Origin of the sequence: Roseibium sp. (assembly GCF_025698965.1) — a bacterium.
Classification (GTDB): domain Bacteria; phylum Pseudomonadota; class Alphaproteobacteria; order Rhizobiales; family Stappiaceae; genus Roseibium.
The window spans coordinates 1-57,671 of the sequence record NZ_JAILWL010000001.1 but is presented as its reverse complement, the minus strand read 5'-3'; the positions used below and the strand labels follow the sequence as shown (position 1 = coordinate 57,671).

Below are 57,671 nucleotides of genomic sequence, written 5' to 3'. Positions count from 1 at the left end.
CGGGAGCTCGCCCTGCTGGCCGGGTTGGTACAGGCGAACGGGCGCACCGTTTCAAAAGCAAGTCTTCTGGATCAGCTTTATGGCGCGGGAAGCGAGACAGATGAGAAAGTTATTGAGGTCTATGTCTCCCGCTTGCGCAAAAGGCTGAGCCCCTACGGTGTCAACATCCAGGTCCACCGAGGCCTCGGATACTCCCTGAACAGGTCCGAAACATGAAGAGAACCTATTCTCTTCGCATTCGCCTGACGCTGATCATCCTTGTCCCACTCCTGTTCGTTGCAGGCGCTACGGGGCTTTGGCAGCTCAACAACGCAAGGATAACGGCCGGAGAGGTTTTTGATCGCAGCCTGCAATCAGCAGCCCTCGCAGTCACCAACGATGTGGCCCTTTCAAGCGGAGACGCTCTTGCTCCCGGCACGCGGAAGATCCTGTCAGACACTTCCGGAGGGCGGGTCTTTTATCATGTCTATGCCCCCGATGGCGTCATCGTTGCCGGATACGCCACCCCGCCCGCAGGCATTCCACGCACGACAGACAGCGACCTTAGCCCGGTTTATTTCAACGGTGAGTATCTGGGACGCGAAGTTCGTGGATTCCGGATGAGAACGCGCATGCAAGTTGATGGTTTCAGTGGTATTTTCACAACCACGGTCTGGCAAAACGTGACGGATCGCTCCAAGTTCGTGCGGGATCTCATGCTCCGTTCCCTGATCACGATTTCCTCCATCATCACCTCGCTCACTCTTATCGTCTGGTTCGGCATCCGGATTGGACTTCATCCTTTGAACGATCTCCAGCAAGCCATCGATTTGCGCTCCGGTGAGGATCTGAAACCGATCCGCAGGCCCGTACCTGTTGAAGTCGAAGGGATCGTACGCACCTTGAACCGACTTCTGGGACAGGTTTCCCAGGCGATGGCAAACCAGACGGAATTCATTTCCAACGCCGCCCACCAACTTCGAAATCCCATTGCCGGCGTTCTGTCCCTTGCCGAAGCCGTACGGTCGGCGAAAGACGAGGCATCTGCCCGGGAACGCGCGGACGATCTAGTGAAGGCAGCGAAGGAAACCAGCCAACTCGCCCAGAAACTGCTGACCTATGAACGCGCGAAATCGATCAGTCCCGCGTCGACCAAGGAGAGATTTTCCTTAAGCGATCTGCTTGATGAACTGACAGCGGAATTTTCCGGGAAAGACCTCAATGGTGTTCAGATCGACTTCGAAAAAGGCGCGCCATCCGTCTCTGTGACAGGTGACCGGACGATGGTGCGCGAGGCCGTTGCCAATCTGATCGACAACGCCTTGAAGCACGGTGGAAAGCAGCTTAGCAGCATCAAGGTTTCCCTAGAGGCGACGGATGATCGTGTCACATTCGTCGTCAGGGACAATGGCGTCGGTCTCACCGACAAGGACATTCAGACGGCTCTGCAACGGTTCGGACAAGTTTCAGGATCTGGCGGTGGCAGCGGTCTGGGCCTGCCGATCGTTGCAAGGGTTGTGGAACGTCATGACGGCAGTCTCGTCCTGCAAGGGAAAGCCCCGGGCCTGGAAGTTCGGATTACCCTTCCCCGCAATTGAGAAATGGCTTTTGCCAGTTACACCGCTTACCCGGCAGGTCTGCGTTGCTCATCCCGAACAAGGGCTGCAAGGCGATAAAACCCGTGCGCCATCTTTGTGTAGGGCGTCAGCAGAAAGAAACCCAGAACCGAGCCGAGATGAATGGCAAGCAGTGCCGGTAGAAGCACTGTTCCGCCGAGAACATAAAGCAGCAACCCGCTGAGCGAGACCACGAACAGCAGCACAATGAAACCCATTTCCCCTCCCCACACCGACGGAGCACCAAGGTTTTTGTCAGCCTGCAGCTTCAACATCGCAAGCTTGACGGTGCCGATAACCATCAAAATTCCTCCGGAAATGCCAAGGAGTTTCGGCAGCGACCAGAACGGATAGGGCGCAGGCATATCCAGAAAATAGTGCATCAGGGTACCGACGGATGTCGAAGCGAAGCAGAGCAAAAAGCCGTACATTACCGCCTGGTGCGCCAGCCGACGTGCCTGACTGAACCGGTCTTCGTCTTCAAAGTTGCAGCCGTCGCCATGTCCTCCTGCCAGGTTCTTCATCTTGGCAGCAGACTCGAATGCAACGGATATCTGCGCCAGTGTTACCTTGGTCCCACCCGTTGTATGCCAATATCTCGTCAGACTGATTGCGATACTGACCAGCGGAAACAGGAACGCCGGCAGAAAAATGGCAATCATGACCGAGTGGGACAGGACCGCATAAAAACCGTCCCCGCCGGCAGGCTTGAACATATGAATTGCGAGGAACATTACGGCAAACCCAAGAACGGTCGCCAGAGCGATCATGACACCGCTCTTTTGAAATGCGCGTGCAACAGATGTGGGCCATGCGTGGGTTTCCCAGCTGTCGTGCCTGACTTCGGCCAGAACCTTGGGAAGGTTCAGGCCGAACTCGTGCGGCGCCGTATACTGGCAGGCATAGTAACAGCCCCGGCAGTTGTGACAGAGATTAGCAAGTTGGGTCAGGTCGCCATCGGAAAAGAACCGCTCGGCATGCAACGCCGGAAACACGGAGCAGTAACCTTCGCAATATCGGCAGGCGTTACAGATTTCAGCCTGCCGGCGGGCTTCCTGCAAAAGGTCAGTTTGCATAATTGGCAGCCTCCTGTCCCGCGATGCGTCCGAACACGGTTCCGATCGTCATGCCGAAGCCCGCGAGGTATCCTTGCCCGAGAATTGATCCAGCCATGGTTTCACCTGCGGCCCACAGATTTCTGATCGGTCCGGTTGCGGTGCTGCATTGGGCATTTTCATCAACCTTGAGGCCCAGATAGGTGAAGGTGACACCAGTCCGCAGGCTGTAGCCGTAGAACGGTGCTTCCGTGATCGGGCGCGCCCAGTTCGTCTTTGGCGGCATCAGGTTGGTCGTGGCGACAGCATCCAGCTCCATCGGGTGAAATGCCGACGTGTCGCCGCACGCGGCATTGAACTCGTCGACGGTCTTGCGGAGTTCCGCCTCAGGCAATCCCATTTTCCGGGCGAGCTCTTCAAGCGTGTCCGCCTTGATCGGCGGGAAAACAGACGGCATGAACAGGTTCAGGGATTTTGCGTCAATGATGACATAGCCGACCTGATCAGGTTGACCCGCAACCAACCGTCCCCAGATCGCATAGCGCTTGGGCCAGACATCCTCGCCCTCGTCATAGAACCGCTTGGCATTCTTGTTGACGACAATTGAAAATGGCACGCAATCGAGACGAGTTACGATGCCACCGTCGAACTTGGGAGCCCGACCATCAATGGCGACCGCATGACACTGGGTCGGATCACCGACGGATTGAACTCCCTGCGCCAGAAGATCGGCAAGAACCACACCTCGATTATAAGGTGTGCCACGAATGAGGAAGTTACGTGCGGCAGGCCCCCACGCGCGGGTCAACCAGTCGGTGTCGGCCTGGAAACCGCCGGATGCAACAACGACAGCCTTCGGCGACATCTGCCGATTTATGTCTTCGTGGGAATAGTCGATGCGGGTGATTTGGTCGCCTGCCAACTCCAGGTGCGTGACATGAGCTTCATAAAGCACTTTCACTCCCAGTTTTTCCGCGGTTCGGTAATAGGCGTTCACCAGGGATTTGCCACCGCCCATGAAAAAGGCGTTGGTGCGCGCAAGCGACAGTGTGCCTGACAGAGATGGCTGGAAACGAACACCTCGCCTTTCCATCCAAGGGAGACATTCTTCCGAAGTTCTTATGGCGAGCCGGGCAAGCTTTTCATCAGTCTTGCCATCGGTGACCTTCAATAAATCCTCGAAATATTCTGTTTCGCTGTAATCTTCTACCAACGGCCCGAGAGGTGTCGAATGCATGCACCGGAAATTGCGGGTGTGGCGAGAATTGCCGCCTCGATAGGCCTTGGGGGCTGTCTCCAGAATGGCAACTTTGGCGCCCCTCTCTGCGGCGGTGATCGCAGCACATAGCGCCGCGTTGCCGCCACCGATTACGGCCAAATCGAATTGCGTGGTCATGGTCCGGGTCCTCTTCAGGCCTTTCTACCAATCGAGCAATTGATTTGACTAATGATGACTTTGTTGAAATTGATGCGATATGCGCATTAATTTTGACTTCAACGATCTGGAAGCCTTTTTGGCAGTGATGGAGACCAACTCCTTCCATCACGCGGCTGAGCGGTTGAGCCTCTCGCAATCCGCGGTTACACGGCGTGTGCAGAAGCTGGAAGAGGCATTGGGTTCACCGCTGTTTGAACGTACCACCCGCGCAGTCAGGCCGACACTTGCCGCCAAGAGACTGCAGGTACGTGCCGAGGCCATGCTGGAAGGTGCAAGAGAGACGGCCCTTGCCATGCGGGATGAAAGCGTTGCGTTTGCCTATCAGCGTAACTCCGTGATCACGCTGGCGATGATCCCGACGGTGGTCGCCTCTCTGCTGCCGTCGGCGCTGAGAGAATTTCGAAACCAGGGGTTCAACGCCCGAATTCGTTTGCTGGATTTTGCGGCAAACGAAGTGGCCGAAGCCGTCTCGCAGGGCGACGCAGATTTTGGTGTGTGTTCGATTGGCTCCCTTGATCCAAACACTCGGTTCGAAACGCTCTTCAATGATCCTATCGGCCTGGCCATACCCTCGACTCATATTCTGGCCAGTCAAGACAGGGTCGATTGGGCAAACCTGGAAGGTCACCCCTTGATCCTCCCGGCGCGTGGCACGGGCAACCGTCTTCTGATTGACGAGACGATGGCGAAAAGCCGCCTGACGGCCCAATGGTCGTATGAAGTCGGGCGCTCAACAACCGCGATGGAACTGGTCAGCGAAGGGGTCGGCATCGCCCTGCTTCCACGGTCGGTCATCAAATCCACACAGGGAACGTCCCTGACCTTCAAGGACCTCCTCAACCCCGAAGTGGCACGTCCAATCGGTTTGCTGAGCCGCTCCGGGATTGTGGAAACAGATGCGATCAGGGCGCTCAAGGATGGGATAAGACAAGCATCAGCCAATTGAACTGCCACAGGACTGCGGTTTTTGAACTCAACGCTTGCCGAAGTTACTATTAACGTTGTTCGTCAGACTCTTACGGCTGTCTCCCTGAGGTGCAACGTTAACCAATTCCCATTGCCGGAACCGGATTTTTCAAAACGGTAAGAGCTGTCTTAAAACGCAAAGGTTCAGTTCGAATTCTGATTCCGAACAACAAAATAAACATCTGAAATAGATAGACTTTTTCACACTTCTCCTCAATGCGGGCGCGCTGGCCCGAAGCCTGCAAAGCCTTCACCGGAAGCGCGTGTTCGCCTCAATTGAAGGAGAAATGTAAATGGCAAGCTTACCTGCAACACGCCCCGTGATCGGGACGAATGAGGATGACGTGCTGAATGGATCGGTCCATTCAGATGTCATGTCCGGTCGCTTTGGCGACGACACGTTGAAGGGCTATTACGGTAACGACGAAATCTGGGGCGGTACCGGTGATGATACGCTTTACGGCCATAACGGTAACGACATACTTTACGGTTCCGGTGGCCCCAATCTCGTCCAGCTGACATCCATGGCAATAACGGGTGATCACCCGGTGTCGGTCGTTTTCGAAGGCGAGACCGCCGGCTACAAGAACACGTTCGGCTATTACAAGGTTGCTGACGACGGCACAATCACCGATGTTAATTTCATCTGGCCGAATGCTTCCTTGCAAGGGAGTGGCGGTGACCTCGTGCAAGGCGAGTCCCGTGAGTTTCTGGATGTGCAGGCAGGCGACAAGATCGCCTTCTTCATCGTCTCAAACGGCTATAGCCGAAACAATGGCTATGCAGGTCTCGACATGGAAACCGGAACGCTCCAGTTTCTGAACAGTGATGGCACTGTCGCTACGTTGAACAGCGACAGCCCCCGCCTCTATCACATCGCGGCCGACGGCACCCAGACCCTGATCCAGTACGATCCCTATCACACCGCCGCCTATGGCGACACGGTTGGGCTCAACCCGGATAACCTTCTACACACGACAGGTGTGTTGAAAACGGATGCGGGCACCATCACGCTCGGGTTTGAAGACCTATTCAACGGCGGTGACCGAGACTTCGATGACAGCGTCTTCACCGTCGATATCGGCATTCAGAACGCTTTGCTTCTAAACGCTCACTATCAGCAGCAAATTGGCATGGGCGATACCGGTTCGGGACAGGGCAATCGTCCAGAGATCGTGCGATCCGACAATGATGTTCTTCATGGCGGTTCCGGTGCCGATGAACTGCATGGTCGCTCTGGCGATGATTGGCTCTATGGCAACAACGGTTATGACGACCTGCATGGCGGCAGCGGTAACGACATGCTTTTCGGCGGTTCAGGAATAGACTCGCTTTACGGCAATTCAGGCGACGACACACTTTACGGAGGCCATCACAACGACGAGCTGAACGGCAACAATGGCAATGACGTCCTTTACGGAGAAACCGGCAATGACACGCTGAATGGCGGTACCGGAGACGACATGCTGGATGGCGGCAACGGCACCGACAGCCTCATTGGCGGTTCCGGGAACGACATTCTTATTGGTGGCTATGGAGACGACACCCTAAAAGGTGGTGCCGGAAACGATGAACTCCGCGGCGGTCACAACAATGACAAGCTCTACGGCGGTCATGACGATGACACGTTCTATGGAGATGCCGGCAACGACTACATGCATGGCGGCAAAGGCAACGACACCGTCGATTACTCCGACTTTGATGTCGACCTTTCGGTGTCCTTGCACAACAAACGCGGCCATGGATTGGAAATCGGTACGGATACCCTGCACTTCATCGACAATATCAAGTCAGGTGGCGGCGATGACATTCTGAAAGGAACCTCCGGGGTAAACGTGATTGAAGCCGGTGCCGGCGATGATCAGATTCGCAGTCTGAGAGGTGCCGACACAGTGACAGGCGGCGAAGGTGCCGACACGTTCGTCTTCCGGACCTGGGATCTGACGGGAGTGGATGAAATCACCGATTTTGAAATCGGCGTCGACCTTCTGGATTTCAGCCATCTTGCCCGATTTGACGATGATCCTTCCTTCCTGGCTAAGCTGGAAGCAACGGTTCTGGATGGAGATACGACACTTGCCGTCGACCTGAACGGCAACGGAACCTACCAGGATGTGTGCACTTTGAATGACGTGGGGACCCAGTCGGTCACCTCCTTGTTCGACAGCAACTGCTTCATATTCTGACGTTTCAAAGCCTCTGGAGAGAGAAACGCCGGGTCGCAAGAATGCGCCCCGGCATTCCTACATGGAACCAGCTTCGGGCTTTGCAATTTCGAAAACCGCAGCTGACTTCGTCCGGTTTTCAATTTCAATTTTGCAAACTCCCGTATAATGAACAAGTTCTTAACTTTATAAAAGCACAATAATTTCAATGGATTATATGATTTCTTCAATTTAGAATCTTCCAAGTTCCAGCCCCACGGTTTTTGGCCTCCCCTTTGCGTCTGTGTCCCTGTCATCGGCAATGAAGGAAATGCCAAAGTGGAAATCATTCACGAAAGACCCAGCCAAAGGCTGCACTACAGGGTAACGGCGCCGATGCGCGTTACGTTGGACGGGCAAACCTTTGATGCTGTCGATTGGGGGCTCGGCGGCTGCCGGATCTCAGGGTATTCGTGCAACATTCCCGAAAACGGGTCCGATCATTCACTAACGTGCACCCTGCCTTTCCAGGGTTTCAATATCTCGTTGAAGGCCGATGCGAGGGTTGTTCGCCTCGACGAGGAAAACGGGCAGGTTGCCTTTGCGTTTACGCAACTTGGCGAACGTGAAAGGTCCCTGATGCAGCATTTCGTCGAGGACCTTGTCCGCGGCAAGATGACTGATGTTGCCGACACGATCGTGCGGATCGATACACCGGTGACACCTGTGCCGACCAAACCCGACCCTAACCCCGTGAAGGACATGCCCGTCCGTCGCTGGCCAATCAGACAGATCATGATGAGCCTGTTTTATCTGACGCTCGGCCTGGCGGTATTCGGATATGTCGGCGTCTATGCATTTGCTTCCCTGTTCCGTCTCGAAGTTCAATCGGCTGTTGTCAGCGCCAACAGGGTTCAGGTAACCGCGCCAATTTCCGGGCGAGTTCTTCATGCCCCCAGCGTCGGCGAACAACACATCTTGGCGGGAGAGCAGCTTGTTGTGATGGAAAACGTCAATCACGAGAACGACCTGCGCCGCGCGAGAACCGTTCTGGCGTCGACAAACGCAAAACTTGCGGAAATGGAGACTTTGCTCAGCGAAGAAAGGCGTCGGGCCAACGGTTATTCTCTTATTGCTCGCAACAATGTGCGTCAGGCGGAATCCCAGCTGGACGGGCTGGTTCTCGCCAAGGAAAACGCGGAATTGAAGCTGGTGCGGGTCAAAACCCTCGCAAACAAGGGTCTTGTCCTTGCTCAGGATGTTGAAGCAGCTGAACTTGAGTTAAAGCAAGTTGTTTCCGATCTGGCGCGAAAAGAAATCCATATCCAGGAACTCAAGCAACTGATCGATGGCGGTGACAGCATCCGCCTTTTCACCGGAAACGCTTTTGCCGGCCGCCTGGCGGAAATGGAAGCCAGGGTAGCGCGACTGAAATCCGAGCAAACGTTCCAGAAATCGGTTGTTGCAGAACTTTCCAAGAAGGAAACGCAGCAGACGGTCACAGCACCGTTTTCCGGTCGCATCATCGATGTCGGCTTCGTTCCGGGCAATGCCGTCAAACAGGGCGAACCGATGGTGACCGTCGAAGAAACAGGCACCGAGTTCATTACCGCCTTTCTGACCCAGGAGGAGGTTTTGCAGGTCCGGATCGGAAGCCCCGCCAACCTCTATTTCCCGGCAGATGACCGCTGGGTGACCGCCGAAGTCTCTGAAGTGGACCGTACCGCCGGTTTTGTCGATGAAGTGAGCGAAACGCATCGCTTCCGCGCACCGGACTCCCGATCCGCCAAGGTGATCCTCACGCCGGTTTCGGGACAACTGCCGACCAGCGGAACGCCTGTAAATATCTACTTCGAGCGCTATCGCGGCAACGTGGTCTGGCGCACGGTGGAACAGTTTCTGGAGGCAAAGTGATGCAAGACCGCAACCCTGCCTGCACCTATGACGTCGACGAAATCACGCACCGGCCGAAGGGTTTGGCGAAATGGACACCCTTTGCGTTGTTCCAGATAAGTCTTTATTTCGGCTGTTGTTTTGTCGGCCTGACAACCGTCGAAAATGTCTTTTTCAGCCCAACGACAAAAGAGATCACACTTGTCATCGGAATTCTCGGCATCTGGCGCTACGGCTGGTGGATGACCCACGCTGTCCGTGCCTGGATTTACGGACGCTTCGTCTACCCATCCATGCGTGACGCGGGCCGGAAGATCTGGGAGGACGGCTGGCGGCCTCGCCGTCTTCATTTCATGATGACCACTTACAAGGAACACCGGGACATCACCGAAAAAGTCATCCGTTCCATATGCCGTGAAATTCGCGACGCAGGTGTTCCCGGAACCATCTGGCTCGGTTCCGGTGACGCCTATGATGAAGAACTGATCACAAATCTTCTTGTCCGTGAATGGAGCGATCTCGACATCAAGCTGCATGTCGTTCGACAGAACCAACCCGGCAAGCGGCTGGCAATTGGCCTGGTGCTCAGAGCCATGAGCCGCGGTGATGTCGAGGATGACGATCTCATCATATTCATGGATGGCGACTTCATCCTTGCCAAGAATGCCGTTGGTGCCTGTCTTCCCCTTTTCAAGCTCTATCCGGATCTTCAAGCCTGCACGACCGACGAGGAAGTGCTGTGCATCGGTCCGCGCTGGATTGCAAACTGGTTGACCATGCGCTTTGCCCAGCGCCGGCTGGCCATGCAGTCCCATTCCCTGTCAGGCCGTGTCCTGACCCTGACCGGGCGCATGTCGGTGTTCCGCGCCAATCACCTTGTGAAGCTGAAGTTCATCCGTCTGTTGGAAGCCGACCATCTGGAGCATTGGCTGTGGGGTAAATTCCGGTTTCTGTCCGGCGACGACAAGAGCACTTGGTACTACATGCTCCAGTCTGGCTGTCGCATGCTCTATGTGCCCGATGCCATGGGCTACACGGTCGAAGTGATCGAAGGCTCCGGCATGGACCGGATGGTTCAAAACTTCCGGCGCTGGTCAGGCAACATGCTGCGCAATGGAACCCGTGCCCTGGCGCTAGGCCCGGGTCGAATGCCATTCTTCATCTGGTGGTGCCTTCTGGACCAACGCGTGTCCATGTGGACCATGCTGGTCAGCCCGGTTCTGGCAATCTGTACCTCTGTGCTTTACGACCCGTTTTACATCCTCGGTTACGTGGTTTTTATCTGCATCACGCGCATGCTGCTGTCGCTGTTCCTCTTCCAATATTCGAGGAAAGTCGATCTCAGTTATCCGTTCATTTTGTATTTCAACCAGCTCATCAACGCGTCGGTGAAAGTCTATTGCATCTTCCGGCTGTCGAAGCAGCGCTGGTCCAATCGCGGCGACCAGCGGGCGGGCGATGGCGACGGTCTGATTGCAACATTGCAAAACTGGATGGCGAGCTACCTCACCCTCCTTTACGTCACCATGCTGTTTCTGGGCGTCTGCCTGATGGCCGGGCTGATTGAACCACCTAGCGGCCGCATGATTTCACACGTTCTGAGCCTGTCTGCAGCGGCATAGTGTCTGCCGCAGACTTCCCATTTTGCAAAGTTTTCTCCCCAAAATCGAAACCAGCTTTCCTTCCCGAATTGAAAACAATTCTCCAACCTGTTGTTTTATATCATCTTTTAAAAGACCTGCCGTCTGGCCCCGATCTTGTTTCTTAGGTCCTCGAAACGAATTCAAGGGGGCACCCAATGAAACTGAAACCAAAACTCTACGCTGCGGCTATGGCTTTTACCGGAATGCTGGCCCTTTCTCCGGTTGCCTTCAACCTCGTCGTTGACGCTTATGACCACAATCAGTTGCTCGATCTTGATCTCGACAAACTGGAGATCAGCGTCAAGGCGCATTACCCGCTTTACAAGATGATCGAGTATCCGCGGCTGAAAGCGCCAACGGTCATCCTTGGGGACAGCCGCGCGCGCGCCCTGCAAGACAAGTATTGGCAGGAACTTGGACGGGACGACGTTTATAATTTCGCTTATGGCGGCGCGACCGTTTATGAAATCTACGAGACATTCAAGTATCTGCGCGACACCGCGGACCTGGAAACCCTGATCGTCAGCCTGCCGCTACGCAGCATGGATGCGCGCTTCAAGGGTGGAATGAACCGGGTACCGGAAGCCATTGCACTCGCAAACGACCCTTTCTCCTATTACTCGAACTGGTTTGTCGCCAAGACCGGCTGGAGGCTGCTTCAGGCGCGGTATTCGGGTGTGTTCAAGATGTTTGAAAACCCGGCATTGTGGCCCGTTCATTCGGCGCAGGCAGCAGAATTTTCTGCGCTCAACACACTGACGGTCGACGCACTTCTGGACCCGGCCCTGTGCGACCAGTGCGCCCTTTCAGCACCGCACGGAACACTTGTGCTTCCAACCGTCTTTCATGGCCGCGGCTACGGACTCGGCCACTGGGCTGGCTATTGGCCGGAAATCACTCTCGAACGTGACCTGCCGCAATTGTTTGCCAAGCAGGTCGGTACCAATGGTGCTGCTGACTGGCGTCGCTTCAAACAATCTGACGACTTGTGGAAGATGGTTGAGGAAATCGCCACCTGGTGCGATGAAAACGAGGTCGACCTCGTGTTCTTCATCCCACCGACAATTTCCGAAATGCAGCGTCGGATATCCGATTTCGGGTTGACTTCGGCAAACCACAAGTTCCGGGAAAGATTGTCCACGCTTGCACCCGTCGTCGATCTCGACTTCGACGCTCCGTTTGCACGCGACCTCGACAACTTCACCGACGCCTATCACTTCAGCTCCACTCCGGCGCGACGAATTGTCGGCGAGTTGCTGCTGCTGCTCGACCCCGATCCTGACCATGTGACAGCAGCCACGGCAAGACGCACCGATCTCGTTTGCCCTGTCACGCCTCAGGACACGGCGCATTCGCGAAGGGAGGGAACGCTTGAACTTCTTGAAGGCAAGTCCTGCCGGATCTGGAGGCAGGCCAATGGCTGACCCCAATCGCGCTCTTCAGGATGCTCTTTTGTGCCTGACCGGATTTGTTGTCGGTGCCTGTGTCGCCGCTGAAATCACCAATGTCCCCCATGGGAACCATCAGGCGCCTCGGAAAATCGACTGGCTGTTTGATAACGACCCGAAGATGTCGCGGCACGTAACCGCGGACCAACCAAGACAATCCTTGACCAGGGGGATGGCACAATGACCAAGGCCGCATCAAAATCGCGCTTTTGGAAGTACCTTCTGCTCGGAACCGTTTTCGGGATCGCCGGCGCCATCGCAATGCTCCCCGGACAGGATACCAGGTCCATCAAGTCCAGCAGAATCGATCCAACGGTTGAAGAGATGATCAAGCAAGCCCGCGGACTGCAGAAACTCGGCCGCTGGGAGGCTGCAGCGGACGTCTTCACACAATTGGCGAATGACGGACATCCGGCAGCGCTCTTTCACCTCGGCCGGGCCTACAAGAACGGTTGGGGTGTTGAACAGGATCTCGCCCAGGCACGCCTGATCTTCATGGAAGCCGTCCGGTATTCTTTCGAGTTTCGCGGGGAAACCGCTTATGAGCTCGGCCGCCTGTTCCAACGGTCCTCCGGAGACCAATGTGCAGAAATTGCACTTCAATGGTTCACCAAAGCCTTGGAATGGGATTATCCAAAGGCACATGTGCAGCTTGCCAAACACTTTGAACGCGGCATCGGCACCGACCGGGACCTGATGATCGCGTTCCATCATTATGAACGTGCTGCGATTGCCGGCTATCCGTCCTCGACCATAAACTATGCGCGCATCCTTTTGACCGGCCGATATGGCAGTACACCGGATGTCGAAAAGGCCCGATTCTGGGCGTCACGCGCGATCGAGGGCCTGGAAAGGAAAGCCCGCGACGGATCTGCAAGCTCTGCAAAAACCCTTGGCCGGATCTTCCGCGACGGCGAGTTTGTTGCCGTTGACCAGACCCTTGCAAAGGAGTGGTTCCTGCGTTCGGCCGATCTTGGAGACGCCGGTGCGATGCACGATCTCGGGCAGATGCTGATCGCCAATTCCACTGACGAGAAGGCTGCCCAGGAAGCGCTCGACTGGTTTCGCACGGCCGCCAAGGCGGAACATGGCGGCGCACTGACCGCCCTCGCCCGGCTTCATCTTCAGAACAAATATGATCTGGAGCCGAAGGACGCAGTGGCGCTGCTGGAGCGCGGCGTCAATGTCGGACATCCCGGCGCCATGGAGGAACTCGCAAAGCTGTATGTTGACGGCGTGTTTGTCGAACGCGACTGGACCAAGGCTCTCGAACTTGCGCAAAAAGGCGCCGACCGCGGTCACCAGGGAAGCGCGCGTTTCCTGAAAGAGCTGCAGCAAAGCAACGCAGCCAATCTCACCATCATCGAGCGGTCCATTCCGCAAGCCACTGGCAAACAGGAGGGCTAAGCCATGGTCTTCAGTTCACTTGAATTCATCTATCTGTTCCTGCCACCGGTTCTGATCGGATACCTCGTGCTCAGGCATTGGGGGTGGGAAAACGGCATCATCTGGTGGCTGACAATCGCGTCGCTGGTGTTCTACGCCTGGTGGACCCCGGTTTATCTGCCACTGCTTCTGGGCTCTGTCGTGGTGAACTACGGTTTTCACCGTGTTCTCAGACAGATCCGCGACCGTTTCATCCTGATTGCGGGCATCGCCTTCAACCTCGCGCTGATTGCGGTCTTCAAATATGCCGACTTCTTCATTGGCAATGCGAACCTTATCTCCGGGTCGGAAATCCCGCTGCTGCATCTCGTGCTGCCGCTCGCGATCTCCTTCTTCACCTTCCAGCAGATCTCGTTCCTGATCGACACCTACAAGGGTGACATCTCGGAATGCGATTTCCCGCGCTACATGCTGTTCGTTGTCTTTTTCCCGCAGCTGATCGCCGGTCCGATCGTGATGCAGAAGGAAACCATCCCGCAGTTCCGGCTGCCTGTTTTCAAGAACAAGCTGGTCTTGAACCTGGCCGTCGGCAGCACGCTGTTTGCCATTGGTCTTTTCAAGAAGATCGTGCTGGCCGACGGCATAGCCCCCTACGCCAACAGCGTGTTCAATTTGGCGGAAACGACCAGCGGCGTTCCCTTTGAAGCCGCGTGGATCGGAGCCCTTGCCTACACATTCCAGCTCTATTTCGATTTTTCCGGCTATTGCGATATGGCGCTTGGTCTGGCGCGCCTCTTCGGCATCCGCCTGCCGGTGAACTTCAACTCCCCCTACAAGGCAACCAGCATTTCCGATTTCTGGCGCCGCTGGCACATCACCCTGTCGCATTTTCTGCGGGATTATCTCTATATCCCGCTTGGCGGCAACCGGACCGGTCCGATACGACGCTATGCAAATCTGATGATCACCATGCTGCTTGGCGGCCTGTGGCACGGCGCCAGCTGGACCTTCGTCTTCTGGGGCGGACTGCACGGTGCTTATCTGGCCATCAACCACGGCTGGTCGGCCCTGGCTGAAAAAGGATACATTCCCGCGATCCTGCCGCGACCGGTCGGAAACATCCTGAGCCGAGGAGTGACGCTTCTGGCTGTGGTTGTCGCATGGGTGTTTTTCCGGGCTGAGTCATTTTCCGGCGCCAGCAACATCCTTGCGGGCATGACCGGACTTTCGACGGTTTACGAACCCGGCCTGTGGGACAGCATGATTTTCGGGACTGCTCCTGTCTGGGCTGCCATGATCTGTCTTGCGGCAATCGTGTTTCTGCTGCCGAATTCCATCGAATTCACCGAGAGGTACAACCCGGTACTCGGCCTTAAGAAACTGGTCGCGCAGCGTCCTTCGGAGGGTTTCCTGCCGGTTCGCTGGAAGCCGACAGCCGGATGGGCGGCTGCCGTCTCCGTTCTCTTTGGCGTCGCGCTGGTGCAAACCTACCGCCTGGCTGAAATGACCGAGTTCATCTACTTCAATTTCTAGCGAAGATCGGGATATGTGCGCCTGCACGCCCTTGCAGGCGCACACCGGACTGAAGTCGATCCCGGCAAATACTCTGGCGTTCGGGACCTGTTTTCAACAAATTGAAAATTGATAACCAATGAGCAAGCACAAAAAAGCTAACTTCCGTAAAGGTACACCTCCCGAACCGGAGAGCCGAGAGGAGAGAACCATGCGGAAATGGATCAAGGACTTAAGCTACGACGCGACGTTCTGGCTGGTTCTTGTTTTTATTTCTGCTTCCGCCATCGCTGCCTATGTCATCGCGGTTGATTTCGGACAGAAAGCCCGAACTGCAGATCTCGCAGCGGCTGCGCGCGCTCAGTCCGAACTCCTGTCGGCAACGCGGTCCTTCTATTCCCGAGAGGTAGTCGACAAGCTCTGGTCGTCACAGGATGTTGCCGTGAGCCACGATTACCACGGCAAGGACCTGACAATTCCGGCTCCGGTCTCCATGACGCTGGCGCTTGAAGATGAACTCAAGAATATCGGCGCGAGCAGCGGCATTCGCATGCTTTCAAGTTATCCATGGCCCTGGCGTCAGGATCGGGAACTCGATGCGTTTGAGCGCAAGGCGCTGGAAGTCGTTGCTTCATCACCCGACGAACCATTTCAGGTTCTGGAGCAACGGGAAGACGGCGCGGTGTTCCGCAGTGCAACGGCCGTTCGAATGGAAGAAAGCTGCGTTGCCTGTCACAACACGCATGCTGAATCGCCCAAAACGGATTGGGAAGTCGGGGACATCAGGGGTATCCAGGAAATCGTCATACCCGCCAGTGCCCTATATGGAACCGGGCTCACCTCGATCGACAACCTGATCTTCCTGCTCGCGGTCGCCTTTGTGGCCGCCGTTGCCCTTACATTTGTTCTTTCCCATCAACGCCAGCGTGCCACCAGAAAACTCGCGGACCTCGCTGACGCCGAACGGGACAAGAACGAAGCGCTTCGTACCGCAATTCATCGCGCAGAAACCGGCGAAGCGCAGGTCAACGCTATTTTGGACACCATGCTCGACGGGGTTCTGACAATCTCCCGGAGCGGCGAGATTCTCAGCGCGAACCAAACTGCACTCAAGATGTTTGCCGCAACGGAGGCAAGCGCGCTTATCGGAAAACTGATCTGCGACATCCTTCCGCTTACAACGCAAACAGAGCTGCCGTTCGACTGCTGCGCCGGATCCAATACCGATAGCGGCCCGGAAGGAGGACGGCTTGAAACCATGGGCCGGCGTCTTGATGGGCATGAGTATCCCGTCGAAATGTCACTTTCCGAGAGCACGGTCGATGGCACAAACACCTTTACCGCCATCTTGAGAGACCTCAGCGAGCAAAAATCTGCCGCCGCGAAACTGAAGCAGGCGGAGACCCGGCTTGTCGATGCCATTGAATCCCTGCCGGACGGTTTCGTGCTTTACGACGCGGATGATCGCCTAGTGCTTTGCAACAGCAAATACAAAGAGTTCTACAGCCAGAGTGCGGATTTGATCCAACCCGGAGCGAAATTCGAAGACATCATCCGGGGAGGTGCCAAGCGCGGTCAGTATCAGGTCCCCGATAACGTTCTGGAAGACTGGGTGTCCTTGCGTATGGAGCGCCATCGCAATCCCGGCGCCCCGATGGAACAGCACCTGGATAGCGGACGCTGGCTTCGCGTGATCGAAACACGAACAAGCGAAGGCGGACTTGTCGGTTTTCGGGTCGATATCACCGAACTGAAAAAGCGGGAAGAAGAGCTGAAACGCAGCGAGGACCTGCTTCGCAACGTGGTCGATGCCTCCTTTGACGGTGTCATCGTCATGAATGGCGAAGGTGTTGTCCTGGATTTCAGCCCGGCTGCCGAAGAGGTCTTTGGCTGGGAGGCACAAGAGCTGGTCGGTCAGAAGATGTCGAACTTCATCATTCCGGAAAAGTACCGGCAGGCACATGATGATGGTCTTGCCAGGTTTCTGATTACCGGAGAGGGGCCGGTTCTCGGCAAACGCATTGAAATTGAGGGCCAGCACAAGGATGGTCACGAGATCATCGTCGAGCTTGCAATCCGGCATACACGCGGTGCGGAGGGGCCCCTGTTCCTTGGCTATGTTCGCGACATCACTGAGCGCAAGGCGGCAGACGCAGCGTTGCGTGATGCCAAGGAAAAAGCGGAAGCCGCTAATGAGGCCAAGGCCAAGTTCCTGGCAATGATGAGCCACGAAATCCGGACCCCCATGAACGGGGTACTCGGTATCTTGAGCCTGCTGCGTGATACCGATCTCGATCCCGGCCAGGCCGATTATGTCAAGACAGCGCGGGAATCGGGACGTTCCCTCCTGGAATTGATCAACGACATTCTGGACTTTTCCAAACTGGAAGCTGGTCGGATGGAACTCGACAATGCTCCTTTCCGGTTGAATACGGTCGTGAAAAGCGTTGCCGACCTGTTCATGCCGATCGCCCAGGAAAAGGGTCTGGGGCTCTTCCTGAATGGACAGGAGGCTACTCCGCAAATCGTTGTCGGAGACTCCGGACGATTGCGACAGGTGATCCTGAACCTTGTTTCCAACGCGATCAAATTCACCGAGATCGGATCAGTCGAGATCACCGTTGACATTGTGAAGGACGATCCGGTCCGACCCGTTTTCCGGTTTTCGGTAAAAGATACCGGCATCGGCATTCCCAAAGACAAGCATGAAGCCCTGTTCGGAGAATTTGTCACGGTGGATGGCAGCTACACCAAAAAGCAGGGGGGAACCGGGTTGGGCCTCGCGATCTGTCAGCAGATTGCCCAGCTCATGGATGGAGACATCTCTCTGGAGAGCCTGCCCGGGGCCGGAAGCACTTTTCACTTCACTGTACCGATCACGCTTGCAGAAGATCAGACAGCCGCCACCGGTGACAACAGCGAAGCCGTTGATGCCGAACTGCCGGACGGTCTTGTCATACTGCTTGCCGAAGACAACGCAACCAATCAGATCGTTGTCAGCCATGCGCTGGAGCGAGCCGGGTGCGATATCGATATCGCAAACAATGGCAAGGAAGCCGTGCAGGCGGCACAGAAGCGCGACTATGATTGCATCCTGATGGATATTTCGATGCCGGAAATGGACGGTCTTGAAGCCACTAGGATGATCAAGGAAGGTCGGCGGAATACCGATACGCCCATCGTTGCGCTCACCGCCTATTCTCTGCGCGGAGACAGGGAGCGCTTTATCGCCTCGGGGATGTCCGACTTCCTGGCAAAACCGGTGGAGAAGCAGGATCTGCTCTCCTGCATTTCAAGAAATGTCCGCAGCCGCGAAATCAAAACACCGGCATCCAATGCGCCGGTAGATGCACACACGCTGGCGGAAGCTCGAGACATCCTGAGCACCATGCCGAAGGAGCTTCAGGAAAAACTGCTTCACCAGTTTGTCGAAGACACACTGAAGCGCCGCGAAGCTGTGCATGAGGCAGTCGAAAACGATGATCTTGAAAAACTGGAACGGGCGACCCACGCGCTGAAGAGCGTCGCGGGAACGTTCGGAGCGACAGACCTGACGAATGTCGCCGCCACAATCAACACGCTTGCGCGAGACGGTAAATCGGCCGCGGCCATGGCCAAGGTCGATGAACTCGATGAGACATGTGAACGTACGTTAGGGGAAGTGAAAGCATTAGGTGACGAGATTGGTGTAAGAATATCTCTCAACGCCTGATTGATACCCCCGGCGGCAGGAGGAATGTGAGTTGAAAGTCCTGATTGTTGAAGACGCCCTGCCGCTGGCCACCGTCTATGGTCACCATCTGTCACGGGCCGGCATTGACACGCTTCATGTGGAGACTGGCAAGGCGGCGCTCGAGCGGCTGCGCAAGGGCGGCGTCAGCGTCGTACTCCTGGATCTGCAATTGCCGGATATGAACGGGCTGGAGGTGCTCAGCACCATTCGGGAAGAGCAACTCCCGGTGACCGTGGTCGTGGTCACCAGCTCCGGCTCGATCAAGACCGCCGTCGATGCCATGCAGGCCGGTGCCTACGACTTCCTCGTCAAACCCGTTGCCGAGGAACGGCTGGTGACCACCACAAGAAATGCCCTTGAGCGTGAAACCCTGACCGAAGTTGTCGAGGAGGTCAGGCAGCCGTCAAATCCCAAGGCACATCACGGGTTTGTCGGGTCTTCCCTGCCGATGACCGCGGTTTACAAGATGATTGAAAGCGTGGCCCGCTCCAATGCTTCTGTTTTCATTACCGGTGAAAGCGGAACGGGCAAGGAAGTCTGCGCGGAGGCCATCCACAAATCCAGCCCGCGGGCCAAGCGGCCCTTTATCCCGCTCAATTGCGCGGCCATCCCGAAAGACCTGATTGAATCGGAGATCTTCGGTCACGTCAAAGGTGCCTTTACCGGTGCAACGTCAGACCGCGACGGAGCGGCCGCCCGCGCTGACGGCGGTACACTGTTTCTGGACGAAATCTGTGAACTGGAGCTGAACCTTCAGGCCAAACTGCTGCGGTTCTTGCAGAGCGGCACGATCCAGAAAGTCGGCAGCGACAGCCTGAAGAAAATCGATGTGCGCATTGTCTGCGCGACCAACCGGGATCCGCTGGAAGAGGTTGAAGCCAACCGTTTCCGAGAGGATCTTTACTACCGGCTTCATGTCCTGCCGATCGGACTACCTCCGCTCAGGGCGCGCGGGGCGGATATTCTCGAACTCGCCCGGCATTTCCTGACGCAATTCGCGTCAGAGGAAGGGAAACAGTTCGACGGATTTTCCGTGGAAGCGGAAGAAGCGCTGATGGCCCACGCCTGGGCTGGAAACGTCCGGGAGATGCAAAATACAATCCGCAATCTTGTTGTCCTGAACGAAGGTCCAATCGTTGATGTGGACATGTTGTCGACGCTTCAGGGGCGCGTTCCCTCCGCATCGCGAAACTCCGGGTCCGTTCCGCTGCAGGTCCCCTCACCGCAGCAAGGCATCACCCCTGTCGCGGCGGCGGCAAGCGGTTCCTGGCCCAGCCTGACCCTCGCACTCGGTCAGTCGTTCGACACGCTGGAACGGCAAATGATCGAGGCAACCATAGACGCGTGCGGCGGCAGCCTGCCGAAGACCGCCCGCGTCCTTCAGGTCAGCCCGTCGACGCTCTACCGCAAGAAGGAAATCTGGGCAGCGCAGGATGGTGAGAGTGATGAGGATGAGGAAGCGGAACTTTCGGAGGCGGAGCTGTAGAGGGCTCCTTATGAGTCACGTTCTTTTTCAGCAGGCGGGTCTAAAACCAAGTGCAATTCTGCTGCCCGCTCACGTAGTCGCTGAGCTGTGTTTTCGAGTGCCTGCGCTTCGTTGATCATCGCGCTATATGCAGACCACGATCTGCCGACCAAATGGTCATGGTTCACGCTATCGTCAGACATGTCCGCTCCTTATGAGTCATTCAAGACAACTCGCATCTTTTTCACATTGGAGATTGTGAGCTGCTATCTGATCAACGAGTTCTTTATCATTCTCCCAAATGAATTGAGCGGTCGCCTTGCTAGGAGTAATCCGTTTGTAGCCCGCACCATACAAGACGCTGTTCGGGGTGTTATCATTGTACCAATCCACAATGGGAGAAGTTCTGAGTTGATCCATTTCTGATACCGTAAGCGATTCGCCAGAATAACGATTTATGAGACGCATCGCCCATTCGCGCCCAGCATCTCCAATTTCTGGATTTTTATTTGGATCCACTCTAAGGATTTGGACACCTATCTTGACCATCTCAATGTCGTGCCCGCGATCTTTCGTTAGATAATCGAAACCACCAACTACCAAACCTCCACCAACCAGTATTGGAACTGTGTTGGCAATTATACTCTTCCAATATTCCGATAAAGCCATAACAAAAAACCTACTTTTTCTTCCTGCCACCAGCTCGACCAGATCCGCCAAAGCGCTCATTGGCTTCGGCTAGGTTCCAGTCACCACCGGGCATAGCTGCAACGGCCTCCCTAGTTTCTACCTGACTTTCCGAACTACTAATTTATGCGAAACACAGGTCGCCACTCAATTTTGCCAATCGCAGTGCGCTCTATCTTCTCTCCTGACCTTGGAAAGACCTCCCTAAGTACGCCCATGCCGAAGCCTGCCCTTATGATCTGAATGAATTCTTGCTTACTCACCCCCAACTCGGCAGCCTCTTCGGCCTCCCACAACTCCGCCACGGTCATTGGCGCCCAGTTTACTCTTTCAAATGAGTTCATAAGAGTAAGTACTTTTTCCTCTCGAACAGGAGTAAGAAACAATTTATTGAAACCACTATTTTTTGCGAAAAAGGTCTTGTTGTAATTCTCTATTAGTTCATCAGTTTTTTGATTTGCGGTACTTGCCTGATAAATTGCAACTCCAGCAACGATAAATGCTGCAACCCCGGATATTAGGCCGCCTACGCCTTCTACTTTTGCCCAAACGCTCACAACTACAACTCTCCTTAGTTCCATGATTTGCAAGCAACTCACAGGCTCCTATGAGTCACGACCGAAAAGAGGCTGTTTCTTCCTCTTTCGAAGTTCGCGTTTCATGACCTTGGCAATACGGTCCGCATCATCTTTCAGGTTCTGGATTGCAGCATCAATCTCACCATCGCTCGTGCAGTTTACGCTCAAACGATCTTTCATCGGTGCAATCGCAATTCCGTGGATGCCGCTATCCTCGAAATCGAGAACCTGGAACGTTTTTCCCATCACCTCGGCTCCTTATTGTACAAACGTCGGGGACCGCTTCATTTCGTCAATGGAACCAAAGCTAAGGTCCTCGTCGAAGTCCTTCTTAAGAACTGTCGTTTGAGGGTGACCAAAACGAACAATCTTTGTCTTGAACTGGAACCGTCCGTCGTCGGCTTTCCGGAAGTCGATCTTTTGGTACCAAGTTCCATTTTCCGCAGATGTCCGAACACTCAAAGTAGCGCCACCCTCCGCTGCGGCGTTTACAATAAGATCAAAAGGCAATCCGCCATAAGCACGAAGACTTACTTCTTCAAAGCTATATTTATTGGTCTCAGCCCCACTTACTATAGTGATTGAGACTTTCACGTTTCTGAGGTGGTAAGCCCCAGAAACCCAAATCTCGGGGGAGAACTTACCCATCCCGAGTTTAGGGTGTTGCACCAAATTCACCACAGGAAATGAATCGCCTCCAGTGATCATCTTAATAGTCTCACTTTGCAGAGAACTAATTTCGTCCTGCAATACGGTTATCTTGTCGGTTTTCTGGTCTAGTTTTGCTTGATAAGCGCTTTCCGCATCAGCACTTTCTTTATCTCTAATCGCGGCGGCAAATCCTCCTAGAAGCAATGCAACTACGCCGAAAAACATTGCACCGAGCGCCAGCAGGCCTGACGTGCTAGAAGTAAATGCGCCTAACAACTCTGCCACCTATTCATTCTTCATCCAATTCGGCTAACTTGGCCAATGCCTCTTTGCGCTCACCTTCAAAGTGTCGCCGTAGAGTTGCAACTGCATAACCATACTTCTTATGGAGTGCTCGCCAAGACATTTTCGGGTCCGCGATGTCTTTCCGCAGCGCCTTGAGCTGCTTCGGGTCTTCCCGCTCCAACCGCTTAATGAGTGTTTCCGGCCCCGGATGCCAACCGCGCTTACGAGCTGCGTCCATCCCTGCCCTAGTTCGTTCCGCTACCAGATCGCGTTCCAACTGCGCCAATGACGCCAACAGATGAAACATGAAGTTTCCCATGGCCGTACGGGTATCAATCTGATCATTCAGGCTGACGAAGTTCACTTCTTTCTTCTTCAACATTGCCATGAACGTGATCAGTTCACCGACATCACGGCCCAACCGATCCAGCTTCCAGACAACAAGCGTATCACCCGGCGCTAGGCTCTTTTTTAGCCATTCAAGCTGTTTGCGCTTCACCCCGTACGCAGACCGTTTTTCCTTGAAGATATAGGAGCATCCGTAATCGTTGAGGGCGCGGATCTGCATATCAAGGTTCTGGTCTTCTGTGCTGACGCGGGCATAGCCGTACACGCGCGTTTCCCATTCTCTTTCGTCGTTGTGCTCGATCACAGCAGGTCCGTTTTTCTCGAATTTCCGAAGAGTTTTTTCTTCATAAATTGAGTCACGAACCTTGTCTACTTTCTTAACGTATGGTAAACAACAATGCAAGCACGAACTGAGTCACATAAATCCCGTGCGAAACTGAGGCGTTGACGGCCCTGGCATAGAGAAACAGTCGGGGAAAGAGTTTCAGAAGTAGGCCATCTGAAGGGCGGACTTCAGGCCCTAGGCGCGAGGGGAAATCGCGTCAGAGGCCACCCCGCCGCAGCCGGTGAAATCCCGGCACCGAATTCAAGAAGGGAAAGGCCCCATCGTTTCCCTTCGTCCGTCTCACCCACGCGATATTGCTTCAAGCAGCGTTTCCGCAATGCCGATTGTGGCGACATGGGTCGTGATCGGCAGCTCTCCCTGAAGCATGGCACGGCGCAGATCTTGCCGGGGCTTCAACACCAGTTGCGTCTCTTCAAGGTCACCTGAACCTGCCTCGCCCAGCTTGATGACATGTTGCGCGACATAGATGTGTGCGCGCGCAATCCTCTGGTTGCCGTGAAGCACCAGTGACGGGCCTTGAAGCCAGCGGCCGCCGCCATAGCCGGTCTCCTCCAGAAGTTCGCGCCGGGCAGAGAATTCGGGATCTTCACCCGGTTCAATTTGCCCTCCCGGCAATGTCAGGCAAACCTCGCCGACGCCATGCTTGTATTGACGCAACAGCAGGACATTGCCGTCTTCCGTCAGCGCGTAGATAGTTGCGAATGACGGCAGGTCGATGCGGTAATAATCGTCCACGATCCGATTGTCGGGCAGACACACCGTCTGGCGCAGGACCCGCAATCGATTGCCCGCATCAAAGACCTTGCGGCTCTCGACAAGTGACCAGCAGCTACGATCAAAACCCTTCTGATCGATGGCGTTCATATCAAGCCTCCTGAAGCATCCGGTTCATGGTGTGCGGCCGTTGACCGGCATCAGGAGCTGAGCGCATTTCATAGCTGAGCAACTGGCTAACATCGCTCGGCCCATTCACTGTCGACACGACATCCGAGGTCAACAGGGCGTCGCAGAGCGGTTTTGCAAATCCACCTGCGGATCGGTTGGCGAAATAGGCAATCAGGCGCGATGCCTTGTGGCGTTTCAGGATATGTTCATGAACCCGGGCACTGGTGAAAGTATTGGGTGTGATCATCAGGCTGATATCGCTGTCCCGGCATACCGTGTGATCCGGAAAACGGGCCTTCATTTCATCTGCAATCACATCAAGTTCACGATGTTCTCTCTCCCAGCGCCGATAGGCCATTTGTTGACCGGCCGTGCTTCGAATGCCGGCAAGGCTCAAACGAAGGGTGGCAGACCCGCATTCCAGCAATGGTGCTTCCTTCCCGGAATAGGCGCTTTGCTGGACCGCCTTGGCGACAAACTCATAAAGATCGTCGGAGAAAAGGTGTTCGTGACGGATCAGTATTTCATTGTTCACCCAAAGCTCTGTACCGCACGAGGCAAACACACCTTCAAAGGCATGGCGGACGGACCCGGGCAGACGCGACATTACCTCAGAGTAGTTGGCCGATGTCAGCAGGTAGCATGGATGTGAACGGGCAAATTCCCGTACATAGCCGGCAAATTCATGATCCATCCGACCGAAACGGCTCGCGACAAGCACATCCAGATCGAACAGGAAGACTTTTTCGCCAGCGGCAAGCGGGTCAACGATTTCAGGCCCGGTTACCTGACCAATGGCCTCAAACGCAACTTTCGAAAACATGACTGCTCTCCATTGTTCAATTGGTTCTGGAGAAGCAAATGCAATCGGTCGGCCACAATTTCAAAATCAGCTCCACTTTATGATTTATATCAGCTTTCCAATTACTTAAAGGTAGCGTCAGCAAAGTCGAGATGGATTGATCCAGCCGGAACTTCGCGAAACGAAAAGGGGTCTTTTTGAAATCGCGAATTTCAGGATTACGCCAATCGGTCCCGCGTACTCTTTATAATAAGGGCGACCTGCCGGTCGCGTTTTCAGATGGCGCTGGTCGTGGTCTGGACAAAATCGCTTCGCACAGGAAGCGAAGTTGCCTGAAGGACCTTTCCTTTCAAAATTTCACGACACCTGGGTAAGCGATTTTTTCCTTCGCATTGCGCTTCTAAAAAGTTGGATTTTGAAAATCGGGTTTTCAATTTCGAAAACCCGAAACTTTACCCACTTTGCCACAGTAACCGTAACTTACTGAAATAAATAAAGAAATTTTTCAAACCTGCGTTTGGCACGTTCCTTGTTTCTGAAATTGCCAGAACACATTCTGGGAGCAGTCGAATGAACATGTATGTCTCAAATGAACAATTCGCCCGCAAGCTGGACGCTTCCGAGCTCGGAATTCAGGATTTCAAGGATGCGATCAGCGTGATCGGTCTGGGGTATGTCGGCGCTGTTTCGCTTGCCTGCCTCAGCTCACTTGGTCACCGCGTCGTTGGTGTCGACGTCGATGAGAAAAAAGTTGATGCCATCGCATGGGGACAAAGCCCCATAGTAGAAGATCAGCTCGGGGAACTGTTGACGAGGGGCGTCGATAATGACCTGCTGTCCGCGACGACTGACATCAAGCGCGCCATCTGGACCACCGACATCACCTTTGTTTCCGTTGGCACGCCGACCGCAGAGGACGGCGGTTGCGACACGCGCGCAATCGAGGCGGTTGCCCGCAGTATCGGCGAGGCCCTTGCTGTCAAGGATTCATTCCATATCATCGTGCTGCGATGCTCCGTTCCTCCGGGAACGACGCTCAAGGTGATGAAGCCGATCATCGAGCGCTATTCACACAAAACCGCCGGCCAGGATTTCGGCATCTGCTTCAATCCGGAATTCCTACGTGAAGGCAGCGCCGTCGCGGATTTCCACGAACCGCCGAAAACGGTCTTCGGTGTGACCGATCAATATACTGCCCGTGCCCTGGCCAGGATCTACGCATCGGTCGATATCAATCCGATCGTCACCTCGGTCGAAGTCGCGGAACTGGTGAAGTATGTCGACAATGTCTGGCACGCGACCAAGGTCTGCTTTGCCAATGAAATCGGCCGTCTGTGCAAGCCAATGGGCATCGACAGCCATGCAGTCATGGACATTTTCGTTCAGGACACCAAGCTCAACCTGTCCCCCTACTACCTGAAGCCCGGCTTCGCATTCGGCGGTTCCTGCCTGCCGAAGGAAGTCCGCGCCGTGACACACCTGGCGGATCATCTCGGCATCGACCTGCCGATGCTCGATGCTCTGATCCCCTCCAATCAGGAGCAGGTCCGCCAGGCCCTCAATCTTGTCAAACGCACTTGTGCGAGAAAAGTCGCGATCATGGGCATTGCTTTCAAACCGGGCACGGACGACTTGCGCGAGAGCCCCATTCTGGACGTGATCGCGGAGTTGATGAAATCCGGCATCGAGGTAACCGCCTATGACCCGGCCATCCAGCCTGGTCCGCATATCAGCCAACAGTTCGACTATATGCGCCATGCGGCTCCGCATCTTCAGACTGTCGTGGACGCTTTGCCGGAGTTTTTGAAGGAAACCCCGGAAACGGCGCTCGCGGACGCAGATGCGGTTGTTGTCTCCCAGAACATTCCCGCCCTCAGGAGCGCGCTCGCGTCCAAGAAGGAAGAGGCCGTGGTTGTGGACCTGATCCGCATCCCCAACAACGCCCCAACCTCTTCCAACTATGTCGGTATCGGCTGGTAGGACTGAGCGCTCCGGTCCGCTCCCTCTTCCCATCGACCGCCCAGAGAGGGAGCGGACACCCTTTTTCATTCTTGTGGGAGCAAGTCTGATTCGATTGCCAAAAGAGCCCGAATATTCCGGGCTCTTTTTCTATTCAGCAGCCGGTTCGCCCGATACCCGGCGTTGGGACATCTTTCGTGTCAGGATCATCCGGCGGACGAAAGCGATGACGAAGAGGCCCGTCAGGATCAGAACGATGGTTGGCGCCGGGGCGCTGTCGAGAAAGAAGCTGGCATAGGTTCCGGCCAGCATGGATGCCATGCAGACAAGAACCGATACCCACAGCATCGTGCCGAATGTGCGCACAAGCAGGAAGGCTATTGCACCGGGGGCGATCAGCAAACCGATGGCAAGGATCAGTCCCGCTGCCGACAGTGTTGCGACGATGGTCAGTGAAAGGGCAGCCAGCAGACCGTAGTGCAGCAGATTGACAGGAAGACCGGACGCCTGGGCCTGGGCGGCGTCGAAACTGTGGAGGACCAGGTCTTTCCACTTCAGAACAAGGCCCGCACCGACGATGAGCGCAATGGATCCGGCGGTCACGAGGTCGCCCGGGCCAACGCCGAGCATGTTGCCGAACAGAATGTGGTCCAGATGGGCGTTGGTTTCGATCGAGACATAGAGCACAATGCCAAGCCCGAACATTCCTGAAAAGACCACGCCCATCACCGTGTCCTGCTTGACCCGGCTGTTCCCGGCCAGGAACCCGGTTGCCAGCGCGCACAACATGCCGGCAGCGAAGGCGCCGACAAGCAACGGTATTCCGAAGATGTAGGCAAGCACGATGCCCGGCAGGATCGCATGGCTGACGGCGTCCCCCATCAGGGCCCAACCTTTCATGACCAAAAAGCAGGACAGCAGCGCCGTCGGGACGGCAACGATGATGCAGATCAGGAAGGCGTTCTGCATGAAGGGGAATTTGAACGGAAGCAGCAGCGTGTCGAGATCCATCACAGCATCTCCTCACGGCTGGTCTGTCCAGAGAGCACCCCTGAGGGTGCAATGCTGTCAGGCGGCCCTTTCTTCAAGGCCTCAGCCGCTTTTCGCCTTGCAGCCAGAAGGCCATGTTTGGGAGCAAGCAGGAAGGCAATCAGGAAGATAATCGTCTGCAACGTGACGATGATGCCACCGGTCGCACCATCGAGGAAATAGCTGGCATAGGCTCCGGTGAAACTGGTGAGCGCTCCAATCGCGACCGAGAGCATGATCAGGCGCGGAAAGCGATCGCAAAGGAGATATGCGGTTGCACCGGGTGTCACGACCATGGCGATAACCAGAAAGGCTCCGACAGTCTGCATGGCTGCAACGACCGAGGCCGACAGAAGCACGAAGAAGATCGCCTTCAAGAGACCGGGCCGCAGTCCAATGGTGCGGGCATGGTTTTCGTCAAAGAATGTGACCATCAGGTCCTTCCATTTGGCGAGCAGGACTGCCAGGGAAACGAAGCCGATGATGGCGAGCTGGAGCGTGTCTTCCGGGGTGATCGCCAGAATGTTGCCCATGGTGATTGTCTGGACAGATACCGACATCGGGTTGACCGAAACAATGAAGAGCCCCAGACCGAAGAAGCTGGTGAAGATCAGGCCGATGATCACGTCCACTTTCAATCCGGACCGCTCCGACAGGAACAGCATCGCACCAGCTGCAAGCCCGCCGGCAATAAAGGCTCCCAGAGCAAACGGCAGCCCGATGATGTAAGCCGCTGCAACACCCGGCACGACGGAATGAGACAGGGCATCGCCAATCAAAGACCAGCCCTTCAACATCAGGTATGCGGAGAGAAACGCGCAGACACCACCGACCAGGGCGGACACCCACATCGCGTTGGTCATGTAATTATAGGAAAACGGCTCCAGAAGCACTTCCATCACTTGCGGACCTCGGTGGTCTGGACTTCATCGCCATATTGGACGAAAGGCCGCTCGTCGTCGGTCAGGATGGTCACTTTGCGCTGATCGCCGTCCGTATGCAGCGTTTCGTCGGAAATCGTAAAGTGGCGCAGAACACCCCCGAAGGCCTGCTCCAGATTGTCGCGCGTGAAGGTGGTTTCCGTCGGGCCGTAGGCGAGCACGGTTCCCTTGACCAGAACTGTTCGATCGCAGAATTCCGGAACAGACCCGAGGTTATGGGTCGACACCAGCATCACCCTGCCCTCGTCACGCAGTTCCTTCAACAGGCCGATGATCTGCTCTTCTGTCTTGACATCTACACCGGTGAAGGGCTCGTCCAGAAGGATCACCTGACCGTCCTGTGCCAGCGCACGGGCAAGAAAGACGCGCTTGCGCTGGCCGCCGGAAAGCTCACCGATCTGACGGTGCCGGAAGTCCTGCATGTTGACCCGCTGCAACGCTTGATCGACGGCATCATGATCTGCCTGCTTGGGACGGCGCAAAAACCCCATATGGCCGTAGCGCCCCATCATGACGACGTCTTCCACCAGAACCGGAAACGACCAGTCAACTTCCTCAGACTGGGGAACGTAGGCGACAAGGTTCTTGCGCAGGGCTTCTCGGACGGGAAGATCCAGGATGCGGATCTTGCCCCTGGCCGCCGGGACGAACCCCATCATCGCCTTGAAAAGGGTGGATTTTCCCGCGCCATTGACGCCGACAAGGGCCGTAACGGTGCCACGTGGAATTTCAAAACTCGCGTTCCACAATGCGGTGTGACCATTGCGGTAGGTTACCGTGACGTCCTCGGCGGATAGGCCGCCTCCATCCGCCTGTGCGGTCACGTCCATTTCCAGGTCCTTGATGACATTCAGCATGGGTCATCCCATTTAAGAGCACAATTCATGGCTTCACAATCAAAACCCCGCGGCAAGATTTCCGCGGGGCCAGGTCAAGCCATTCCGTTGATCAATTGGTGGCTGCCTTGAGACCCTCGGCCACGGTTCCGGCGGTGACTTTCAGAAGATCGAGATAGGTTGGCACCGGACCGTCTGCTTCACTCAAGGAGTCCACGTATAGCTCACCGCCATAGGTGGCGCCGGTTTCGCGTGCTACTTGCCGGGCCGGTGCGGTGTTGACCGTGCTTTCACAAAAGACAACCGGAATCTCGTTGTCCCTGACACCGTCAATCACCGCGCGGACCTGTTGCGGCGTGCCAACCTGATCGGCGTTCATCGGCCAGAGGTAGAGTTCCTTCATGTCGAAATCCCGAGCGAGATAACTGAACGCCCCCTCACACGTTACCAGCCAGCGCTGTTCCTGCGGAATTGTGGAAACCGCTTGACGCAACGGGTCGATCGTTTCGCGCAGCTTGTCTTTATAGACGGTAGCGTTTTGCTCATAGGTCGCCGCATTGTCAGGGTCCTGCTCCGAAAACGCCTTGACGATGTTGTCGATATAGACGAGCGCATTGTCGAGGCCCATCCATGCGTGCGGGTTCGGTTTGCCTTCATAGGACCCGGACCTGATGGAAATCGGGTCAATGCCATCGGTCAGCGTTGCGGATGGGATGTCGCCGAGATTTGAAAGAAACTGCTCAAACCACAGCTCCAGGTTCATCCCGTTCCAAAGGATCAGATCGGCATCGGAAGCCCGTACGATGTCCTGGGGGGTTGGCTGGTAGCCATGAATTTCCGCGCCGGGCTTGGTAATCGAAACAACCTCAGCTGTCTCCCCTGCCACATTTTGTGCAATATCAGCCAGAACCGTGAACGTGGTGACCACTTTCATCTTGTCCTCGGCCAACACACCAGTGGCAAGGCCAACCGCCAGCGTTGTGATCGATGTGGTAATTGCCAGCTTTTTGAACATTCCAAACTCCTGAAAGAGAAACCTCGCCCTGTTACCTGCAAGTGATATTGCAAATCATTCGCAACTGTCAAGCTAGTTGCGAATGATTTGCATTTTCACAAATACTGCGACCCGGTTTCAGCGAGCCCTCCAACCCAGATTTCACTCAGGTTATCAGATAGTGGGCACGTAAATTATTTTTGCTATTGCAAGTCATTTGCAAAAACTTGTTTTATGGAACATCAATGGATGCGTGCACTACGTTGAACCTTGGTGCGATGGACCAACTCAAGCACTCAGAAACGGATGGACATGACCGATAGCAAGACGGACATCTGCGACAATTCGAACGATACGATCACCAAACGTCTTCGTGCTGCGGGTCTGCGCCCCACAGTTCAACGCCGGACCGTTGCCGAAAACCTGCTTTGCGGCCCGCACCAACATGTTGACGCATCGAAGCTTTTTGAAACGATTTCCGGCAATGGTGGTCGAATTTCACTTGCTACAATCTACAACACGCTCAACGATTTCGAGCGGGTCGGCCTCTTGCGCAGGATAGCAATTTCGGGTGAACGCACATGGTTCGACACCGACACTGGCGACCACAGGCATTACTATATTCCTGATGAAGACAGGGTGTTCGACTGTCCGTCCTCCGCGCTGGTCATCGATGTCACACCTCGCGCGCCCTCAGGTTACCGTATCGAGAAGGTTGATGTGGTCATCCATCTGGAAGCCGATACAACGAAAACCAGCGATTGACCTTCGTCCCCCTCCCCCGAGGCCTTTTGGCAGGCGCACGAGTGCTAAGGTCTGCCGAGTTTCACCGGAACCTGAAGACGTTCCGCCGCCCCTTGAATATGCGCTGCCATCGCAACACGCGCTGAACTTCTGCTACCCGCCTCGACCGCATACAGAATTTTCCGATGTTCGCTGATCGTGACATCGAGAAGGTCGTCCCTCGTATAGATTTCTGAGGTCGCCTGTGTCGTTTCCTTCAAGCGCGAGGAGATATAATCGATGATGGTGGACAGATAGGTGTTGCCCGATGCCTTGCCGAGCGCCCGGTGAAAAGTCGCATCGGCCTCCAGCCGCTTTTCATCGAATTCCTGCTGGCCCTCCATATCGGCAATGGCTGTTTGCAAAACGACGAGATCAGCATCGCTACGGCGTTCGGCGGCAAGCCCCGCCGCCTCGATTTCCAGAAGACCGCGCAGCTCGAACAGGTCCGCCAGATTGTCGGATTTTCCGAGTGCGCGGATATCGACGCGGAATGTTTCGCGTTCGCAAACTGGTTTGACCACAGCCCCCCTACCCTGACGGGATTCGATAATGCCATCTGACCGCAATCGAGCGATCGCCTCGCGCACGACATTCCGGCTTACACCAAATGTCTGGGCCAGACTATGTTCGGTCGGGAGCGCGTCACCCGGCTTCAATTCGCCATCGGTAATCTTGGCCATAATGTCCGAAGCTATGCGATCCGGCAGGAGGGATGCCCGATGGACTTGTCGAAACTCTGCCATGACTTCCTTCCTCCGCACATAGTTTGGCGTCTAACCGCCATTTGGCGCCCAACTGAGCGCTCATTCCGACTGTTTTGCATCCATATGACAAGGATGTGTCCTTGTCGAGTTGTCGTGTCCTCAAGGTCATACCCTCATCCAATTGGCTGCAATGGCGTAGCAAACGTCAATGAACTGGAGGAAAAGTTGCGAAAAACGAACATTCTGCCCGATGGAACGCGTTGAAGCAGCGGAGTGAAGCCGTTTTGCTTCTCCTCGGGACAAGCTGATTTTCCCTGCAACTTCGTTTCAAAACCTAAAAACCAGACCAGCTCGCCAGGTCACCATCCCCAGGCAATCACAAAGCGTAAATCACTTCGGCGGCCCGGACCGCGGCAGAGGCCCGATTTTCAACGCCCAGTTTTATGAAGATCTGTTCCAGATGCTTGTTGACTGTCCGCGGCGACAAGCCAAGGATTTCGCCGATATCCTTGTTGGCCTTGCCTTTGGCAATCCAGATCAGGACTTCAGCCTCTCGTTTCGTCAGATCGAACCTGTCCTGCAAGGCGTTCTGCTGTCCGGCCTCATCTTCTGCCGTCACGCGAAACAGATTTTCATCAGGCCCGACCCGGCCCAAAGGATGCAGCTGGACAGCGAGGTTCTCCGAAAGCCCGAGCATGAAACTCCTGCGCCGAATGTCGACAGCATGCGGACCTTCGAGCCATTCCCCCAAAGCCCTGCCCAACCGAAACAGACTGGTATCAGCTGCACCCGTTTTCGCCAAAAGGTTCTGGATCTGGGGGGTCGACCACAACACCGTTCCTTCGGAAGATACGGCCACAAGGTGGCGGCCTGCCGCATCAAGAGCCACATGCGCGCTTTGCACTGAACGTGCGTTTTTCAGATGAACCTTTATGCGCGCCTTCAATTCATCCACGTCGATCGGCTTGGTCAGAAAATCCACGCCCCCGCTTTCCAGCGCCTTGACTATATGCTCAGTCTCCGAAAGTCCTGTCATGAATATAACCGGCACGTGTTTGTGAGACGGATAGGTCTTGATCCTCCGACAGGTGTCGAACCCGTCCAGTCCGGGCATGACCGCATCCATGAGGATTGTGTCTGGTGTCACTTTCTCGCAGATGGAAAGCGCCGCTTCGCCACTGGTCGCAACAAGCACGGCAATTCCGGTCTGTTTCAGGGCTTCGGTGACAAATCCGAGTGTTTCCGGGCTGTCATCGACCACAAGAACCGTATCTCGGCGTTCATCCGTCATGCGTCTCCAATCCGCTCAGGACATTCCTGTAAGCGTCGAAATCAAACTTGTTGAGATGCTCGTTCAAGGTGTCTGTCAGGGCCCGGTTTTCCGGCTCGGTCGCAAGCTCCGCCAGCTTGGCTTCGATCCCCTCGACATAGCCAATGTCGGCCAGCGACATCAGATCGGCGATATGTTCCGCACCCGGTGAGCGGAGCGGTACGGCCAGCTGTGTTTCACTGGTGTTTGGCTGTGGTTTTTCCGTCCAGACAATGCTCATGTATTTTTGCAAAAGATCCAGCAACTGACCGATAACAAAGGGCTTTGCCAGCGTCGCACTGTGATGGATCGGTCCCTCCGGGCGCAGAGCCTGATCGCCAATATTTGCAGACAGCATGATGATAGGTGCTGCGTCTCCCTGATCGCGAAGAACATTCACCAATTCCCAACCATTCATTCCCGGCATCAGAATGTCGATGAGATAAAGATCCGGTTTCAGGCAGCAAACGGTTTCAAGGCAACTTGCGCCGCTTTCCGCGCCCAGCACCGCAAAGCCAAGAGGCTTCAGGATATCGCTTACGAGCGACCTGTGATCGGGGTTGTCGTCTATGACGGCAATTGTCCTGCGCGGCCCCTCATAACCCCGCACTTGCCTGTCGAGACGAATTGTGTCGGCCGGACGATCAACGGCTGCAAGCATCAGTCGCACTTCGAATGAAGCGCCCGTTCCCTGCTCACTGGCAACCGCGATTGCACCGCCCATGGTCTCGGTCAGCAACTTGGTAATGGTTAGTCCCAACCCCAGTCCTGGTGTTTGGTTCACGCCAGCCGAACGGCTCCTTCCAAAGGGTTCGAATATCTTGTGTTGTTCGGCCAGTTCGATCCCGGGGCCACTGTCAGACACAACGAAGCTGGCGACCTGTGACCGATACCGGACCGTGAGGGACACCTTGCCTTCACTGGTGAACTTGATTGCATTGGATAATAAATTGACCAGAATCTGCCGAAGACGTTTTTCATCCGTTCTGACAAAGATCGGCAGATTGGCAGCCCGTACGTAGTCGAATTCAAGTCCCTTGGCCACCGCCTGCATCCGGAACATGTCGACGATCTGGTCCAGGAATTCGAGAATGTTAATCTCGTTGGAATAGATCTGCAGTCGACCGGCTTCGATGCGGGAAATGTCCAACAGGCCGTCAATAAGTCCCGACAAGTGCTCCGCGCTACGCCGAATTGTGCTGACCGCAGGTTTGCGCGTCAGCGGCAAAGTCTCATCGCGCTCCAGAACCTGCGCATATCCCATAACCGCGTTCAAAGGTGTTCTGAGTTCGTGGGAAAGACCAACGACATACCGGCTCTTGGCCAGGTTTGCCGCCTCGGCGTCTTCCTTGGCTTTCTGTAGTGCCGCATCGGTCGCGCTGTGGGCATCGATCTCTCTTTGCAACAACGCGTTTTGACGGGCTGACTCCTCTTCTGCCACCCGCCTCGTGTCGTGGGCGAGTACAAGAAACCAGCAGGAAATTCCAGCCACAATGGCAAACACGAAGAAGATCAGAGTGACGGTCTGGCCGATCAGACCGGTAGGGTCTCCTAACCGGCTGGCTGCCTGTGCGTAGATGATCCACAGAACAAGTCCTATTCCGGCAACTGAGACCAAGGAGGACAAAGCGTAGCGCCCCAGACGGGAGCGCAAATGGACGAGTGCGCGTTCGGGCAAAAACCGACCTGCGACGGATCCCAACTGATAGGAAATCCGGGCCTTGGGTTTGCAGGAATCGTGGCAGCGGGCATCCAGTGAACAGCAAAGCGAACAGATCGGCGCCTGGTAGGCCGGACAATAAGCCATATCTTCAGGCTCAAACGGATTTTCACAAATTGAACATGCAATCTGGTTCACATCCTGCCAGCTGCGTCGCGGCTTGCGAGCCAGATAAAACCTGCCCTTGGTGGCAATGGCAATCAGAGGTGCCGCAACAAATGCGACGACCATGGCCAGGAATGTCGCGAGTGCTGCAGCGACATCGCCGAACTGACCGAAGTGGGCTGCCAGTGCGAGGCAGGTCGCAAGCAGCATTGCTCCTGTGCCAACCGGGTTGATGTCATATAGATGGGCTCGCTTGAACTCGATGCCCGGAGGCGACAAGCCAAGAGGTTTGTTGATAAAGAGGTCTGCGGAAATGGCGGAAAGCCACGCCATGGCGATTATGGAAAAGACCCCAAGGGTTTCTTCCAGCAAGCTATAGATACCCAGCTCCATCAGAAGCAGCGCGATGCCGACATTGAAAACCAGCCAGACAACCCGACCCGGATGGGAATGGGTCAGGCGGGAAAAGAAGTTCGACCACGCCAATGATCCCGCATAGGCATTCATCACGTTGATCTTCAACTGTGCCACCACCACGAATGCAGCCATCAACAACAGGACCACCGTCTCACTTGGGATCATGTAACCGAAGGCGACGGCATACATTCGCGAAGGTTCGTCCGCGTGTTCCACAGGCACACCGTGCGACAAGACGAGCACCGCCAGAAACGAGCCGGCAATCATCTTCGGTGCCCCGAGAATGACCCAGCCCGGTCCAGCCAGAAACAAGGCCAGGCGATGACGGCGCCGGGCAAAATCCTGTGCTGGCAGGAAGCGAAGAAAATCGACCTGCTCGCCAATTTGAGCCATCAGGGCCAGGATCACGGCCGACGCGGCGCCGAAGCTGATGAGATTGATGCTGGGCCATCCGCCGGGCTGACTGCTGGGTGCCTGTGTTTCGGGATCTATTCCGGAAAAACTCAACCAGTCTCCAACCGCCTGCCAGTCGGTGAACGCGATGAAAACGAACGGAAGTACGTTGAGGATGATCCAGAAGGGTTGTGTGGCCAGCTGAAAACGACTGATCCAGGTTATGCCGTGGGTCACCAGCGGAATCACTGCCACCGCACTGATGATGTAGCCGATCCAGAGTGGAACGCCGAAAGCGAATTCCAGGGCGCTCGACATGATCGAAGCCTCGATCGCAAACAGGATGAAGGTGAAACTGGCATAAATCAGCGAAGTGATTGTCGAGCCGATATAACCAAAACCCGCACCACGTGTCAGGAGGTCGATATCGACGCCGTAACGCATGGCATAACGGCTGATCGGCAGACCGACAACAAGCAGCACAAGACTGCCGACCAGAATGGCAAGAAATGCATTTGCGGTCCCGTGGGACAGCGTGATCGCTCCACCGATCGCCTCAAGCGCCAAAAACGAAATTGCGCCGATGGCGGTCTGCGAAATGGCGCGGGATGAAAAGCGGCGCGCGCTTTTTGCCGTGAACCGCAGTGCATAATCTTCCAGGGTCTGGTTGTTGACCCATTTGTTGTACTGGCGGCGGATCGGCAGAATGCGCTGGCGCGCCCTCACAACGCTGCCCCGAAATTAGTCAGCTGCCTCAGTATTAGGCAATACGTAAGCCCCATCGGTCCGGTGAGCACCCTTGTTCAACACGATGTGCCTGAAACAGCAATTTCCGCGCCAAAGAGATTTGGCTTGGATAGGATCTCACTTTTCAGCTGCGGCGGACCACCAGAGATCGAAACTTGGCGCCCCCGATTGCTTGCCAGCCGGAGGTGGAACAACCGTCTTCCAGCGACCGATCCAGCTTTTGTCATTGTGGAAAAGCGGAACGGCGTAGAAGCCGGAAATCAGCAATCGATCCAATGCCCGCACAGAGGCAACGAAATCGTCCTCCGTTTCCGCCGACATCAAGGCCTCGAGAACGTGGTCTATGGCCGGTTCACGTGCTCCGACGAAATTGAAGCTTCCAGGAGTTTCCGAAGCTGCGCTTGACCATCTGCCAAGCTGTTCTGCTCCCGGAGACAGTCCGACACCCCATTGGTTGAAGACCATGTCAAAGTCGCGCTTTGTCCTGCGGTCCTCGAATTGACCTGGATCGGGTGTGCGCACCCGCGCATCGATACCGAGCAATCGAAGCGTACGGACATAAGCTTCCGCGAGACGCTCCTCGTCGGCATTTTTGGTCATGATTTCGAAGGAGAGCTGCTTACCGGTTCTGGTCTCAACAAGCTTTTCGCTGTCGAGCCTATACCCCGCATTTTCCAGTTCCGCCAAGGCGGACTGCATCTGCGCCCTGTCGCGCGCCGTCCCGTCGCCATTGGAGGGACGCCATGTTCCCATGATCACGTCCGCTTCCACCGCGTCCGGATAGGGTGCCAGCATAACCTGTTCCAGATGGCCTTCGGGCCGGCCGACGGATGACAGCACCGAATTGTCCCAATATCCGATCGTACGTGTGACCAGATCGAAATAGTAAGCCCGGTTGACCCAGTCGAAGTCGAACAAGTTCGCAAGTGCCTTGCGAACCCGGCGATCGGAGAACATCTCACGACGGGTGTTGAAGGCGATCCCATACATGCTGGCCGGACCGGCCCGATCATAAACTTCGCGTACCACGTCCCCGGCATTCGCCGCTGCAAAGTTGAACCCATTCTCCCATCGGGCTGGATCCTGGAATGCAAGGGCATCAATCTCACCCTTTTTGAAGGCTTCCAGCAGAGCTGTCCGGTCACGGAAATAATCGATCCGGATCTCGTCGAAATTGAACACACCGGCCATGATGGGCAGGTCGGTTGCCCAATACTCCGGGTTCTTCTTATACACGACACGCCGTCCGGGTTCGATGGAAGCAAACGTGTACGGGCCGCTTGCCACTGGAGGTGTCAGGGTCGAGCGATCGAACGTCTCCGGATCGATGTGCTTTCGCGAATAGACAGGTGCAAGCGAAACGGCGATCGGCAGATTTCGGTTTCCGCTTTCTGAGAACGTAAGCTTCAATCGCCCGGGTCCGGTGATCTCCGCTTTTTCGATCAGGGCATAATTGTCCCGGAAAGGCGGGCGTCCCCGATCCCGGATAATTTCAAGCGAAAAGATCACGTCTTCCGGCGTAACCGGTGTATCGTCTGAAAAACGTGCATCCGGATTGAGTTCATATTCGATCCAGGAACGGTCCTCAGGCATGCGCACTTTCCGGGCAAGCAGTCCATAAAGTGCCGACGGCTCGTCATAATTGCGCACCATCAGCGATTCCAGAATGTTGTTGCCGAACGGGCGCTCACGCATGCCCCGCGTCGTCGTCCATGCACCTTGAACGATGTACTGGTTCAGGCTGTCAAATGTGCCATGGACTCCGAGTTTGAGAACACCGCCCTTCGGTGCATCCGGATTGGCATAGGGCAGCGGATCGTCGGGGCCAAGTTCCGGCTCGCCAAACCTGGTAATTGCATAGGTCCACGGAACGTCCTCGTCTGAGGCCTGTACCTTTCCGGTACTGGAAACCAACGCACACATCACGGCGGCTAGGAAGCTTTCGACTAGAAAACTTCTGTGATGACGGATTGCAGAATGCGCCATGGAACACCCGATTTCAATTTGGCTTCGCCCCTTCCCTAACTTTAACGCATACGATCGCTGACGGGATTAAATCTTGGCAAGCTGTTCAAATAGACCTCGAAGGCCTGCAGCGATTCCCCTCCCAGTCCCAACGTGTGTTTAAAAGCAGATGACAGCCACCTGCGTCGGCGCTTCGACCTATTACGTCAAATGACGTATGTTGCAGCGCACACATTCCGGCGCACGATCTTTCCCCGACAGCGGCAAACCTTCCAGCCGCTTTGCACCGGCCGGGAACCGGTGACGCAACAAGGGGAACTCGCATGAAAAAGACATTCACCAAATTTGCTCTGGCCGGCCTGATGGCCTCCACAATGATCGGTGGCGCTGCTGCCGAAGACACCATCAAGGTCGGCATTCTGCACTCGCTTTCCGGCACGATGGCGATTTCGGAAACCACGTTGAAAGACGCCATGCTGATGCTCATCGAAGAGCAGAACAAAAAAGGCGGTCTTTTGGGAAAGAAACTTGAAGCCGTTGTCGTTGACCCGGCGTCCGACTGGCCGCTCTTTGCCGAGAAGGCACGCGAACTGATTGAAGTTAATGGAGTGGATGCGGTGTTCGGGTGCTGGACTTCCGTGTCCCGCAAATCCGTTCTGCCGGTCTTTGAAGAGTTGAATTCGTTGCTGTTCTACCCGGTTCAGTATGAAGGCGAAGAAAGCCAGCGCAACGTCTTCTACACCGGTGCGGCACCGAACCAGCAGGCCATTCCGGCTGTTGACTACCTGATGAACGAAGAAGGCGTCGAACGCTGGGTCCTGGCCGGCACCGACTATGTTTATCCGCGCACGACCAACAAGATCCTGGAAGCCTACCTTAAGTCCAAGGGTGTGGCTGAAGAAGACATCATGATCAACTACACGCCATTTGGGCATTCCGACTGGCAAACGATCGTGTCCGATATCAAGGCATTCGGCTCCGCCGGCAAGAAAACGGCGGTCGTTTCGACCATCAACGGAGATGCCAACGTGCCGTTCTACAAAGAACTCGGCAATGCAGGCATCAAGGCGGAAGATATTCCGGTTGTCGCCTTTTCGGTTGGCGAAGAAGAACTTGCCGGTCTCGACACCGCACCACTCGTCGGTCACCTTGCGGCCTGGAACTACTTCCAGTCTGCGGACACTGATGCCAATGCCGAGTTCATCGACACATGGCAGGCATTTGTCGGCGATGACAACCGCGTAACCAACGATCCGATGGAAGCTCATTTCATTGGCTTCAACATGTGGGTCGAAGCGGTAGAGAAAGCCGGTACAACCGATCCGGACGCGGTCATCGACTCCATCGTTGGTGTGACCGTACCCAACCTGACCGGCGGTTACTCCGCGATGATGCCGAACCACCACATCACCAAGCCCGTGTTGATCGGTGAAATCCAGGAAGACGGCCAGTTTGAAACCGTTTGGGAAACCTCCGGCACGGTTGTCGGCGACGCATGGTCGGACTACCTGGACGGATCCAAAGACCTGATTTCCGATTGGCGGGCACCGATGTCCTGCGGCAACTTCAACACTGCTACTGGCAAGTGCGGTGGTTCCGGCTCCTAAAGGCAGCAAACAAAGTTAGGTCGGGTTCTCAACAACCCGATCTAACTATTTGCGTTTGAAGTGTCATCTCTGACCAGCGATCAGACATGCGGAGTGGCGAAACATTCGATGACAAATTCATCCAGGTACGCCTCCCAACCCTTACACGACTATTCAAAGCCGGTGGACCCATGTCCCTCTTGAAATCAATCTTGGTGTTTTTTTGCCTGTTCGCCGGTCTAACCGGACAGGCGTTTGCACAAGCGGATGCGGAATCCCTGCGCAACCTGGTCAATGAACTGGCCAAAGGGAAATACGCCGAAACCGAACAACAGATCGAGGCGCTGGTTGCGACCGGCAATCCGGCGGCCGCGCCTGTCCTGAAAGCGCTTGGGGTCGGCAATCTCTATTTTCGCAAATCGGACAACGCGGTGTTTATCGCCAGGAAGAGCGGCAAGACGTTTGTCCTTACTGATCCGTTGACCCTTGAGCCCACGGGGGAAGCCGGCAAGCGTGAAATCAAAAAGATCAAGGTCAACAACAAGCTGCGGCGCGTTGTTCGCGCAGCGCTTGGGTCTCTAACCCTGCAAGCGCCAGACCCCGAGGTCAGAAGGTCTGCGGCCTCTGCCATATTCAAGGCCAAAGATCCGGACAGCATCCCCGCCCTTAACGTCGCCATTGCAGCTGAAACCGATGACGGCGTTCTCAAGGTCATGGAACAGGCGCGCGCTGCGGCGGTTTTGAATTCCGATCTTGACGCGTCCGACAAGTTGGCTGCCGTTGCCACGCTTTCCGAGATGGGCAACCGGGATGCCCTGTCGCTGCTGATCGGTCTGCAATCAACAGCGGAAGGAGACTTACGCGATGCGGCAGTTTCGGCCGCTGCCAAAATCGAAAAGTCTATTGCCGCATGGGATACTGCGCAGAATGTCTGGTACGGCCTGTCGCTCGGTTCCGTTCTGCTTCTGGCCGCCATCGGACTTGCCATCACTTTCGGTGTCATGGGGGTCATCAACATGGCCCATGGCGAAATGGTGATGATCGGTGCCTACACCACATTTGTTGTTCAGGAACTGATCCGGACGTCCGCACCAGGGCTTTTTGAGTATTCACTGCTCATAGCCCTGCCCCTTGCGTTCCTGACCTCCGGTGTGATCGGCATCGGCATCGAACGTGGCGTGATCCGCTGGCTTTATGGACGTCCCCTGGAAACGCTGCTTGCGACCTGGGGAATCTCGCTGATCCTTCAGCAGGCGGTGCGGTCCCTCTTCGGACCGACCAATCGCGAAGTCGGCAACCCGGACTGGATGTCCGGGGCTTTCGAACTCGGGCAAATGACCATCACCTATAACCGTATGTGGATCATAGTATTTGCACTGGTGGTCTTTGCGGCACTGATGCTCGTCCTGAAGAAAACACCATTCGGTCTCTACACCCGTGCTGTCACGCAGAACCGGCGCATGGCCGCTTCAATGGGCATACGCACCCCCTGGATCGACGCGCTGACCTTCGGTCTAGGCTCAGGCATTGCCGGCGTTGCCGGTGTCGCCCTGTCCCAGATCGACAACGTCTCCCCCAATCTTGGTCAGGGGTACATCATCGACAGCTTCATGGTGGTTGTTTTCGGTGGCGTCGGCAATCTGTGGGGCACGCTGGTCGGGGCGATGACCCTTGGGGTCGTCAACAAGTTCCTCGAACCCTATGCCGGTGCGGTTTTAGGCAAGATCTTCGTGCTCGTCTTCATCATTCTCTTTATTCAAAAGCGTCCACGGGGTCTCTTCGCCCTCAAGGGCCGGGCAGTTGAAGCATGATGTCCTCATTCTTATTCCGTGCGATGGACGCACGCGCCGGGATTTTCCTGGCGATCCTTGGTGCCGCGATCATTCTCGTGCCCGCCAGTAACCTGCTGGTTCCTGAAAATTCGCCTTTCCATGTGCCGACCTATGCGGTCACGCTGATGGGCAAGTATCTCACCTACGCCTTGCTCGCGCTCGCGGTTGATCTGGTCTGGGGCTATTGCGGCATTCTCTCGCTCGGTCATGCTGCATTCTTTGCACTTGGTGGCTATGCCATGGGCATGTACCTGATGCGCCAGATCGGAACACGGGGCGTCTATGGCGACCCGATCCTGCCCGACTTCATGGTTTTCCTGAACTGGCAGGACCTGCCCTGGTACTGGTCCGGCTTCGACATGTTCTGGTTTGCGGCAGTGATGATCCTGCTGGTACCGGGTGCACTCGCGTTCATCTTTGGCTGGTTTGCCTTCCGCTCGCGAGTAACAGGTGTTTATCTGTCGATCATTACACAGGCTCTCACCTACGCGCTTTTGCTGGCCTTTTTCCGGAATGATATGGGCTTTGGCGGAAACAATGGCCTGACCGATTTCAAAGACATTCTCGGCTTTGACATTCAAGCCGACACCACCCGCGCCGGTCTGTTTGCAGCCTCAGGCCTGGCGCTGGTCGTGTGTTTCCTCATCTGCCGGGCCGTGACCCGCTCCAAGCTTGGCAAGGTTCTTGTCGCGGTTCGTGACGCCGAGAGCCGGACCCGGTTCCTCGGCTACCGGGTGGAGCACTACAAACTCTTCGTCTGGACCCTGTCAGCTATGATGGCCGGAATTGCCGGGGCGCTCTACGTACCGCAAGTCGGCATTATCAATCCGGGTGAATTTGCCCCTGCCAATTCGATTGAAGTGGTCATCTGGGTTGCCGTCGGCGGTCGCGGTACGCTTGTGGGAGCCGTTCTCGGAGCTGTGCTCGTGAACTTCGCCAAAACCTGGTTCACTGCCGCCCTGCCCGACATCTGGCTGTTCGCACTAGGCGGTCTCTTTGTTGTGGTCACCCTGTTCCTGCCCAAAGGCATCGTCGGGACCATAAGCGGTGGCTGGACGGCACTGCGCCAGCGCAAGATCTCATCTGACTATGAAAAAGGATCTGACGAACCGCCTTCAACACCACCGCAATCTCCGAGCGCGCCTGCCAACATCATCCATTGCGAACCGGTTGCCCGTTTTCCCGGCACGACCAAGCCCCAACCTGCGGAGTAGACCATGGCCCGAGCATCAAGCCTTCTTTATCTCGATGGCGTATCGGTTTCCTTCGATGGCTTCAAAGCCTTGAATGAACTCTCTCTGACCATAGCCCCAGGAGAAATGCGCGCGATCATCGGACCAAATGGTGCGGGCAAGACCACGATGATGGATGTCATTACGGGCAAAACCCGACCCGATAGTGGCGATGTCTATTTCGATGGGGCAGTCGATCTGACCGGAGAAGATGAAGCCTCCATCGCAGAACTCGGTATCGGCCGGAAATTTCAGAAACCAACCGTTTTTGAAAGCCATACGGTCTGGGACAATCTGGAACTCGCACTCAAGGCACCGCGCGAGCCATTTGCAACGCTCTTTCACGTGATTGCCAACGGTGAAAAGAAGCGGATCGAGTCCCTTCTTGATCTCATCCGGCTCGGCAACAAGCGCCATGAGCTCGCCGCCAATCTCAGCCATGGACAAAAGCAATGGCTGGAAATCGGCATGCTGCTGGCACAGGATCCGAAACTGCTTCTTGTGGACGAACCGGCCGCCGGTATGACCGACGCCGAGACAGCCGAGACGGCCGATCTGTTGAAAGATATCGCGAAAGATCACTCAGTGGTCGTTGTCGAGCATGACATGGCTTTTGTTCGCTCGCTCGGTGTCAAGGTTACCGTCCTGCACGAAGGCTCGGTCCTTGCAGAAGGGTCTCTGGATCATGTTTCCGCCGATGAGCGGGTTGTTGAAGTCTATCTGGGGCGGTGAAACATGCTCAAAGTTGAAAACATCGATCTTTATTATGGCGCAGCACAGGCGTTGAAAGGGGTCTCCCTGACCGCGGAAGTCGGCAAAGTGACTTGCCTGATGGGCCGAAACGGCGTCGGCAAGACATCGACATTGCGCGCCGTGGCCGGGCAGCACGGGATCAGCAGCGGCAAGATTTTCTGGAACGGTGAAGACATTTCATCCCTGCCGGCGCACGCCCGTGCCAAGAAGGGTATCGCCGTCGTTCCGCAGGGACGCGAAGTCTTTCCCCTGCTCTCGGTCAAGGAAAACCTTGAAACGGGCTATGCGCCCCTGAAGCGAAAGGATCGCAAGATCCCGGAGACGGTCTTTGAACTGTTTCCGGTTCTGAAAGACATGCTGAACCGCCGTGGTGGTGATCTGTCCGGCGGACAACAGCAACAGCTTGCTATCGCACGGGCACTGATCACTCGTCCCAATTTGCTCGTTCTCGATGAACCAACCGAAGGCATTCAGCCGTCCATCATCAAGGATATCGGCCGGGCGATCTCATGGCTGCGCGATCAAAAAACGATGGCGATCGTTCTCGTCGAGCAGTATTTCGAATTCGCCCGCGACCTGGCAGACGAATATGCGGTGATGGACCGGGGGGAGATCGTCTTGTCCGGAAGCGGAGCAGATCTTTCAGAAGCCGAAGTCCGTCGCTACTTGACCGTATAGTCATTCCGAAACAGATCGACAGCAGGCCATGATTTGCAAGGCGGCAATCAGCATGGTCATGCGACCGGATTGGGGTAGAAATCCGTTCTCAAGTCGTGTTAGGGGCTGTGCAGCTTCAAAGTTGCCCAGAGATGATGACCTCTTGGCGCATCCCCACCTGGGGTACCTGCTTAAGAACTGGAATTTAAAAAATGCGCGTTGCAATGATTGGCACCGGCTATGTCGGTCTGGTTTCCGGGACATGTTTTGCTGATTTCGGTCACGTGGTGACCTGTATTGACAAGGACGCGACGAAAATTGATGCGTTGAATAACGGCGACATCCCGATTTACGAACCAGGTCTGCAGGAACTTGTTGCCAAGAACGTTGAAGAAGAACGGCTATTCTTCACCACCGACCCGACGGATGCCATCAAACAGGCCGATGCCGTTTTTATCGCAGTCGGCACGCCGACGCGCCGTGGTGACGGTCATGCAGACCTTTCTTACGTCTATGCCGCTTCCGAAGAAATCGCGGAACTGATCGACGGATTTACGGTTATCGTCACAAAATCGACCGTTCCGGTTGGGACAGGCGACGAGGTCGAAGCCATTATCCGGAAAACAAATCCGGATGCCGATTTCGCTGTAGTCTCCAACCCGGAATTCCTGCGCGAAGGTGCGGCCATCAACGATTTCAAGCGACCCGACCGGGTCGTCGTCGGCACCGAAAGCACACGAGCGGTCGAAGTCATGCAGGAACTTTACCGGCCTCTTTATCTCAATGAAACTCCGATCATCGTTACCAAGCGCCGGACATCTGAACTTATCAAATATGCGGCAAATGCATTCCTTGCCGTCAAAATCACGTTCATCAACGAAATTGCCGACTTGTGCGAAAGTGTCGGTGCCAACGTTCAGGAAGTCTCCCGTGGCATCGGCCTCGACAACCGTATCGGTGGCAAGTTCCTTCATGCCGGCCCGGGCTATGGGGGGTCCTGTTTCCCCAAGGACACGCTTGCCCTTTCAAAAATTGCGGCCGACGCAAAATCCGACCTCAAAATCGTCGATTCCGTGATCGAAGTGAATGCGGCCAGAAAAAAGAAGATGGCGCAGAAGGTGATCGACTTCATGGGTGGCGATGTCAAAGGCAAGACCATTGCCCTGCTCGGTCTCGCATTCAAACCGAATACCGACGACATGCGCGAAGCTCCCAGTATCGACATCGTTGAAAAGCTACAGGCAGAAGGCGCCAAACTGCGTGCCTACGATCCCGCAAGTATGGAAGAGGCAAGCAAGATCATGTCAGGTGTCATGTTCTGCGATGGCCCCTACCACGCAATTGAGAATGCAGACGTGATCGTCATCTTGACAGAATGGGATCAATTCCGCGCTCTGGATCTGGACCGCGTCAAATCGCTCGTCACCGAGCCGAAAGTTGTCGATCTGCGCAATATCTACAAGCCTGACTATATGGAAGCGAAAGGCTTTGAGTACACTAGCGTTGGGCGCAGCTACTGATAGAAAATTTTCCCCTATTATGTTTTTGCCGTACTTCGGGGTGGGCACCTGCCCTAGGGTGGTTCGTTCATTCAAACAAATCTCATGAAAATACTGAAAGCAGGCACCACCAGTGTCTGATGTGGCCACTCGCATGCAACTCATACCAAGTACAATTACAAATTTTTAATTAACCTTGTGTTAACTATACTCTGGCGAAAGCAGACGCATCTGATTACAGTATGCGTGTGGGCGGTACGTGAGAAGAATTAGCTGAGGCTAGCAAATTTGACGAACGATACGGTCACCAACGATGCGGACGATCACTGCAGGCATGACATTGTACTTGCCGAATATGCGAACTGGCAGCGTCGTTTAAAGCGAAAACTCGTTTCCACTTCCCACGCTTTCCCAAAGCGCACCTCGTGTCCCCTGGTACAGCGCATTTTGAAGCGGTCTGTTGATCTTTTCGGCGCGACCGCAGGCTTGGCTCTGTTGTTTCCGCTGCTGGCCACGGTTGCCCTGATCATAAAAATGTCGAGTCCGGGACCCGTTTTTTTCCGCCAGAAAAGATACGGATTGAACGGAATTCCATTCACCATTTTCAAATTCCGAACGATGCACGTTCATCTTTGCGATGCTTCAGGGGTGGCACAGACAGTTGCAAATGATCCTCGTATCACCCCGATAGGGTTCTTTCTGCGTAAAAGCAATTTCGACGAACTGCCACAGCTCATCAATGTCCTGAAAGGCGACATGTCCCTTGTCGGCCCGCGCCCGCATGTACCGGGCATGCTGGCTGTCGGCGTTCCCTATGAGATCTTCGACCAGAGATATATGGGCCGTCATCACGTCCGGCCCGGCATTACCGGACTGGCTCAGGTCAATGGATGCCGAGGAGAGACAAAAACCGAGCTTTCCGCGCGCATGCGTTTGGAATATGACCTGATCTACGTTCAAGCCCAGTCATTTTGGCTCGACGCGACAATCCTGGTCAAAACGATTGTACGAGAGTTTTTCAAAGGATCCGGATCGTGACACGTCGCCCGCGTTTCGCACACGGCCAGCTAGGCGCTTGAAAGCCCGATCACAACAGCGTCTTTCCCATTGGATAGAACTTATTCTGCCGTTATCTTCAGCCGATGCCGTTCAGTCGTCGCTCAACAAGGTTGCCATATGGCGTAGAGCCAGCAAGTAGCCTTCGGTGCCACATCCAACTATCAACCCGTCCGCTCTGGCTGTCACATAGGAATGATGGCGGAAACTTTCCCGTTTGTGGATGTTTGAAATGTGCACCTCGATAACCGGAAAGGTGCACATGTTGAGCGCATCGAGAATTGCGACCGACGTGTGGGAATAAGCTGCTGGATTGATAATGACGCCGGCGCCGTGTTCCCGGGCTTCCTGCACCCAATCGATCAGATCGTGTTCGGCGTTGCTCTGGCGAAAAACAATTTGCAGTCCCGCCTCCACGGCTTGGGCCTCGCAAAGTTGGCGAACATCATCAAGCGTCTGATAGCCGTAAATCTCCGGCTGCCGCTTTCCCAGGAGATTAAGGTTCGGCCCGTTCAGGATATAGACGATCTTTGCCATGAATTTGCTTCCTCATACTGCCCAGGCAGGATGCATACGTTGGGTGAACTTTTCCAGTAATTCAGCCACTTAACGACGAAAAGTTTGTGGAAGTTAACAAGCTGGCGTTTTCAGTTCCAGCATCTACTTGCTCTTGTCATTTTTACGCAGTATTAACTATAAACTTCCACGGTGAAAGAAAACCAATTTAACGGGTTCCCATGATCAAGCTGCGTGAACGGCTAGACACTCTTGAAGCGCTGATGGCTGCCATCGATGGGTATCAACACCTTCCAATTGATGTTCTCTCACAATTTCTGCTGGATCACTACACTGTTGATCTTGATGTTCTGGCACAGTTTGCCGACAAGCTTGAGGCTGGCACCGCACGGACATCGCAAGCTGGCATGTCCACACGCGCATCTTTGGATACAGCCCAGTCCGCTGCCTGAGGTTTTCAGGTTCCCCCTGAGCAGCAAATCCGGATTTATCCGATCGCGGTGACGTTTTCGCCGGTTTCCTGTCCTTGACCGTTCGGGTCCTGCGGTTGACCGGGACCGCCTTGCCAGATTTTCTGCCTGTTCCGGATTTCCCGTGGTGCGGGACCAAAATAGGTCGCTGTCTTGATAAAATCTCGCGGATGCAGAATCACACTCGACACGCGCTGATACAGTGACTTGGCCGAAATCGGCTTTGACAGAAGTTCATGAACACCAAGACGGCGCGCCTCGACAATCCGGCTTCGTTCCGTGTGTGCCGTAACCATGATGATCGGTATGTAGGCAAAGGGATTGTTGGGACTGCGGATCATACGCACCATATCCGCACCGTCCAGAATGGGCATGACCCAATCAAGGATGAGGATATCCGGGTTGGCACGATCCATCGCCTCGAGGCCGGATGCTCCGTCCTCGGCTTCCACAATGCGACGCGCGCCGAACCCCTGCAGCATGGTGCGCAGGATCGTCCGCATGTAGGCACTGTCTTCGACCAGCAAGAATGTCAGCGAGGCAAGATCCAGGCTCACCCAATCCTCCTTGTTTCTCCCCAGTCTTGGCACGAAATTCTGAACAATGAGTTAGCTTTAGATAACCAGAACCTTCGAATGCCGGACATACATTCAGCGATTGATTTCACCACTTGGTAATGTTGCGTGAAATTAACTTTTTCTCGCAGGTGGCATTAACGGGACTTTCAGGGCTTGGCCTCATCTTGCCTCCAATCCAAAAAGACGAGGCGACCTTGCCAACATTCGTAAGACAAACCTGCCAAAACACTGAATGTTTTGACGAAGACGAGACATTTCCCCTGGAACAAGATCCGGCACATGCCGGACTTGGCTACCTGCTGCGCGAAAACGCTCTTCTTATCTCCGGGTTCGGCCTCGTTCTCCTTGCCGTTTGCATGGCGGTCTCGGCAGTTTGACCTCAAGGACGCCTTAAACGGGCTCACTTGCGGAAAACAGGGCGACACATCCCATCATTTCGATGTCCACATTTTTAAACCGGTGCGAAAGTTCCGTCTCCAGGCTCTCGCGTGTGTCGTTTTCATTCGAAAAAACACCCTTGCCATTGTAGATTTTCATAAGTTTGCGGGCGAATGCGGACCGAGGTACGTCACCCTGCAGAATGGTTGATCCGAAAACAGTGCCTTCTTCAGCAAGATGTGGCTTGAGACAATCGAACAAAACCGCCTTGTCTGCCATTGTTCCGGGCAGACAATGCAGAACGTAGTTCACACCAATTGAACCAAATGCTCCGAGTGTCCCGGGCCAGGGAACAAGAGCGTCGGCCTTGACCCTGGTCGGATTGTATCTCGCAATCCGCCCGGCCGCCTTCTCAAGACATTCGTTGTTCGGGTCCATCAAGGTCACTTTGGGAGCCGCAACTGGAAAGGTCGCCTTGTCGAGGAAGTAGCCAGTTCCAACGCCGATATCCAGATGGTTATCAGTCAGCTTCCGATTATAGAGAGCCGTCAGATACTGACTGGGACAGCGCCAGATAAAACGGTTGGAAAGCCCAAGTACCAGCGTGTCGTATATGGCGAGTGAGGTCTTCGAATAGATGGCATAACCTGGCTTGTGCGCTTCAGGAAACTGATCCATGCGTGCTCTCCATGGCAAAAATGACAAGGATCAGCGGTAGGTCACAAGCTGTGAGCCTGTCAAGATGACGAAGGCGTAACCATCCTTTTGGAGCACCTTGAAACATCACAGTCAGTCAGGCAGATCATCATCATCCAGAATGCGCCACTTGGCCCCTTCCAGATCATCATACTGCCCATTCTTCAGCGACCAGAGGAAGGCCACCAGTCCCAGCCCACCCAGGAACAAAGCTATCGGTATCAGATAGACAATCACTTCCATAAGCGTGTTATTCCTTTCCGATCCTTGGTGGCAGCTTTTCAGTCTCCCGATAGGTATACTGGCCCGTCTCCCCCCAGCGAAGCTTAAGGGCATTGGCGGTCACGGCGAGCGACGAAGCCGACATCGCCACAGCAGCCATGAGCGGGGTCACAAAGCCCGCGACGGCAATGGGAACCGCAATGACGTTGTAGATCGTCGAAATCCAGAGATTTTGCTCAATTGCCGCTCTCGCCCGTATCGACAACCGAAGCGCATCGGCAACGGGCATGAGTTTATCGCCCAGGAAAACCGCGTCGGACGCGGCCTGACTGAGATGCACGGCGGATACGGGAGAAAGCGACACATACGCTCCGGCCAATGCAGGTGCGTCGTTGAGGCCGTCGCCGACCATCAGAACCTTTCGACCCTGACGCTGCAGCTCTTCCAGGCGTGCAATTTTCTGTCCGGGTTTCATGCCCGCCCGCCAGGTCGATACATCCAGCGCTGCTGCACAATCTGCGACAGCGGGCTCCGTGTCGCCCGACAGGATCTCAAGCGCATAGCCTTGCTCTTTCAAAAGCTCAACAACCTGTCTGGCATCCGGCCTCAGGCTCTGGCGGAAGGCAAGCAAGCGGACAGCGCTATCGCCAAGGCGAATTGCCAGCAATGACGCTCCAGGTGTCGCGGCTAGTGCATATTCGATTTCATCCTGAGACGCACCGCAAAATAGCGGACTGCCGAGACGCAGCGTCTCGCCTTCCACGGTCGTTTCAAGACCGGCACCCGGCACTTCCTCGACATCGGCAAGCGGGATCAGAGCCCCGGTCGCCTTTACCAGTGCCGTCGATAGCGGGTGGCGGCTGGCGAGAGCCAGGCGGCCCGCAAGGGCGATGGTCCGGTCATCGGGGTCGATTGTGTCGCACAAATCCGGTTCGGCGAGCGTCAGCGTGCCGGTTTTGTCGAAGAGGATCGTATCAATATCCGACAGACGCTCAATGGCATCTCCCGAGTTCAGCAGTATTCCGCTTCGGAACAACTGGCCCGACGCCACCACCTGAACCGCAGGTACAGCCAGACCCAGGGCACATGGGCAGGTGATGATCAGGACGGAAATGGAAATCACCAGAGCCGGCTGCCAGGACAAGCCTGCAAGCAGCCATCCCAGGAATGTCAACGCAGCGGCACCGTGCACCAGTGGCGCATAGAGTTGGGCAGCCCTGTCCGCGATGCGTACATATTTGGATTTCGCCTGCGAGGCAGCTTCAAGAAGCCGGTTGACCTCATCCAACAAAGTCGCACCGGATGCTGCCTCGACCCTGACCTGAAGCGCTCCTGCCCCGTTCAACGTTCCGGCATAGACCCTTTGACCTGGCTTAACCGGGACCAATACGCTTTCGCCGGTGACAAGACTCTGGTCGATTTCCGACCGGCCCGTCTCGACGACACCGTCGATCGGTACACGCTCACCGCCTGAAACAAGAACCCTGTCTCCGGACTGAACTTTCGAAAGCGGAATTTCCCGCACGCTGCCATCGGGATTGATCCTTGCAGCCACTTCCGCTTTCAGAGCAGCGATGTTTTCGGCAAACGAGCGGGTCCGGCCTTTCATGTTGTGATCGAGATATCTGCCCACCAGCAGAAAGAACAACAGCATCACTGCTGATTCAAAGTAAGCGTGATGCTGATGCTGCAGCGTTTGAACGACCGATAGAGCCACGGCCAAAAAGACCCCGATCACAATCGGAACATCCATGTTCAAACGACCGGCAGCGAGCGCGCGGAAGGCGCTTTTCAAGAACGGTCGGCCGGAATAGGCAACCGTCGGCAAGGCGATCAACGCAGATAACCAGTGAAAGAAATCACGCGTTTCCGGCGTAATGTCGGTCGCGTTTCCCGACCAGACAGATACCGACAACAACATGATATTCATGCCAGCAAAGCCTGCGACCGCGAGACAGCGGAGCAGCTGTTTGCCGGTCCTGTCCTGGCGTTCCTTCTGGCTGGCAGGATCGAACGGATGCGCCGTATATCCAAGCCGCGCCAGCTCGGAGACGATTTCATCAGCACCGGTTTGATCTTCAACCCAGTCCACGGCGAGACGCTGACTGGTCAGATTGACACGCGCGGTCCGGATGCCCGGCAGACGCTTCAATCCACGTTCGATCTCGCCCATGCAAGCGGCACACGTGATCCCGTCGACGGCGAGATCCATATGAACCGCGCCATCTTTGCCTTCAGTCACAAAGGACTGCCAATCACGTTGGTGAACCGTCACTGGTACGACCTCAATCTTTCAGATAAATCCTGTTTTCGGACTTGAACTTCCGAATGCCTTCCTGCCGAATTTCGAGAACAAGCGTCCAGTTACCCTCCGGCAATGCTTCAACGTCCGCCACGTAGCGTCCACCGCCATCAGCATGCAGAAACAACTCAACATCCGCGTCATCGTTTGCCGGGTGCCGCAGAACCGCGCGGACATCGACACCAAAAAGCGGTGTTCCGTCAGCATCGGTGGCCGAGACCATGAGCGTGCTGCCGGTGTCACCTGTATCGAGAAATTCGCTTGTCACCTGCCAGTGCAGTTCAGCCTGTGCCTTGGCAGCTGCGATCTCCTGATTATATGCCTGACCGGCCTCATAGGAACTTTCCACCACCACGCCCGGGAAAGACCCGAGCGCAAGATAGATGAAAATCGCGTTGGCGGTAAAAATCACGCCAAAGAACCCGAGCAGCCAGACCAGCACCGTTTTACCGGTGATGGCCTTGGGATCTTTCATGTTCGACTGAACCATCGTCATCCTTGTCTCCTCACGGTTTTCCCGGTGCCTTGAACGTGTCGTTCGTTGTGACCACCTCGCCCATCACGCTTTCGGTGATCCGGAAGGTTACATGTGTCGAGTGCGGCATTTCCGTCCATGGCGGCGAAGTGACGAGCACTCTCACTTCCCGTGTCGTGTCCGGTCCGACTTCAATAATGGGACGGCCGGCAAAATTCGCTTCAGCACCAACAGCTTCAACCAGGGTGTTCGCGGGCATGCCTTCGACATGCAACATGAAGCTGCGCGTATGGCGGCGCTTGTTGGACAGACGAACCGCATACCCGTTACGCACTGTACCGTCGGACTGTTCCACGAACACCGGATTGCGATCGTGCAATACGCTTATGTCTGCAAAGTCCCTGTTCAAGAGCGTAAACAGCATAATAGCGCCGACGACGACGATGATCGCCGCATAGATAACGGTTCGAACACGGACGATCTCGTAAACCGGTTCCTTGCCTTCGAGCCGTCGCTCGATGTTCTCGTCCGTGTCATAGCCGATCAGGCCGGTCGGTTTGCCGATCTTGGTCATGATGTTGTCGCAGGCATCGATGCACAGCCCACATTGAATGCAGTCAAGCTGCATTCCCTTGCGAATGTCGACACCTGTTGGACAAACTTGAAAACACTGAAAACAGTCGATGCAATCGCCTGCCGGCAGGCCTTGCGCTTCCAGTTTCTTGTTCTGCTTCAGCGACCCGCGTGGTTCACCACGGTCCCATCGATACGTCACGTTGAGAGCTTTTTCGTCGGTGAGCGCGGCCTGGATGCGAGGCCAGGGGCACATATAGATGCAGACCTGCTCGCGCATGAACCCGGCCAGCAGGTAGGTGGTCGACGTGAGGATCGCGATCCAGATATAGGCGATCATCGGTGCCTGAAAGGTCAGGAGCTGCCAAACCAATGTGGGCGCATCATTGAAGTAGAGCACCCAGGCGCCGCCGGTCCACCATGCGATCATCAACCAGAAAAAATGCTTGGTGACCCGCTTGCGCACTTTGCCGAAAGTCCAGGGATCCTTGTCGAGCGCAATGCGCTCGCGCCGATCGCCCTCAACTTTTCGCTCAACCCAGAGAAACAGGTCGGTCCATACGGTTTGCGGGCACAGATAGCCGCACCAGATTCTGCCCGCCACGGCATTCATCAGGAACAGCGCGACGGCCGCGATGATCAGCAGGCCCGTAAGATAATAGACTTCCTGAGGCCAGATTTCGATGAAGAAAAAGTAGCCCCTGGCGTGCTCGATATCGATCAGCACAGCCTGCCCGGGGGCGTCCGGTCCGCGGTCATAGCGGATGAAGGGCAGAAAATAATAGATGCCCAACGTTATGAAGAGCAATGTCCACTTGATCCGGCGGAACAAGCCGTGGGTCGCCATGGGATAGATTTTTTTGGCAGACTCGAACCAAGTGTCAGGGTGCCCGCCCTCATGCGTCTCGGTGTCCGTAGACATACCGTCCGTCCTTTTTAACGCGATCCTGCCCCAATAGGATCCTGGAAAAACCATTTGCCATCTTCCGATGACAGCGTGGCTCTAACGTAAACCGGCGCAAGACGTCACACCTTGCGCCGGATCAATTTCTTCAGGTGATCCGGCGATGTTGCCGCATCTCCTCAGTCATTACTGACCTCCACCGAAGGAGTGGACATAGACCGTCAGCGATTTGACTGTTGCTGGATCCAGGCGATCCACCCAGGCCGGCATGACACCGTTGCGCGGGTTGGAGACCTGGGCCTTAATCTGCGGCAACGTCTTGCCATAGAGATAGTTGGCGGACATCAGGCTCGGAGCACCGACTTCCTGAATGCCTTCCAGATTATCACCGTGGCAGGCAGCACAGTTGTCTTCGTAAAGCACCTGTCCCGCTGCAAGATCGATCCCCTCATCCGTTTCCACACCGGCGCGGGAGGCAACGAAGTTAGAAACCTGATTGATCTCGTCACGGCTCAACAACTCATCGCGACCAAAGGCCGGCATGTCACCGATACGCGCATCGTCGTTTTCCGTGCGAATGCCGTAGAGCAACGTGGTGTGGATGTCATCCAGCGTGCCACCCCAGATCCAGGTGTCGTCCTGCAGGTTCGGATAGCCTTCCGCCCCCGTCCCTCCGGAACCGTGACATGGTGCGCAATTGTCGCCGAATGCCGCCTGGCCATTGGCAAGTGCGAACTGCAAGAGTTCCTGATCCTTTGAGATATCCTCCAGGGATGTCGCCACGATCTTGTCGGCGAACTCCGACCGGGCTTCTACACCCTTATCGTAGGCAGCAATCGCTTCCTCACGCTGGTTGGCACCCAAAATGCCTTTGGTGTAGCTGGAAACCAGCGGCCAGGATGGATAGAGCACCCAGTAGATCACCGCCCATACCATGGTGGCATAGAAGAGATACAACCACCATTTCGGCAGCGGGTTGTTGAGTTCCTTCAGACCATCCCATTCGTGGCCAGTCGTTTCGACCCCGGAGATTTGGTCGATTTCCTTGTCATGCGTATCAGCCATGAATCAATCCTCCCGGAACGGGATCTGGGCAGCGTCGTCGAACTTTTTACGGTTCTTTGGCCACAATGCGTAGGCCAGGACGATGCCGAACAGGATCATGAAGTAGATAAGGCCCCAAGTCTGCGCGAAGCCTGCGAATGCGGAATACGTTTCGTTCATCGCCCTTACCTCGCGTTTGCCTTGTCGTCGTAGATGGAGAAGTCGACCATGGTCCCAAGCACCTGCAGATAGGCAACAAGGGCGTCCATTTCGGTCACGACCTTAGGATCGCCATCGAAACTGCGGACGGTTGCGGTCGGCCAGCGTTCTTCAAAGTCATACGCCGCGTCCGTGTCCGGCATGGCCTGACCCAGAAGATCCGTCTTGGCGTTCTTGATCTGCTCCTCGGTATAAGGCACGCCAACGTAGGTGTTGACTGTCAGGTGCGATGCGATATCGCGCGTGTCCAGCTTGTTTTCCGCCAGGAACGGATATCCGGGCATGATCGAGGCCGGCACCAGTGAACGCGGATTGATCAGATGCTCGACATGCCAGTCGTCGGAGTATTTTCCGCCGACGCGAGCCAGATCGGGACCTGTCCGTTTGGAGCCCCACTGGAACGGATGGTCATACATGCTTTCCGCCGCGAGCGAAAAGTGACCGTAGCGTTCCAACTCGTCGCGCATCGGACGGACCATCTGCGAATGGCAGAGATAGCAGCCCTCGCGGATATAAATGTTCCGACCCGCGAGCTCCAGCGGCGTATAGGGCCGCATGCCCTCCGTCTTCTCGATCGTGCTCTTCAAGTAGAAGAGCGGTGCAATCTCCACGAGGCCACCGACGGCGACCGCGACCAGGATACCGACCAGAAGAACGAAGGAGTTCTTTTCAAAGACTTGGTGTTTGTTCCAAAGTGACATTGTCTTCCTCCCTTATTCGGCCGGAGCCAGGGAGCCAGCCGGCGTGGTGTCGGCTTCTTCAGCCTCGCCATGACGGACGGTCATCCAGAGATTGTAGGCCATGATCAGAGCGCCGATCACGAAGAGTGCGCCACCCATGGCACGGATGATGTAGAAGGGATGCATCGCCTCCACGGTTTCCACGAAGGAGTACTCCAGGAAGCCGAGGCTGTCATATGCGCGCCACATCAGGCCCTGCATGATACCGGAGACCCACATCGCGGTGATGTAGAGAACGATACCGATCGTTGACAGCCAGAAGTGCCAGTCGACGAGCCGCAGGGAATAGAGCTGTTTCTTGTTCCACAGCCACGGGATGAGGCAGTAGAGCGCACCGAAGGAAATGTAACCCACCCAGCCGAGCGCACCTGAGTGCACGTGACCAATGGTCCAGTCGGTGTAGTGCGACAGGGAGTTGACCGATCGCAGGCTCATCAACGGACCTTCGAAGGTCGACATGCCGTAGAAAGCGACCGAAACGACCATCATGCGCAGAACCGGATCGGTTCTCAGCTTGTCCCATGCTCCGGACAGCGTCATCAGACCGTTGATCATGCCACCCCAGGACGGCATCCAAAGAATGATGGAGAACGTCGCACCGAGCGTTGATGCCCATTGCGGCAGAGCCGTGTAATGCAAATGGTGCGGACCGGCCCAGATGTAGATGAAGATCAGCGCCCAGAAGTGCACGATGGACAGCCGATAGGAATAAACCGGTCGTTCAGCGCGTTTCGGGATGAAATAATACATGATGGCAAGGAAGCCGGCGGTCAGGAAGAAGCCAACCGCATTGTGGCCGTACCACCACTGAACCATCGCATCCTGCACACCCGACCAGACGATGTAGGACTTGGTCGAATAGATCGAGACCGGGATTGTCAGGTTGTTGGTGACGTGAAGCAAGGCAATCGTGACGATGAAGGCCAGATAGAACCAGTTCGCCACATAGATGTGCGGCTCCTTACGCTTCCACAATGTTCCGAGGAACAGCAGCAGGTAGAACACCCAGACGATGGTCAGCCAAAGGTCGGCATACCATTCCGGTTCGGCATATTCCTTGGACTGCGTTGCGCCAAGCAGGTAGCCCGTACCGGCGATGACGATGAAAGCGTTGTAGCCGAGGATCACGAACCAGGGCAGGATCTTGCCCGGCATGCGCACCCGGCAGGTCCGC

At 55.5% G+C, this 57,671-nt stretch carries 52 protein-coding genes (1 of these 52 running past the window's edge); 23 read left to right on the top strand and 29 right to left on the bottom strand.

The genetic code is table 11. From position 1 onward, the window contains the following. Positions 1 to 216 carry the 3' portion of a response regulator transcription factor gene (locus tag K5905_RS00260; protein WP_297578764.1) on the top strand. 456 nt of this gene lie to the left of the window's left edge, so the window shows 216 of its 672 coding nt (coding positions 457-672); its start codon lies beyond the left edge, outside the window; its stop codon occupies positions 214 to 216. Further along, entirely contained in the window at positions 213 to 1,577 is a 1,365-nt protein-coding gene (locus K5905_RS00255; protein WP_297578761.1) for a sensor histidine kinase, read from the top strand. Before K5905_RS00260 ends, K5905_RS00255 begins: the two co-directional genes overlap by 4 nt. Positions 1,578 to 1,603: 26 nt before the next feature. On the opposite strand, the gene tcuB is transcribed toward K5905_RS00255, so the two are convergent. Then, a complete protein-coding gene (gene tcuB / locus K5905_RS00250; protein WP_297578759.1) occupies positions 1,604 to 2,671 on the bottom strand; it encodes a tricarballylate utilization 4Fe-4S protein TcuB in 1,068 nt (355 codons plus the stop codon). Beyond that, positions 2,661 to 4,046 carry an FAD-dependent tricarballylate dehydrogenase TcuA gene (gene tcuA, locus K5905_RS00245; protein WP_297578756.1) on the bottom strand — a complete coding sequence of 462 codons (1,386 nt, stop codon included), beginning with the start codon at positions 4,044 to 4,046 and terminating at the stop codon, positions 2,661 to 2,663. The genes tcuB and tcuA overlap by 11 nt, the downstream gene beginning before the upstream one ends. Before the next feature lie 79 nt (positions 4,047 to 4,125). Here tcuA and K5905_RS00240 point away from each other — a divergent pair, with 79 nt between their 5' ends. The 10 genes from K5905_RS00240 to K5905_RS00195 all read left to right on the top strand — a co-directional run bounded on the left by K5905_RS00240 (position 4,126) and on the right by K5905_RS00195 (position 20,299). Continuing rightward, on the top strand, positions 4,126 to 5,034 hold the full coding sequence (locus tag K5905_RS00240) for a LysR family transcriptional regulator (RefSeq protein WP_297578753.1): 909 nt from the start codon (positions 4,126 to 4,128) through the stop codon (positions 5,032 to 5,034). Positions 5,035 to 5,347: 313 nt separating this feature from the next. Beyond that, on the top strand, positions 5,348 to 7,240 hold the full coding sequence (locus K5905_RS00235; RefSeq protein ID WP_297578750.1) for a calcium-binding protein: 1,893 nt from the start codon (positions 5,348 to 5,350) through the stop codon (positions 7,238 to 7,240). Positions 7,241 to 7,537: 297 nt separating this feature from the next. Then, positions 7,538 to 9,112: an HlyD family efflux transporter periplasmic adaptor subunit gene (locus K5905_RS00230; protein ID WP_297578748.1), complete on the top strand. Its 1,575-nt coding sequence runs from the start codon at positions 7,538 to 7,540 to the stop codon at positions 9,110 to 9,112. Beyond that, the gene (locus K5905_RS00225) at positions 9,112 to 10,713 is read left to right on the top strand and encodes a glycosyltransferase (RefSeq protein WP_297578745.1); all 1,602 of its coding nucleotides are present in this window, start codon (positions 9,112 to 9,114) and stop codon (positions 10,711 to 10,713) included. Before K5905_RS00230 ends, K5905_RS00225 begins: the two co-directional genes overlap by 1 nt. A gap of 176 nt (positions 10,714 to 10,889) precedes the next feature. Continuing rightward, positions 10,890 to 12,158 carry a hypothetical protein gene (locus K5905_RS00220; RefSeq protein ID WP_297578742.1) on the top strand — a complete coding sequence of 423 codons (1,269 nt, stop codon included), beginning with the start codon at positions 10,890 to 10,892 and terminating at the stop codon, positions 12,156 to 12,158. Beyond that, positions 12,151 to 12,366, top strand: a complete 216-nt coding sequence (locus K5905_RS00215) for a hypothetical protein (RefSeq protein ID WP_297578739.1) — start codon at positions 12,151 to 12,153, stop codon at positions 12,364 to 12,366. Before K5905_RS00220 ends, K5905_RS00215 begins: the two co-directional genes overlap by 8 nt. Next, positions 12,363 to 13,589, top strand: a complete 1,227-nt coding sequence (locus K5905_RS00210; RefSeq protein ID WP_297578736.1) for a tetratricopeptide repeat protein — start codon at positions 12,363 to 12,365, stop codon at positions 13,587 to 13,589. Before K5905_RS00215 ends, K5905_RS00210 begins: the two co-directional genes overlap by 4 nt. A gap of 3 nt (positions 13,590 to 13,592) precedes the next feature. Further along, complete coding sequence (locus K5905_RS00205) at positions 13,593 to 15,101, top strand: MBOAT family protein (RefSeq protein WP_297578733.1); 1,509 nt, start codon at positions 13,593 to 13,595, stop codon at positions 15,099 to 15,101. A gap of 190 nt (positions 15,102 to 15,291) precedes the next feature. Continuing rightward, the gene (locus K5905_RS00200; protein WP_297578731.1) at positions 15,292 to 18,792 is read left to right on the top strand and encodes a PAS domain S-box protein; all 3,501 of its coding nucleotides are present in this window, start codon (positions 15,292 to 15,294) and stop codon (positions 18,790 to 18,792) included. Positions 18,793 to 18,823: 31 nt separating this feature from the next. After that, positions 18,824 to 20,299, top strand: a complete 1,476-nt coding sequence (locus tag K5905_RS00195) for a sigma-54 dependent transcriptional regulator (RefSeq protein ID WP_297578728.1) — start codon at positions 18,824 to 18,826, stop codon at positions 20,297 to 20,299. An 8-nt stretch (positions 20,300 to 20,307) separates the two neighbouring features. Here K5905_RS00195 and K5905_RS00190 read toward each other — a convergent pair whose 3' ends face one another. The 8 genes from K5905_RS00190 to K5905_RS00155 all read right to left on the bottom strand — a co-directional run bounded on the left by K5905_RS00190 (position 20,308) and on the right by K5905_RS00155 (position 24,881). Next, a complete protein-coding gene (locus K5905_RS00190) occupies positions 20,308 to 20,481 on the bottom strand; it encodes a hypothetical protein (RefSeq protein ID WP_297578725.1) in 174 nt (57 codons plus the stop codon). 16 nt (positions 20,482 to 20,497) lie between these two features. Next, positions 20,498 to 21,007 carry a hypothetical protein gene (locus tag K5905_RS00185; protein ID WP_297578722.1) on the bottom strand — a complete coding sequence of 170 codons (510 nt, stop codon included), beginning with the start codon at positions 21,005 to 21,007 and terminating at the stop codon, positions 20,498 to 20,500. Positions 21,008 to 21,084: 77 nt separating this feature from the next. Continuing rightward, positions 21,085 to 21,522: a hypothetical protein gene (locus K5905_RS00180; RefSeq protein WP_297578719.1), complete on the bottom strand. Its 438-nt coding sequence runs from the start codon at positions 21,520 to 21,522 to the stop codon at positions 21,085 to 21,087. Between the two features lie 48 nt (positions 21,523 to 21,570). Continuing rightward, entirely contained in the window at positions 21,571 to 21,789 is a 219-nt protein-coding gene (locus K5905_RS00175; RefSeq protein ID WP_297578717.1) for a hypothetical protein, read from the bottom strand. A gap of 12 nt (positions 21,790 to 21,801) precedes the next feature. Continuing rightward, the gene (locus K5905_RS00170) at positions 21,802 to 22,479 is read right to left on the bottom strand and encodes a hypothetical protein (RefSeq protein ID WP_297578716.1); all 678 of its coding nucleotides are present in this window, start codon (positions 22,477 to 22,479) and stop codon (positions 21,802 to 21,804) included. Between the two features lie 4 nt (positions 22,480 to 22,483). Beyond that, on the bottom strand, positions 22,484 to 23,131 hold the full coding sequence (locus K5905_RS00165; RefSeq protein WP_297578714.1) for a recombinase family protein: 648 nt from the start codon (positions 23,129 to 23,131) through the stop codon (positions 22,484 to 22,486). Positions 23,132 to 23,452: 321 nt separating this feature from the next. Further along, positions 23,453 to 24,037, bottom strand: a complete 585-nt coding sequence (locus K5905_RS00160) for an NUDIX hydrolase (protein ID WP_297578712.1) — start codon at positions 24,035 to 24,037, stop codon at positions 23,453 to 23,455. 1 nt (position 24,038) lies between these two features. After that, on the bottom strand, positions 24,039 to 24,881 hold the full coding sequence (locus tag K5905_RS00155) for a hypothetical protein (protein WP_297578709.1): 843 nt from the start codon (positions 24,879 to 24,881) through the stop codon (positions 24,039 to 24,041). Between the two features lie 549 nt (positions 24,882 to 25,430). Between K5905_RS00155 and K5905_RS00150 the strand changes: the two genes are divergently transcribed. Beyond that, positions 25,431 to 26,840: a UDP-glucose/GDP-mannose dehydrogenase family protein gene (locus tag K5905_RS00150; RefSeq protein ID WP_297578706.1), complete on the top strand. Its 1,410-nt coding sequence runs from the start codon at positions 25,431 to 25,433 to the stop codon at positions 26,838 to 26,840. Between the two features lie 129 nt (positions 26,841 to 26,969). Here the strand turns inward: K5905_RS00150 and K5905_RS00145 are convergent, their stop codons facing one another. From K5905_RS00145 to K5905_RS00130, 4 genes are all read right to left on the bottom strand, one after another. Then, positions 26,970 to 27,830 (bottom strand): metal ABC transporter permease, encoded by an 861-nt coding sequence (locus K5905_RS00145; RefSeq protein WP_297578704.1) that lies wholly within the window; start codon positions 27,828 to 27,830, stop codon positions 26,970 to 26,972. Continuing rightward, positions 27,830 to 28,747, bottom strand: a complete 918-nt coding sequence (locus tag K5905_RS00140) for a metal ABC transporter permease (RefSeq protein WP_297578775.1) — start codon at positions 28,745 to 28,747, stop codon at positions 27,830 to 27,832. Before K5905_RS00140 ends, K5905_RS00145 begins: the two co-directional genes overlap by 1 nt. Next, positions 28,747 to 29,619: a manganese/iron ABC transporter ATP-binding protein gene (locus tag K5905_RS00135; RefSeq protein ID WP_297578772.1), complete on the bottom strand. Its 873-nt coding sequence runs from the start codon at positions 29,617 to 29,619 to the stop codon at positions 28,747 to 28,749. The genes K5905_RS00140 and K5905_RS00135 overlap by 1 nt, the downstream gene beginning before the upstream one ends. A 118-nt stretch (positions 29,620 to 29,737) precedes the next feature. Further along, positions 29,738 to 30,640, bottom strand: coding sequence for a metal ABC transporter substrate-binding protein (locus K5905_RS00130; RefSeq protein ID WP_297578700.1), 903 nt, complete (start codon positions 30,638 to 30,640; stop codon positions 29,738 to 29,740). Positions 30,641 to 30,931: 291 nt separating this feature from the next. On the opposite strand from K5905_RS00130, the gene K5905_RS00125 reads away from it, so the two are divergent. Next, complete coding sequence (locus tag K5905_RS00125; RefSeq protein ID WP_297578697.1) at positions 30,932 to 31,384, top strand: Fur family transcriptional regulator; 453 nt, start codon at positions 30,932 to 30,934, stop codon at positions 31,382 to 31,384. 44 nt (positions 31,385 to 31,428) lie between these two features. Here K5905_RS00125 and K5905_RS00120 read toward each other — a convergent pair whose 3' ends face one another. The 4 genes from K5905_RS00120 to K5905_RS00105 form a co-directional block, all read right to left on the bottom strand. Beyond that, a complete protein-coding gene (locus tag K5905_RS00120; RefSeq protein WP_297578694.1) occupies positions 31,429 to 32,148 on the bottom strand; it encodes a FadR/GntR family transcriptional regulator in 720 nt (239 codons plus the stop codon). Between the two features lie 337 nt (positions 32,149 to 32,485). Next, positions 32,486 to 33,400 (bottom strand): DNA-binding response regulator, encoded by a 915-nt coding sequence (locus K5905_RS00115; RefSeq protein WP_297578689.1) that lies wholly within the window; start codon positions 33,398 to 33,400, stop codon positions 32,486 to 32,488. Next, positions 33,390 to 36,779 carry an ATP-binding protein gene (locus K5905_RS00110; RefSeq protein ID WP_297578686.1) on the bottom strand — a complete coding sequence of 1,130 codons (3,390 nt, stop codon included), beginning with the start codon at positions 36,777 to 36,779 and terminating at the stop codon, positions 33,390 to 33,392. The genes K5905_RS00115 and K5905_RS00110 overlap by 11 nt, the downstream gene beginning before the upstream one ends. Positions 36,780 to 36,917: 138 nt before the next feature. Continuing rightward, on the bottom strand, positions 36,918 to 38,786 hold the full coding sequence (locus K5905_RS00105) for an extracellular solute-binding protein (protein ID WP_297578683.1): 1,869 nt from the start codon (positions 38,784 to 38,786) through the stop codon (positions 36,918 to 36,920). Positions 38,787 to 39,088: 302 nt separating this feature from the next. Here K5905_RS00105 and urtA point away from each other — a divergent pair, with 302 nt between their 5' ends. From urtA to K5905_RS00070, 7 genes are all read left to right on the top strand, one after another. Beyond that, entirely contained in the window at positions 39,089 to 40,372 is a 1,284-nt protein-coding gene (gene urtA / locus K5905_RS00100; protein WP_297578680.1) for an urea ABC transporter substrate-binding protein, read from the top strand. Positions 40,373 to 40,542: 170 nt separating this feature from the next. Beyond that, positions 40,543 to 42,162: an urea ABC transporter permease subunit UrtB gene (gene urtB / locus K5905_RS00095; RefSeq protein ID WP_297578678.1), complete on the top strand. Its 1,620-nt coding sequence runs from the start codon at positions 40,543 to 40,545 to the stop codon at positions 42,160 to 42,162. After that, positions 42,159 to 43,397: an urea ABC transporter permease subunit UrtC gene (gene urtC / locus K5905_RS00090; protein WP_297578675.1), complete on the top strand. Its 1,239-nt coding sequence runs from the start codon at positions 42,159 to 42,161 to the stop codon at positions 43,395 to 43,397. The genes urtB and urtC overlap by 4 nt, the downstream gene beginning before the upstream one ends. A gap of 3 nt (positions 43,398 to 43,400) precedes the next feature. Continuing rightward, positions 43,401 to 44,147: an urea ABC transporter ATP-binding protein UrtD gene (gene urtD / locus K5905_RS00085; RefSeq protein ID WP_297578672.1), complete on the top strand. Its 747-nt coding sequence runs from the start codon at positions 43,401 to 43,403 to the stop codon at positions 44,145 to 44,147. A 3-nt stretch (positions 44,148 to 44,150) separates the two neighbouring features. Continuing rightward, a complete protein-coding gene (urtE, locus tag K5905_RS00080) occupies positions 44,151 to 44,846 on the top strand; it encodes an urea ABC transporter ATP-binding subunit UrtE (RefSeq protein ID WP_297578670.1) in 696 nt (231 codons plus the stop codon). Positions 44,847 to 45,037: 191 nt separating this feature from the next. Next, on the top strand, positions 45,038 to 46,345 hold the full coding sequence (locus K5905_RS00075; protein WP_297578667.1) for a UDP-glucose/GDP-mannose dehydrogenase family protein: 1,308 nt from the start codon (positions 45,038 to 45,040) through the stop codon (positions 46,343 to 46,345). Between the two features lie 267 nt (positions 46,346 to 46,612). Next, on the top strand, positions 46,613 to 47,362 hold the full coding sequence (locus K5905_RS00070) for a sugar transferase (protein ID WP_297578664.1): 750 nt from the start codon (positions 46,613 to 46,615) through the stop codon (positions 47,360 to 47,362). 111 nt (positions 47,363 to 47,473) lie between these two features. Here K5905_RS00070 and aroQ read toward each other — a convergent pair whose 3' ends face one another. Then, positions 47,474 to 47,917 (bottom strand): type II 3-dehydroquinate dehydratase, encoded by a 444-nt coding sequence (aroQ, locus tag K5905_RS00065; protein ID WP_297578661.1) that lies wholly within the window; start codon positions 47,915 to 47,917, stop codon positions 47,474 to 47,476. A 200-nt stretch (positions 47,918 to 48,117) separates the two neighbouring features. Here aroQ and K5905_RS00060 point away from each other — a divergent pair, with 200 nt between their 5' ends. Next, complete coding sequence (locus K5905_RS00060; RefSeq protein ID WP_297578658.1) at positions 48,118 to 48,348, top strand: hypothetical protein; 231 nt, start codon at positions 48,118 to 48,120, stop codon at positions 48,346 to 48,348. A 35-nt stretch (positions 48,349 to 48,383) separates the two neighbouring features. Here the strand turns inward: K5905_RS00060 and K5905_RS00055 are convergent, their stop codons facing one another. Next, on the bottom strand, positions 48,384 to 48,923 hold the full coding sequence (locus tag K5905_RS00055; protein WP_297578655.1) for a response regulator: 540 nt from the start codon (positions 48,921 to 48,923) through the stop codon (positions 48,384 to 48,386). A gap of 215 nt (positions 48,924 to 49,138) precedes the next feature. Here K5905_RS00055 and K5905_RS00050 point away from each other — a divergent pair, with 215 nt between their 5' ends. Continuing rightward, positions 49,139 to 49,321: a hypothetical protein gene (locus tag K5905_RS00050; RefSeq protein ID WP_297578652.1), complete on the top strand. Its 183-nt coding sequence runs from the start codon at positions 49,139 to 49,141 to the stop codon at positions 49,319 to 49,321. A 13-nt stretch (positions 49,322 to 49,334) separates the two neighbouring features. Here K5905_RS00050 and K5905_RS00045 read toward each other — a convergent pair whose 3' ends face one another. The 9 genes from K5905_RS00045 to ccoN all read right to left on the bottom strand — a co-directional run. After that, positions 49,335 to 50,000, bottom strand: coding sequence for a class I SAM-dependent methyltransferase (locus tag K5905_RS00045; RefSeq protein WP_297578649.1), 666 nt, complete (start codon positions 49,998 to 50,000; stop codon positions 49,335 to 49,337). Between the two features lie 111 nt (positions 50,001 to 50,111). Next, positions 50,112 to 50,261 carry a cbb3-type cytochrome oxidase assembly protein CcoS gene (gene ccoS, locus K5905_RS00040; protein ID WP_297578646.1) on the bottom strand — a complete coding sequence of 50 codons (150 nt, stop codon included), beginning with the start codon at positions 50,259 to 50,261 and terminating at the stop codon, positions 50,112 to 50,114. A 7-nt stretch (positions 50,262 to 50,268) separates the two neighbouring features. Further along, a complete protein-coding gene (locus K5905_RS00035; RefSeq protein ID WP_297578644.1) occupies positions 50,269 to 52,515 on the bottom strand; it encodes a cation-translocating P-type ATPase in 2,247 nt (748 codons plus the stop codon). A 10-nt stretch (positions 52,516 to 52,525) separates the two neighbouring features. Next, positions 52,526 to 53,038: a FixH family protein gene (locus K5905_RS00030; protein ID WP_297578641.1), complete on the bottom strand. Its 513-nt coding sequence runs from the start codon at positions 53,036 to 53,038 to the stop codon at positions 52,526 to 52,528. 10 nt (positions 53,039 to 53,048) lie between these two features. Next, positions 53,049 to 54,512, bottom strand: a complete 1,464-nt coding sequence (gene ccoG / locus K5905_RS00025; protein WP_297578639.1) for a cytochrome c oxidase accessory protein CcoG — start codon at positions 54,510 to 54,512, stop codon at positions 53,049 to 53,051. Between the two features lie 168 nt (positions 54,513 to 54,680). After that, complete coding sequence (gene ccoP, locus K5905_RS00020) at positions 54,681 to 55,559, bottom strand: cytochrome-c oxidase, cbb3-type subunit III (RefSeq protein WP_297578636.1); 879 nt, start codon at positions 55,557 to 55,559, stop codon at positions 54,681 to 54,683. A gap of 3 nt (positions 55,560 to 55,562) precedes the next feature. Beyond that, positions 55,563 to 55,718, bottom strand: coding sequence for a cbb3-type cytochrome c oxidase subunit 3 (locus K5905_RS00015; protein WP_297578633.1), 156 nt, complete (start codon positions 55,716 to 55,718; stop codon positions 55,563 to 55,565). Positions 55,719 to 55,723: 5 nt separating this feature from the next. Next, entirely contained in the window at positions 55,724 to 56,458 is a 735-nt protein-coding gene (ccoO, locus tag K5905_RS00010) for a cytochrome-c oxidase, cbb3-type subunit II (RefSeq protein ID WP_297578630.1), read from the bottom strand. Between the two features lie 12 nt (positions 56,459 to 56,470). Then, a partial coding sequence (ccoN, locus tag K5905_RS00005; RefSeq protein WP_297578628.1) for a cytochrome-c oxidase, cbb3-type subunit I occupies positions 56,471 to 57,671 on the bottom strand: 1,201 nt, incomplete at its 5' end.

What these genes read in the sequence shown, in the direction of transcription:
- K5905_RS00105 (WP_297578683.1), bottom strand. Translation starts at nt 38,786, where the DNA reads ATGGCGCATTCTGCAATCCGTCATCACAGAAGTTTTCTAGTCGAAAGC.
- tcuB (WP_297578759.1), bottom strand. Translation starts at nt 2,671, where the DNA reads ATGCAAACTGACCTTTTGCAGGAAGCCCGCCGGCAGGCTGAAATCTGT.
- K5905_RS00235 (WP_297578750.1), top strand. Translation starts at nt 5,348, where the DNA reads ATGGCAAGCTTACCTGCAACACGCCCCGTGATCGGGACGAATGAGGAT.
- K5905_RS00015 (WP_297578633.1), bottom strand. Translation starts at nt 55,718, where the DNA reads ATGAACGAAACGTATTCCGCATTCGCAGGCTTCGCGCAGACTTGGGGC.
- K5905_RS00225 (WP_297578745.1), top strand. Translation starts at nt 9,112, where the DNA reads ATGCAAGACCGCAACCCTGCCTGCACCTATGACGTCGACGAAATCACG.
- ccoS (WP_297578646.1), bottom strand. Translation starts at nt 50,261, where the DNA reads ATGGAAGTGATTGTCTATCTGATACCGATAGCTTTGTTCCTGGGTGGG.
- aroQ (WP_297578661.1), bottom strand. Translation starts at nt 47,917, where the DNA reads ATGGCAAAGATCGTCTATATCCTGAACGGGCCGAACCTTAATCTCCTG.
- K5905_RS00150 (WP_297578706.1), top strand. Translation starts at nt 25,431, where the DNA reads ATGAACATGTATGTCTCAAATGAACAATTCGCCCGCAAGCTGGACGCT.
- K5905_RS00200 (WP_297578731.1), top strand. Translation starts at nt 15,292, where the DNA reads ATGCGGAAATGGATCAAGGACTTAAGCTACGACGCGACGTTCTGGCTG.
- ccoP (WP_297578636.1), bottom strand. Translation starts at nt 55,559, where the DNA reads ATGGCTGATACGCATGACAAGGAAATCGACCAAATCTCCGGGGTCGAA.
- K5905_RS00190 (WP_297578725.1), bottom strand. Translation starts at nt 20,481, where the DNA reads ATGTCTGACGATAGCGTGAACCATGACCATTTGGTCGGCAGATCGTGG.
- K5905_RS00115 (WP_297578689.1), bottom strand. Translation starts at nt 33,400, where the DNA reads ATGACGGATGAACGCCGAGATACGGTTCTTGTGGTCGATGACAGCCCG.
- K5905_RS00215 (WP_297578739.1), top strand. Translation starts at nt 12,151, where the DNA reads ATGGCTGACCCCAATCGCGCTCTTCAGGATGCTCTTTTGTGCCTGACC.
- K5905_RS00120 (WP_297578694.1), bottom strand. Translation starts at nt 32,148, where the DNA reads ATGGCAGAGTTTCGACAAGTCCATCGGGCATCCCTCCTGCCGGATCGC.
- K5905_RS00160 (WP_297578712.1), bottom strand. Translation starts at nt 24,037, where the DNA reads ATGAACGCCATCGATCAGAAGGGTTTTGATCGTAGCTGCTGGTCACTT.
- K5905_RS00240 (WP_297578753.1), top strand. Translation starts at nt 4,126, where the DNA reads ATGCGCATTAATTTTGACTTCAACGATCTGGAAGCCTTTTTGGCAGTG.
- K5905_RS00045 (WP_297578649.1), bottom strand. Translation starts at nt 50,000, where the DNA reads ATGGATCAGTTTCCTGAAGCGCACAAGCCAGGTTATGCCATCTATTCG.
- K5905_RS00075 (WP_297578667.1), top strand. Translation starts at nt 45,038, where the DNA reads ATGCGCGTTGCAATGATTGGCACCGGCTATGTCGGTCTGGTTTCCGGG.
- K5905_RS00130 (WP_297578700.1), bottom strand. Translation starts at nt 30,640, where the DNA reads ATGTTCAAAAAGCTGGCAATTACCACATCGATCACAACGCTGGCGGTT.
- urtC (WP_297578675.1), top strand. Translation starts at nt 42,159, where the DNA reads ATGATGTCCTCATTCTTATTCCGTGCGATGGACGCACGCGCCGGGATT.
- urtD (WP_297578672.1), top strand. Translation starts at nt 43,401, where the DNA reads ATGGCCCGAGCATCAAGCCTTCTTTATCTCGATGGCGTATCGGTTTCC.
- K5905_RS00030 (WP_297578641.1), bottom strand. Translation starts at nt 53,038, where the DNA reads ATGACGATGGTTCAGTCGAACATGAAAGATCCCAAGGCCATCACCGGT.
- K5905_RS00175 (WP_297578717.1), bottom strand. Translation starts at nt 21,789, where the DNA reads ATGGGAAAAACGTTCCAGGTTCTCGATTTCGAGGATAGCGGCATCCAC.
- urtA (WP_297578680.1), top strand. Translation starts at nt 39,089, where the DNA reads ATGAAAAAGACATTCACCAAATTTGCTCTGGCCGGCCTGATGGCCTCC.
- ccoO (WP_297578630.1), bottom strand. Translation starts at nt 56,458, where the DNA reads ATGTCACTTTGGAACAAACACCAAGTCTTTGAAAAGAACTCCTTCGTT.
- ccoG (WP_297578639.1), bottom strand. Translation starts at nt 54,512, where the DNA reads ATGTCTACGGACACCGAGACGCATGAGGGCGGGCACCCTGACACTTGG.
- K5905_RS00155 (WP_297578709.1), bottom strand. Translation starts at nt 24,881, where the DNA reads ATGTTTTCGAAAGTTGCGTTTGAGGCCATTGGTCAGGTAACCGGGCCT.
- K5905_RS00255 (WP_297578761.1), top strand. Translation starts at nt 213, where the DNA reads ATGAAGAGAACCTATTCTCTTCGCATTCGCCTGACGCTGATCATCCTT.
- urtB (WP_297578678.1), top strand. Translation starts at nt 40,543, where the DNA reads ATGTCCCTCTTGAAATCAATCTTGGTGTTTTTTTGCCTGTTCGCCGGT.
- K5905_RS00140 (WP_297578775.1), bottom strand. Translation starts at nt 28,747, where the DNA reads ATGGAAGTGCTTCTGGAGCCGTTTTCCTATAATTACATGACCAACGCG.
- tcuA (WP_297578756.1), bottom strand. Translation starts at nt 4,046, where the DNA reads ATGACCACGCAATTCGATTTGGCCGTAATCGGTGGCGGCAACGCGGCG.
- K5905_RS00205 (WP_297578733.1), top strand. Translation starts at nt 13,593, where the DNA reads ATGGTCTTCAGTTCACTTGAATTCATCTATCTGTTCCTGCCACCGGTT.
- K5905_RS00135 (WP_297578772.1), bottom strand. Translation starts at nt 29,619, where the DNA reads ATGGACGTGACCGCACAGGCGGATGGAGGCGGCCTATCCGCCGAGGAC.
- urtE (WP_297578670.1), top strand. Translation starts at nt 44,151, where the DNA reads ATGCTCAAAGTTGAAAACATCGATCTTTATTATGGCGCAGCACAGGCG.
- K5905_RS00125 (WP_297578697.1), top strand. Translation starts at nt 30,932, where the DNA reads ATGACCGATAGCAAGACGGACATCTGCGACAATTCGAACGATACGATC.
- K5905_RS00145 (WP_297578704.1), bottom strand. Translation starts at nt 27,830, where the DNA reads ATGGATCTCGACACGCTGCTGCTTCCGTTCAAATTCCCCTTCATGCAG.
- K5905_RS00210 (WP_297578736.1), top strand. Translation starts at nt 12,363, where the DNA reads ATGACCAAGGCCGCATCAAAATCGCGCTTTTGGAAGTACCTTCTGCTC.
- K5905_RS00060 (WP_297578658.1), top strand. Translation starts at nt 48,118, where the DNA reads ATGATCAAGCTGCGTGAACGGCTAGACACTCTTGAAGCGCTGATGGCT.
- K5905_RS00185 (WP_297578722.1), bottom strand. Translation starts at nt 21,007, where the DNA reads ATGAGCGCTTTGGCGGATCTGGTCGAGCTGGTGGCAGGAAGAAAAAGT.
- K5905_RS00220 (WP_297578742.1), top strand. Translation starts at nt 10,890, where the DNA reads ATGAAACTGAAACCAAAACTCTACGCTGCGGCTATGGCTTTTACCGGA.